Raw genomic sequence first — 55,576 nt, 5'->3', positions numbered from 1 at the left:
CCGCCAGTCGCGCCCGAGCCTCCGCTGCCTTGCGCTGCTTGTGCTCCGGCACCTATGCCTGTCTCACTCTCGCGGGCCCCTCTGCCGCGGATCTCCTGGCGCAGGGCCTCGCCGCCCCGCAGCCATGGCGCTCACCCTCTACGGCGGTGCAGTTTTGCGGCGTGAGGTCTTTTGTAAGCGGCGTGCCGGGCGGTCTGAAGCTCTGGCTGGAAAGTGGGTATCTGACCTACTGCTCGGGCTTTCTCGCGCGCTGTGCCCAGGACGGGCCCGGGCGACCATAGCCCGAGGATCGCCCAAGGCCGATATCCTGGCGCAGATCGGAGACGCAGCGTACCGACACCGGGATCATGCAGATCGTGCGCGCGCACCCGTTCCACGAACTCGCGCTGCACGACATTCACTTGATCGGTTGATCGAACCGGCATGATGGGAACCGTCTGATCCTCGCGGACGGTTCCCCTTTGTCGCGTCCGGTCGCGGCTCGCCTCACCTCGTGAAATTCCCGAAATCCTCGCGGTATGCCTGGTGGATCTGCGGTCTTGGCCCGACGCGGGATGACGCCCGGAGAGAAGAGCCTCACATTGGCCGGGACCTCTTCGGTCCTGAGCCTCGTTGATCCAAGTCCGCTTGGGGCGGCGTCCCGCCGGCGGTTTTCTGCCTCAACGGCGACGATCACGGATGTGACGTGCCAGCATCGTCTCGTTCCACTCCCGCTCGTCACGTTTGCGGCGCGTGGTCAATAACGCGTCCCGGCGTTTCGCCGCCGCGATCTCGAAGACCTTTATCTCCTGGAAACCCGAGCGCATTTCCTCCTCGAGAAGCTCGGTTGCCCGTTGCAGTTCCTGTCGGCGGCGTTCGCACTCCGCGATCTCGGAACGGATCGACGTGATGAAGGCGCCGACATATGGCGCCGTCTCGGCAGAAGTGGCGTAGGCCTCCGCTTCCATTCGGTCGCCCAAGTCATCGATCGCGTGTTGCAGGCGTCCCGCTTCGCCCAGCAGCGCTGCGCGGCGTTGCGCGACCCTCGAGACCTTGTGCTGTTCCAGCCTTGCCAGCAGGTCGAGGGCCGAGACCCTTCGGTCACTCATCGCGGCCTTCGTCGACCTCGGCCTCTTCGCTGGCCAGGATGGCTTGCCTTATGCGTTCTATGATCGCGGGGTCGAAGGGCGATACCGGAGATGGTGCCGTCACCGTGCCCAGGGTTGTCGGTATCTCATCTTCAGCGCGCGCCGTGCCGTATATGGCGGCAAGAATAGCCGCGAAGAGTGCGGCGAGTAGTGCGAAACGCTTCGTCATGCTGCGGCCAGTTTCTTTTGCGAAGCCTCGACATCGTAGAAGGTCGGCTGAATGTGAGAAGGGATGTTGCCCCGTCCGATCTCTACGCAGATGTTTGGTGGGTGCTCGGCCACCATTGCGACGAAGACATCGCGGATGATGGCATAGAAAGCTGCATCTTCATCCTCGATTTGCTTGAGGCGCCCGGAGATGGGCGCGACCATGCAGTAGGCGAGGTAGACGCCTAGGAAGGTCCCGACGAGCGCACCGCCAATCATCGTGCCGAGGATCTCCGGCGGTTGATCGACCGACGACATGGTCTTGATCACCCCCAGCACGGCGGCAACGATCCCGATGGCGGGCAAGCCGTCGGCCATGGTCTGGATGGCCTTGGGGGCGGCAAGTGCTTCGTGGTGGTGCTTCTTGAGCTTTCGGTTCAGGACATCTTCGGTTTGAAACTTGTCGTCGAACTGCATCGACAACATCCGGAAACTGTCGGTTATCAGGTCGATCGCAAAGTGATCCGAAAGGATCTTGGGATAGCGTTTGAATATCTCGCTTTCCTTTGGGTTCTCGACGTGTGGGTCCAGTTCGATCATGCCCTTGGTCTTGAACAGACGAGTGAGCTCGTAGAGCAGGTTGAGCAGATCGTTGTAATCCTGGCGCTTCCACCGCGGCCCCTTGATGACCTTCAGGACGCCTTTGGCGGAATCCTTGATCACCGTCATGGAGTTGGCGATGACGAATGCGCCGATCGAACCACCACCGATCATCATCCCCTCGAATGGCAGTGCATAAAAGATGATGTCCATCTTGCCTCCCGAGAGCATGAAGCCCCCGAAGACAAGGCCGACGACCATAATGACTCCAATCAGTAGCGTCACGCCCAGCCCTCGATCATGAAAGCACATTTATCCTTGCGATTACGATCCCTAGCTACTAAAATCAAGAACAAAAGCAAGAATACGTCGATCTGGATCTTGGGTGGCGGTATGGAAGCACTGGTTTATACGCCTGACTTTGAGACCTTGCGCGGCATCTGCCCGGATTGGCCCGAGGAGGTGTTCGCAATCCTCTGCTTGCATCAAAGCGGGCGATGCGACCTTCACCTGCGACATGTGGAGGAGGACGCGGCGGAAGCGCTCAGCATGGCCGTGACGGCGACCGATGAAGGCTCCTGTCGGGTGTACGTCGTGCCTGCGAGTGACGGGTATCCGACGCGCCGCCTCTCGTTCTCGGAGGAGCAGGCGATCTGCGGGCTTCTCGACGGGGTGGACCAATTGCCGGACCTGGCGTTGGAGTACGCCCTTTCATACCGCTATCGCAAAGAGGCGGCAGAAACCCGAGAGTTGGGCGAACGCGCCAACTCCCTGGCGGAACGTCTGAGGCATCGTGAAAGGTCGGAAGGCGGGCCGACAGGGGGGGGCGAGCGGAAGCTCGTAGCCAGCGTTTCGGAGGCAGAAGGCTACTTTTGCCTCGTTGTCGGGGGCGGTGACCTCGCTTCGGCCAGCGGCCGCGAAGTCTTCGGTCGGGTCGTCGACGTGCCTTTGCGCGGATCCTCCGTGCGCCTGGCGTGGGACGGTGATGTCACGTCCGGCGACGTCATACTGATCCCCGGTGCGTCGCTTCCGCCCGCTGCGGCCGCGCTTTGGAGGCGCGGAAACACGTCCGTCCGGCTCAAGTTCGTCGCGGACGGAGCCGTGGTCGACCCCGAAATCGGCGATGGCCAAAGGACAGGTCGGCTGGCCCGTGCAGCGGCGGTCGCATTCCTGATTTCATCGGCCGGGATCCTGACAGCCGGGGTCGCTGCCGCATTCGGATGATCGCGTCCGCACGTCTATCGACGCGTTCAGGCAACGAAGGATTGATGCAAGTACGGTCCTAAGGCATCATGAAGAGCAACAAATCGCCGAAATTTGTTGATTTTCGCTTCTATGTTGCCTAGAGCGTGTGCCACCGTGCATGATCGACGCGGTAGCAGACAAAAGTGATGCATGAATTATTTTTTGACCATTGTGAAGGAGAGACTAGGCTCCGGTATTCATTTTTGGAGGCTAGCGAGTGATGTCTGAACAAGAAGCCAAAAGGGACATGCTGGTTCAGATCGTATCGGTCTTCGCCGCAAGGCCCGATGTCGCCGCCGAGGATATCGGGGCTCTCGCCGAGAAACTGGCGATAGTCTTTGGGATGGATGACGCCACGGACGCTGAAGGGTCGGCGCCTGCAAAGACCGCTCCATCCTTGCCGGTTGAAGCATTCCCCGCTGTTCCCATCGACCGGGCAGTGACCAAGGACAAGGTTTACTGCATGTGTTGCGGCAAGGGCTTCAAAATGCTGAAGCGACACATCGGGGCGGAGCATGGTCTGACCGAGGCCGAATACCGTACCCGGTTCGGCCTTCCGCCGGACTTCCCCCTTGTCGCCCCGAGCTACTCCGAGCTGAAGGCCAAGTACGCGAAGAAGGCGGGCCTTGGAAAATACTCGCGCACATCGGCTGACGCCGTAGACTGACTTCTTCCAGCTTTACGTATTGCGAGGGCCAGCGTTCACGCTGGCTCTTTTCTTTATTTTATTCTTGAGTAATCATGCAGGGCGGGCGGTTAGTCTTGGCGCATGAGCAGTTCTGGTTGAAGGGTCGAAGTGATGCCGGAGAAACCGATCATCATCAAACGGACCGACGACGATGGCCACGACGGGCACCATGGTGGCGCGTGGAAGGTCGCCTATGCGGACTTCATGACAGCCATGATGGCGTTTTTCCTCCTGCTGTGGATTCTCGCCGCTTCGGATGAGGAAAAGCTTCGAGGCCTGGCCGATTACTTCACCCCGAGCCTGTCCGAGGCGGGCGGCCGCGGGCAGGGACTCCTGGCCGGGCAGGTGCTTGCCGAGGATGGGCCGCTTTCTGGAACGGATGGCCCCCATACCCCCGAGCAACTTCCAAGCTTCGGCCAGGAGAACCCGCTTGCCGTGTTTGACAGCAGGCTGCGCGACACGGCGGAGGTCTCGCCGCCTCTGCCGGGGGCAGGCGGCCTGCAAGCCTCCGGTACGGGAGAAGGCGGAGAAATTTCGAGTGGGGAGGCGACGCTGCAGGCGCAGTCCGAGCAGGATGAAGACGGCGCCCCGCCCGACGAAAGTGACGCTGCTGAAGGCGTCCGGCAGGCATTGGCAGACCTTGCGGTAGCGGAGGCCGAGCGGCGCGACCGCCTCGAGGCGCTGAGGGAGCAAATCGAGCAGGCGGTTTCCGCGGACCCTGAAATCGCCGAGTTGAGCGGTCAGATCCGGTTCGAGTTGTCGAACGAAGGCCTCGAAATTCAACTCGTCGACAGCGAGCGGCGTCCCATGTTCGCGATTGGCAGCGCGGAATTGGACATGCGGACGCGGCGCCTGGTTGGTGTCGTTGGGCGCGCCATCCTGCCCATCGACAAGCCTGTCGCAATCGCGGGGCACACCGACTCACTCTCATTTGGCGCGGGGGCCGTTTACACCAACTGGGAACTCTCCACGGACCGGGCAAATGCAACGCGACGTGCCCTGGAAGCCGAGGGACTGGCGCCGGAGCGGTTCATTCGCATCATGGGGATGGCCGATTCCGATCCTCTTAACGCGGCCCAACCCGATGCGCCTGAAAACCGCAGAATCGGCATCATGCTCGTATATCCCGCGACCCTGGGCGCCGATTCACTCGGTGCTATCGAAGACTAGCACTTTGGATGAATTCGCATGCAAGGCGGAGTAGCATCCACGCGACACTCGGTCCTGTCATGCTATGCCTCGCTAGCCATATCCAGCGCGATGTCAACGGGCGCCCTTTCATGCCTCCCGATTCGTGTCATCAACTGATTTTGTATGTCAAGAAGGTCTGACGCCTGTGATCTCTAGAGAGCAGGCCGGTTTGTCGTTGAAACCAAAGTCATTGCTGTTCGGATCACCATCGGGCGCATCACAGCGCGCTGCTTTTTTCAAGTGGGTCATTCAAGTTTTTGTTTAAGGGAGGGGTGAAAAGGATTTGAATCCTTGGCCGATCTAGCGGTATTGTTGGGAACAACGACAAGAACTGGTGGGGATCGAGCATGTCGAGCAGAAACGAAATACTGGGTATCTTGTGGTCAGGTCAGGCGAAAGTCATCGCGGAGACCGAAGCGGCTTTGTTCCGGACGCTTTTGGCGGCACTATTTCCGGGTCGCGCAGTACTTATTGGCATTGATGGCGACGAGGTTAACGAGCGTGCCTTGCTCGATGATACCGAAGTCATGCCGGCGCTGTCGCTGGGTGATGTCGTCGCCGAAGAATTAGGCATTTCCGTGCCCTATGGCGCCGTCATCGCGTTCGTACCGCTGGCGGTCTTTTCCCCGCAGGCCACTTCCGCGGTTCGAGGGGTTGTGGTTGGGCGCGTGTATGCGCAGATCCTCATCGAGTCCCTTCATCGTGGCGGCTTCCCCATGGACAGGGAAATGGGCCTCCTGTTGGGCCTTGCGGATTCCGCTGTGGCGGCCGTTGCGCAACTTCAGGCCGGCTGCGACCAGATCTGCCGGGACTCCTTCGAGCGTGCCCTCTCCGAAACGCTTTGCTCCGCTCTGTCTGGCGATAACGGCTCTGCCGGCCGTGCGGCCAACATCAAGGACCTCCACGATCGGTACGGGGTGGTGTCGCGAGCCGAATATGGCCGGGCGCCGCGCGAGGGTGGTCCTCTGAGTTTCGAGGAGTGGCTTTTGTCGGTCGCGCCCGCGATGGGTTCCCAAACGCGTGGCGAGGAGCTGGCTGCTGGTGAGCGGCAGCTTCGGTCGTCGAAGATTTAACTGGCGTTAACCAGTTTATTCTTCTCCTGCCGGGTGGTTTATGCTTTCCTGATCTTGGGGGTGTCCGGAATCCGGAGCACTGTACATGACATTCGAGGCCGCTTTGAGGGCACCGCTGATGTCTCGCGAAGAAGAGCGCGAAGCAATCCGGGCCTGGCAGGAGAACGGCGACCAGCAGGCCCTTCATCGTATCCTCAAGTCCTATGCGCGGCAGGCTTGGTCCGAAGCCCGACGCTGGACTGACAACCGAACACATATCGAGGACCTCGCGGCGGAGGGAATGATAGGCTTGATCGATGCCGCGGGGAATTTCGACCTCTCCCTCAACGTTCGCTTTGGAACCTTTTCCGCCTGGGCTGTGCGAAATCGCGTCATGGCCGCCTTGGGGCGGGTGACCGCAGTGATCGACATCCCGGCTCGGGCCTACGTTGACGCGCGCTCCGGACGTGCGGAACCACGGCGACGGGTAGACGTGTTGACCGCTGCTGCAGGCGCGATTTCGATTGACGACGTCGGCGAGGGAGAGGCCCGCACGTTGTCCGTTGCCTGGGACGGGCCGACCCCGGAGGAGGAGGTTGCAACCCGTTCGGAGAGATTGCGAGTGCGACAGCTGCTCGACGAGGCCCTGGCCGCGCTTCGTCCTGCCGAGCGCGAGGTAATCCTCGACAAGCTGGAAGATCGAACGTCTCCGCCTGATGCCTGCCCGCGGTTGCGGTCCCGACGGCGGGACATCGAAAGGCGGGCAATGCTTCGCCTGCGGCGGAGCTTGCAGGAGCGCGGCTTCAGCCTCGCGATGCTTGAATGCTGAGGTCCTGCCCATGACGGCCACGCTCGGCTTCACCCTATCTCAGACGCCAGCGAAGGCAGCGACGGCGGGCGCGATGCAAGTGCCTGGCATCGGTCGCGGCGCCGGGGCAGCATCTGGTGCGAACCCGTTCGCGGGTTTGCTCGCCGCGTTGCAGGGTGGTCCCACGCCCCCGCAAGGCGGAGCCCAGCAGCCTGGCGACGGCATGGAAGGGTCTGTCGACGGCCAGGCCGAAGCACAGTCACAGCTTCTGGCAGGCCTGGGATCGCTGATCGTGAACGCGCAATCCGCGTTCGAAGCGGCACAATTCCCGCAGGATAAGGTCGAGATACTCAGGGAATTCCTCGCCACATTCCGCTTGCGACTTGAGGAATTGAATGGCGACGGCGTCGCTGCCGTTTTTCCGGGTTCGTTCCTGGTGGCCGATGGGTCGGACCCCGCAGGCATCGATGCGCTAACGGTGCAATCGGGGCCCGCCGCGGTTGCCACGGCAATCCTTTCGGCCATTGGGCTTGTTGTCCCCAAGGACCCGACCGCGTTAGCAGCGGCCAATGGCGGTCCGCTCGCGACAGGCGTGGCGCAAGAACCGGCCGCGCGTCGCTTGCCTACCGCATTGACCACGTTCGGCCATGCCCCCGACGGATCGCCGGACGGAGCCGCACCACCCGAACTGCAACAGGCACGTGGTCTGCAGGGTCAGTTGGTCGGCCTCGGTTCCACGGATGGCCGGGGCCAGCAGGAAACATCCACGGCAGTTTCGGTTCGAAAGGAAGCGGCCGGAGCGCAAATCGGCGCCGTGGCGCAACTTGGGGCGGAGCCGGCCGGATTTTCGCGACCAATGACCGAAGTCGGAGAGATGATGGTGGCTTCGCTTGGACGAGCCGCGCCTTCAGGAACGGAAGCGGCCCTTCAGAATTCGAGGCCCAGCATCGATATGCCACCATCTCCGGCCCTTGTGCGGCATGTCGCCGACCAGATCAGCGGGGCACGGTTCACCGAAGGAAATACGCGGATCGAATTGACGCCTCGGGGGCTTGGAGACATCGAAATCGACATGCGACATGACGAGGCAGGGAAACTCAGGATCGTGTTGAAGGCGGAAAACCCCGCCGTTCTCAACGCCTTCCGGCATGATCGTGACGCTCTGCTTGATGCGCTTCGCGACGGCGGCGCCGCGACAGACGGTGCGGACCTGAGTTTCGAGTCCTTCGCCGGACATCAGTCGCGCCAACAATCAGAACAAGAGAGATGGCGTTCCGTGGTCCTCGGGACCGGCCCGGCCGTGGCAGAACCATCCTCCGCCACCGGACTTCCGGCACTTTCCGGCCCGATACGACCTTTCGCCCAGTCGGGCCTCGACATCATTACCTAACGAAGCAAGGGCAGGGACCAGACAATGATCGACCCGACCGCGAGCAATCCGACAACTGGGCAGCCGGCCAGTGTTTCGTCCTTGTCCCGACTGAACGCCGACTACCAGAGCTTTCTCAAGCTTCTGACGGCGCAGGTTGCCAACCAGGATCCGCTGGCCCCGATGGACAGCTCCACCTTCGTTACCCAGCTTGCCCAGCTTAGCCAGGTCGAGCAGTCCATACAGGTCAACGCGAACCTTGCCGATATCTCTGCACGGATCGCCGGTGCGGTCGCGATGTCCGACGTGCAACTTATCGGACGCACGGTCACCGTGCCCGGGGACCAGATCGTCACTCCGACGGAGAATACGCGCTTGTCCTACCAGCTGATGCAACCGGCGGACACCGTCTCGGCGCGCGTTGTCATGGACGACGGAACGATCCTTCGGAGCTTTGAAGGCCTGCCGGGCACAAGCGGCCAGAGCCATGAACTGAACTGGGACGGTCGCGACGACGCAGGGCTTCCGGTGATCGGTGAAGGGCCCTTCCGCCTCGAGATCATCGCGACCGACGCCGAGGGCGAGTCCGTTCCGTACAATAGTTACACCGAGGCCCGGGTGGAGAGTGTCATCTTCGGCTCCGGCGTGCCTACGCTTGTCCTCGACAACGGCTCAGAGGTTTCATCGTCCCTGGTCGCGCGCGTCGAGTAAGGCGCCCGCGGTCCTATCGATGCGGCACATCCTGCACGCCAAGGACCCTGATCTCCACCATGGCCAGCGCGGGGAGACGTTCGCTCAGGTGACGCTCGATCCGATCCTGGAGCACCACCAGATCGACATCACCGGTCACCGCATCCGGGCGGATGCCGAAGACCGCATCAAAGATGGCATTCCTTAGCCGGACCACCTGCTCGGCGCTGGAATGGTATTCTGCCTGTTCCTCCTCGGCGAAACCGGCCGACATCTGGGTGACGAAGTAGGTCACGTGGCGTGGCTGTTCGACCGGGAAGGTGAATGCACCGAGATCGACCATGGAGAACGCGGCGCTGTCCGACGGCGCCCCATCAATCGCCACTTCGCTGCCTTCCGGAAGTGTGCTGCCAACGCCGATAGTTGCCGCAAGGCAAATAGCCGGAAGCAGCAACGCCATCTTGAAGGTGCGTTTCATGGGAATCCCTCGCAGGTAACCCGGCGCTTATCGCTTGGGACTGCGACGAGATTTCTCCGTCAGTAGGGCAAGATTATGTCAAAGGCATCTTCACCGTACGACGTGCGCGTCTGGCGGGTCAGTTGACCTCTTCCGCCATAGGTGATCCGGGCCTCGGCGATCCTGTCGTATGGGATCGTGTTGTCGCGCTGAATGTCCTGCGGCCGGATGATCCCCGCCACTCTCAGTTCCCTGAGCTCGGAATTCACCATGACCTCCTGGCGACCGGCGATGACCAGGTTGCCGTTCGGAAGCCGTTGGATGACAGTTGCGGCGACCTCCAGATTTATCGTCTCCGCACGGTCGATCCTGCCCGAACCCTCGGCGCTGCTGGCCGCTGCGGCGCCAACGAGATCCTCGTCCTCGGCCGCACCGGTCAGATTTCCGATGACGTTTTCCAGTCCGAAGATCGTCGGGAAACCCAGGTTGGCGTTGCCCTGACGTTCTCGTTGACTGCGGTTCGACATGCGCGCCCGATCATCGATCTGGATGTTGATCGTAAGAATGTCACCGACGTCCATCGCGCGTTGGTCGGCAAAGAAACCGTCAGACCCCGATTGCCAAAGGGATGAGCGCTCGGCGCGCCTGGGCAGGCCGCGTACTTCGGGTTCCGGCATGGGCACGGAGACATGCGCAGCCTCCGGCATCGTCAAGGAATTGAGCTGCATGTCGGAGATTTCCGGGTTTCGGTCGCGGGTGATGTCGTAGCCGCAGCCGCTCAGCGCGAGCGCCGCGAAGGCTGCAAGACATGCGGGACGGGCAGGTATCATCGTACGATCTCCACGATGCCGTCGGGTCGTGCGGTGCCGACGAGCGACAGGTTGCTCACAAGATTGACCACGCGCACCGTTTCACCGGCCGCGGCGTCGTTGAGCGCGCGTCCGGGTGCGGTGAGAACGAGCGAGCCGTCCTCGAAACGTATGCGAACACGTTCGCCGCGATCGATAACAAGGGGCGCCATCACTGACTGGACCATCACCGGACGGCCCTCGGGCAACATCCTGCGGACCTGACGGCCGACCAGGTCCGAGACGTTGGTGACCGAAAAGTCGTTGAGACGTCCCAGGGGCAGATCGATCGTAATGAGGTCGGACTCGGCGATGATCTCGTCCGGCATCAGGCGGCGCGTCGGAACGGGGACGGGCACACTGACCAGCGCCAGGCCGGAAACCCTTTGAACTTCGCCCGTCTCTCGAACCACCTCGGCGAGAAACTGACCGGATATCGCATCCATCCAGAAGCGCGAGATGAGCAGGGCATCGTCGATTTCGGGCTGGTAACGGATCGTGAAGCGGCCGTCTTCCGGAAGCGTGGAGCCCAGGGAGGCTCGCGCGCGTTCTTCAACAAGGTCGGCGAAGCTGTCCGCAACTGCCCCGCCAGACCAGACTGCGAAAACCATCAAGAGCAAGACCGCACGCATGGATCAGCGCATCCGCGTCGCGGTCGACATCATCTGGTCGGCCGTCTCTATGGTCTTGGAGTTCATCTCGTAGGCGCGCTGCGCGGCGATGAGATCGGTGATCTGCTGGATGATGTTGACGTTGGAGTTTTCCAGGTAACCCTGCCGGATGACGCCCACTCCGGGATCACCGGCATTCGCAGCGAGTTCGTCGCCAGAGGCCACGGTCGCCTCGAGCAGGTTGTTCCCCACCGGCCTCATGCCGCCTTCGTTGATGAAGGTCGCAAGCGTCAGGCGTCCGAGTTCGACCGGAGCAGGGTCGTTCTCAACATACGCCATCACGACGCCCTGTTCGCTGATCTCGATGTTCTGGGTGTTTTCGGGGATGACAATACCGGGATCGACGGAATAGCCCTGCAGCGTCACGAGCTCGCCTTCCGCGGACAGCCGGAAGGACCCGTCTCGGGTGTAGGCCCTGCTGCCGTCCGGCATGTTCACGACGAAGTAGCCCGTACCGTCGATCGCGAGGTCGAGGCTGTTCTCCGTGGCGGACAGCCCGCCCTGGGTATTGAGACGCACCGTTCCGGCCGTTTGAACGCCGAGACCGATATCGATACCCGTCGGCGTGGCCGTACCCTGCTCGGAGGTCAGGACACCTTCGCGCGAAACGGACTCGTAAATCAGATCCTGAAAGGCCGCACGACTGGTCTTGAAGCCAGTCGTGTTCGCATTGGCGATGTTGTTCGAGATGACGTCGACGTTGGTCTGCTGGGCGAGCATTCCTGTCGCGGCGATACCGAGTGCCTTCATGTCTATCTCCTTATCGGTCGGGTCAGGACTGTCGTCCGATGCGGCGGATCGCGTCACGCGCCAGTTCGTCATGGGTCCTGTTGATCTGTGTCGCGCGTTCGTAGGCTTTCTGTATGTCCATGAGACGCGTCATCTCGAGGATCGGCTGCACGTTCGAGCCTTCCAGCGCGCCTTGCACAACGCTGGTGTCGAGGGAAGGAACGGCATCAGAACGTGCGCCCTGGGGGGGCACGAACAGCCCGCCGCCCAACCGCTCAAAACTCTGAATGCTCGGCAGGTCGAAGACCCCGATGCGCGCGAGCGCCACGCCGGCCTCGGAAGAAAGGGTTCCGTCCGCCGCGATTTCGACCGCGCCGGCATCCGGCGGTACGCTGATGGGGCCGCCCCCCTCGTCGAGGACCTGCGCCCCCGTCACCGTGACGAGATTTCCGTCTCCGTTGATCATGAAGCGTCCGTCCCGCCCGTAGGCGGTGCGGCCGTCTTCCGTTCGGTAGGCGAGCCAGCCAGGCCCGTTCAGGGCGACATCCAGCGGATTGCCGGTGTTGGTCAGCGCGCCGGCCCGAAGATCCACGTAAGAACCGGCGTCGATGACGAAATCGCTTCCGCCGTCAGGAGCGGTGCCGGCGGCGACATAATTCTCGAATACGACCCTCTCGCTCTTGAAGCCGGAAGTATTCGCGTTCGCGATGTTGTTCGCAGTCACCTCCAGTTCGCGCCGCATGGCGGCGGCCAGAGACAGTGCAACGTGGCTGATCGTATCCATTGGCGAAGCCGACGACGAAATAAATCTTGTCTGATCATGAATAGATCATTAGATTTGTCAAGAATAAATAAGAATAGAACCTCTTCATGTGGTACGCGCATTCAGCGGCCGTCGCCGGCCTTCTCGGTTGCCTCGCGAGCGCCGTCCTCGCCGACGTGGTCTCGGAGGCGCCTCCCGCCGAGACGGTGGGCGGGCGGATCCACGTGCAGCCTCTGGCGCTTGGCGGGCACGTCGAGGGGGGCTATCTCGCCGTCCGCGCCGAGCGGCTGGACGCGCTTGCTGCGGCGCAGGTCGCAGGTGTCGACGCAGATGACGCGGTCGCAAGGGCGCTCCTCGATCTTGCGATGTTCCATCTGGCCCGAGGCTTTGTCAGCGAGGGGCGGACGGTGGTGGAGGCTATCTCTACCGCGACGCTTGACCCCGACTTGGCGGCTCGCCGAAACCAACTTGCCGCCGCTCTGTCCGTCATTGATCCGCTTTGGCAGGGTGATGTGGCGCAGGCCGTCGCCGCGCTGGAAGGCCCACCGGATAGTGCGGACAGTGTTTTCCGGGCATACGGACTGCAACGGTTGGGCGACAACGAGGCCGCTTCGGACGTGCTTTCCGGCGCGATACGCTCCTTCGATGCTTTGCCGCCTCCTCTGGTCGAGCGCATGCTGCCCGCACTTTTTTCGGCCGCGGTGATTGCCGAGGATTGGTTTCTGGCGCACGGACTTGCCGAGCGTCTCACGCGCGTCGACCGTCATGGTGGCGGAGCGCTTTCTTATCTTCTCGGAACGGTCGCACTTGGCGGGGGTCAGGATCTTGTTGCCTTCGAGCATTTCGTGGAGGCCTCGTCCGCTCGCGATGCCTGGGGGCATAGGGCCCGGCTGGCCATCGTCCGGTTGGGGCTCGACTACGAGGCGATCGGGCACGACGAAGCTCTGGGGTTGCTGGCACGCGCGGATTCGCTCTGGCGCGGCGACGAGGACGACCTCGAGACCCTGCTCGAGATGGAGAGGGTGGCAATTGAAGGCGGGGACTCGAAGTCTGCCGCGCTAGCGCTGGGCGATCTTGTACTGCGCTACCCCAACGCGCCGGAAGCCGAGACCGCGCCCGAGAGGGCGATGGCACATGTGCGTGACTACTACACGGCCGGCACGTCTGGCGGGATTCCTCTCGAGGCGTTCATCGAAGGCCATCGAGAGTTGTCTTCGATTTTCCGTTTCACACCCGGCTACGAGCAATCATCCGAGATCTTTGCGGGCCACATGCGGGTTATCGGCGCCGCTGCCGCCGCGGCAGAGGAGTTCCGGTTGACCCGCGAGTACCTTGAGGCATCGGGGGAACTCGGGCTTCGCGAACCTGTGCCCGAGCAGTTGGACCAGCTGAGGTTGCGGGAAGCGGAAGCGCACCTTGCGAGTGGCAGGATGGAGGCGGCCGCCGAACTGCTTGACGCCGCACTCTTGTCTCAGGACGCCGCGTTGCTCGAGCGGCTGCAGCTGCTTCGCTCCCGCTATGCAAGCCGCATGGGCGAGCCGCTGGCCGACTGGGACGCCGAGCTACCCCGGTCCGAGGAAGTGCTTCGGATCGAAGCGCGCCGCCTTGTTTCCGACCGTGCCTGGGAAGAGGCCCGCGACACATATGTCGAGCTTTGGCGGATGCTAGAGGACGATCTGCCGCCTGCGGATGCGATCGGCCTCCTGGTGGCGGCGGAACGTAGCGGTGACATCCACCTTGCGGAAACGGTCGCAGCGCTGCTTGCGGGAAGGAACGAGACGCTCGCGAGGGTGCTTGTTGGAGGGGCCGCACCCAGTGCCTCGGGGCCCGACCTTGGATCCGCCTCGGCCCGTGCCTTGTTGGAACGAGCGGACGAGGCGCTGCAACGGGTCGGGGTCCTGGTGGAAGAGACGGCCACCGGCCTCGACGAGGCAAATGAAGAAACACAACAATAATTTAATTTAATCTTCCTTTAATCTTTCCGAGCAATCTCATCCGCGACCAAACACGGAAAGGATCATCCGAATGAGCATCAATTCCGCCTTGCAGAACGGCGTCAGCGGGCTCAAGGCCAACATGACGGCCGTGGTGAGTGTTTCTTCCAACATCGCGAATGCCGGCACCGACGGTTACCGGCGCAGCTTCGCACAGATGGTTTCCTCCACGGTCGCATCGTCGAGCGGTACTGCACCGCCCGGTGGCGTGAGGGCGGTCCAAGCCTCGGACATCGACGCGGACGGGCAACTTCGAACGACCAGTCGCCCCACCGACCTCGCCATAAGCGGCCCGGGCTTCTTTGTCGTGTCGAAGAACCCGAATGACCCGGCTCTTTCAAACTACATGCTGACGCGAGCGGGCTCTTTCCGGCCGGATGAGAACGGGGATCTCCGCAACGCTGCGGGGTTCTATCTCTCGGGTTTCCCCTACGACACGAACGGAACGCTGATGGCGGCGGACCGCAATTCGTTTTCGGGCCTGTCGACCGTGAACGTGGGGACCCAGACAATCCCGGGTGAGGCGACGTCCGAGATGGGGATCCGCGGCAACCTGCCATCGCAACAGACAGGTGTTGGCGCCGGCGCGCCCTTCAGGTCTTCGGCAAGTATCTACGATCCACTCGGAGCCACCCAGAGGTTGCAATTCGCGTGGACGCCCCAGGCAACGAACAACGAATGGCTCCTGAACGTCGAGGACGAGGCGGGCGCTCCGCTCGGTTCCCTGACGGTGACGTTCGCCGACACCGGGGCGGCCCCCGGGGCGCCCCTGTCCTACACCAACTTCACGAACGTCACGTCGGCCGGTGCATCTGCCGATGACGGTCTTTTCGATATCGATATCGGCGGAGGCCAGACCGTCACGATCGATCTCGGCGCGGTTGGAACCTATGGCGGCATCACTCAGTTCGCCGGCGAATATTCGCCCCTGGATGTCACGGTGAACGGGTCGTCAAGCGGTACGCTATCCCGAGCCGAAGTGACCGAAAACGGTGACGTCTTTGGTATCTTCGACAACGGCATGCGACGTGCTCTGTTCAGCGTGCCGCTTGCCATGGTGACCAACCCGAACGGCTTGCTCACGACAAATGGCAATGCCTACCTGCTGTCCAATGAAAGCGGACCGCTGGAATTGGCGTCGGCATCTGCCGGTGCGGCCGGCACGATCACGTCTGGGGCGCTCGAGTCCTCGAATGTCGAGATCGCGGAAGAACTGACGAACCTCATCCAGATCCAGCGCGCCTACTCATCGAACGCTAAGATCGTGACGACGGTTGACGAGATGCTTGACGAGACGATGCGCATCAAGCGCTGACACCTGATCGAAAGGGGCCTTCGGTAGCATGGGAATCACAAGCGCCCTCTCCATAAGTCGGAGCGGCCTTGCCGTGGTGGAGAAGCGTGCCGAGATCACGGCGGGAAACATCGCCAACGCCGATAATCCCGTCCATACTCGGAAGACTGCGCTGCAGGCGACGGATGCGGCGGGAGGGGTGCGTGTGACCGGCATCCGCCGCGAGATAGACGCGGCTGTCGAGCGCCTCTTCCGCGTCGAGCAGGCGCGCGCCGGCCGGCAGGAAGCGATCGCTTCGGGGCTTGAACTCTACACCACGCGCCTTGGCCAGCCCGGCGCGGGGACGAGCCTGACCGATCGGATCGCCGATCTTCGGTCGGCCTTCACCCAGCTTGCAAACGCTCCCGAACTGCCTGCTGCGCAGACCGGAGTGTTGATGGCGTCCGAAAGCCTTGTGCGGGAGCTCAACGATACGGCCGACGCCCTCGATGAGGCGCGGGCCCTGACCCACGAGCGGATCGGAGCATCCGTCGCGACCCTGAACTCGGGGCTCATGCGGTTGGCCGAACTGAACGGCAGGATCCCGAAGGCCGGTTCGGGAACGGATCTCGAAGCGGCCCTGCTGGACGAAGCGGCCGCGCTCGTCGACCAGTTGTCCGAAGTCGCCGATCTCCACGTCGTTTCCGACGCGTCCGGACGCCTGTCCATCTACACGGCGGGCGGTACCGAACTGCTCGCCGACCGGAACCGCAGGACCATCAGCTTCGACGAAGTGTCCGGAATGCTTCTCGCGGACGGTGTCGACATCACACCGGGCCGGCCCGGTGAGCGTGGGTTCGCCGAAGGCAAACTCGCAGGTCAGATCGAGCTGCTGAACGCGGTCTTTCCAAGGATGCAGTTGCAACTCGACGAGACCGCGCGCGCCCTGATCGAGGAGTTCTCGGCAGCAGACGCATCGCTGACTCCGGGCGCGACAGGCCTTTTCGTCGAGCGGGGAAATGCCGGTCTGCCGGCAAGCACCGACGATCTTGCGAGCCGCATAGGTGTCAACGACGCGGTCCGCCCTGAAGCGGGCGGGTTTCTTTGGCGTCTGCGCGACGGCGTGGGCGCGATCGCCCCGGGGGCCGCCAGCGACGCCACCCAGCCAAATGCCTTCGTCGATATTTTTGAAACCACGCATGGTTTCGATGCTTTGGCCGGGCTGGGCAACAACGTCACTATCGGCCAGTTCGTCGCCGGACTGGTGGCGGACCAGCAACAGACGCGCGTTTCGGCGCAGCAGCGCCAGGAGACGCTGCTTGCCAGCGCGGCGTCGATCGAGGCCGTGCGGAGCGGGATTTCCGGCGTGAACCTCGACGATGAACTTCAACGGCTTGTGGAAATCGAGCAGGCATATGCGGCCAACAGCCAAGTCATCCGTTCCCTGACGGAAATGCTCGACACGCTTCTCGCCGCGTTCTGAGGAAAAGGCCAATGACTTCCATCTCGGGCACGCTCTCGACGCTCACCGCCGCCAATTTCCGCCGGGAGACGGTCGCCGACATCCAGCAGCGGCTGGAACGCGCGAGCGAGGAGATGTCGACGGGTCGGAAAAGCGACGTCTACGCGGCGTTGGGTTTCCGTGCGAGCGAGCTGCTCAGCGTCCGCTCGAGCGCGGCCAGCAACGAGAATTTCCTCACTGGAAACCGGCTCGTGGCAAACAAGATGGAATTGATGGCCACGACACTGGGGACGGTCCGCGAAACGGTGCAGGACTTCCTCGACATCGCGATCGCTAACCGGACGACCCCGGGCCCGACGGTGCGTGTCGTGGCGCAATCCGCCAAGGCGGCCTACGAACAGGTCGTGACGCAACTCAACGCGACCTACCAGGGCGCCCATCTTTTTTCAGGGACCGAGAGCGGTCGTACGGCTCTGCAGACCTGGGGGCAGGCGAACGAAATAACGGGTCTCTCGCCAAGTGACGTGCTGGCGGGCGTCGTCGGGCCGCAGATCGTCGACGCCGCGGATGCGCAGGCCAAGCTGGATGAGGTCACACGGATATTCTCGAGTACCAACGCTGCCGCGCCGGAGACGCACTTCGAAGCCAGTTTCTACAGGGGCACACCGCTTTTGGATGCGGGCGGCGTCCCGTCTCCCCGAGTTACGGCCCGGATCGACGATGCGACGGTCCTGAACTACGGCATTCAGGCGAATGATCCGCCATTCACGCTGGCGCTGCAGGGGCTTGCGATGCTGGCTTCGGTAGATCCCGCCACGGTTTCCGACCCGGGCGCCTATCGCGTTTGGGTCGATGCGGCTGTCGAGGGGATCCTGAATGGCATTGAGGGCATCACGGGCATCGAGGCCAGGCTTGGGACGCAACAACGCACGGTCGAGGATACCATCATCCGACAGGAAGGCCGCGCAGATGTCTACGAAAAGTACATCGACGCCCTGGAAGGCGTGGATCCTTTCGAGGCTGCGACGCGGGTGAAACAACTCTCGACGCAACTTGAGGCGGCATATGCGATCTCTGCCCGGATCTCTCGCCTGAGTTTCCTCGACTACATGAGATAATGGCGGGCGTTTTGAACGTCAGACCCCACCCGGTTTCGCGATGGCATCGTCCGAAAACCGGTATCCTCGCCCAGGTACGGTCTCGATGTATCGGCTGCCTTGCGGAGTGGTGGCTTCCAGCTTCTTGCGTATCTTGCAGATGTAGACGTCGATCACCTTCTCGAAGGGCGGTACGTCAGCGATGCCATAGACCGCGTCGTAGATGGCCGACTTGGGCACCACCTTGGTCGCATTGAGGGCCAGTTGCTTGAAGATCGCGTGCTCGCGTTGAGACAGGCGCAGACGATGTCCGGCGACTTCCGGATCCCGACCGTCGAAATACGCGACGATCTCACCCACCTTCACCTCGTCCGCCGAATGGCCGTGCGATCGCCGTAGAATGGCGTTGACGCGCGCCCTCAGTTCGACGGCCTTGATCGGCATGACAACCACTTCGTCCGCGCCACGATCCAGCAGAAGTGCCGTATCCTGGGCGTTGCGGAAATCACGCATGACGACCACCGGGTTTTCGCACCCGGCCTCTCGAAGCGCCGTGATCCTCTCGTTCACTCCGGGAACCGCAGCCAAAAGCAGGGCATTGCCCAGACTATCCGGCCGATTGAGCAGGGAAAGGTCCCGCTCGAAGAATGCGTCGTCGATCGGGCTCGGGACGATCTTGTCCGACCTGAGCTCCGCCAGGAGGCTTGCGATCCGGTTTTTCCGAGGCTCGTGAACGTACACCTGCATCCAGGTACCCCTAAGCTCGCAATTGCACGAAATCACAGCACGATTCATGCTATCCTTGCGCAAGATACATGAATAAAGTTAAGAATAGCAAGTATAGAGAATGTGCTGTATGTGATGAGAAAACCGTGGTCTCACGATACGGGCCTTGGCTCCGGGGCGTGTATTCGAGGAGGGGCTTATCTTCATGCGCTTCAGATCTGCGATCAGAATGCTGGCCGGCTTGTCGGTTGGGTTGGGATTGGCGCTCCAGGCCGGGGCCGATATTTCCGGGCTGAGCCTGCCTCTCCCGTCCGGTTCGGATGTTCGCATCAAGGACATCGCCACCGTCGATGGCGTACGTGAGAACCAGCTCGTGGGGTATGGCCTTGTGGTCGGCCTGAACGGGACGGGCGACACGCTAAGAAACAGCCCCTTCACCGAAAGCTCCATCGAAGGCATGCTCGAGCGTCTTGGGGCGGGCAACTTGTCGGGAGACGAGATACGGACGCAGAACACTGCCGCCGTTCTCGTCACCGCGTCTTTGCCGGCATTCGCTAGGATGGGTCAGACGATCGATGTGGTCGTGTCCTCCATCGGCGATGCGAGCAGTCTGAGGGGCGGGACCCTTATCGTCACAACGCTGACCGGAGCCGACGGCGAGGTTTACGCTGTCGCGCAAGGGCCTATCGCGGTGGCCGGTTACGCGGCGCAGGGCATCAATGCCTCGATCGTCGAAGGCGTGCCGACCGTGGCACGCATCGAGAACGGCGCAATCGTCGAGCGAGAGATCCCCTTTGCGTTCGATCATCTGAACACGATCCGCCTGGCGTTGAGGACACCCGATTTCACCACCGCGCAGCGCGTGGAAGAGGCGATCAACGCCTACCTTGGCGCGAATGCCGCGCGCGCCCTCGATCCGACGACTATCGAGATCAACGCCCGCAACCACCCGGATCTCACGCAACTCATGGCGCATATCGAGAACCTGCGCGTGAGCCCGGACACTGTCGCGCGCGTCGTCATCGACGCAAGGTCAGGCACTATCGTGATTGGTGCCAACGTGCGGATCGGCGAGGTGGCCGTGAGCCAGGGCGGCCTCACCGTGATCGTGCGCGAAGAGATCGAAGTGAGCCAGCCGGAGCCCTTCTCGATCGGTGAGACGGTCATTGTGCCCCAGACCGAAGTGGAGGTTCGCGAACGGGAGGCGCAGTTCACCGTTCTCGAGGGCAACGTGAGCCTGCAGCGGCTCGTCGATGGTTTGAACGCAATTGGTGTAGGCGCGACCGAGACGATCTCGATCCTTCAAGCGATAAAGGCCGCGGGCGCGCTTCACGCAGATCTGGAGATCATCTGATGACGGAGGCGAGCCCGGTCGCGGTCCATGTGGCTGCAATTTCCGCTCGGCCCCTCGCGGGCGCGGCCGAGCAAACGGCGCAGGATTTCGAGGCGCTGTTTCTCTCCCAGACCGTGGATCAGCTTCTCAGGACGGTGCCGGAAGGAATGATGGGCGGTGGCCACGTCGAGGAGATGTGGCGCAGTTTCCTGGCGAACGCGATCGCAGAGGAAATGGCTGCCGGTGGTCGGGCCGGGATCGCGCAAAGCGTTGAGGCCGCCATTGCAGGCTACAGCCGCACGGAAGGGGGAAGCGAGCGATGATGGCCGACACCTGGGACACGCTGCGCAGGATGGCTGACCTTCTCGAGCACGAGAACGCGGCAATCGAGAAGGGCAACGTCGAGCTCGTGGCGCATCTCCTTGAGGAAAAGACGGCACTCGCTGCCGCGCTGGAAGCCGGAGAAGCCGAGATCGTCGCCGGCCTCGCGGGAAACGGCGCAGAGACCGAGGCGCTTCTGCGACTGCGCGTTGCGCGGCTGCGCGATCTGCTGAACCGAAATGCAGAAATCGCGGGTCGCATGTCTCAGGCCCTGCGGGACGTGGCGGCCGAGCTGACACGTCTTTCCGAACGCGACAGCCTCGGCAGGACCTATGACGCAAAGGGTGGATTGCGGCACGAAAGCAACAGGATTCTGTCAGACCGCGACAAGAAAAAAACAATAGATGAGTCCTTGTAATCCTTAATCCTGCCTTAACCGTGAGGGACAAAGTCAATCGTGCGAGCAAGAACTCGCCTACTCGTCAGAAAGACGAGAGTCCCATACCGAAGCACTGGAGAAAGCAATGTCTTCGATTAACACGAACATGGCGGCGATGAATGCGCTGTCCACTCTTCGCACCATCAACAACAACATGACCGAGACCCAGGGCCGCATCTCGAGCGGCTTCAAGGTCGAGTCCGGCAAAGACAACGCCGCCTATTTCCAGATCGCAACCACGATGCGGTCGGAGAGCAGCATGTTGTCCGCCGTCAACGAGAGCATGGCTCTCGCAAAGGGCGCGATGTCGACCGCGCGGGTCGGTGCCGAAACCCTGACCGATCTCGCCCAGCAATTCGTCGAGCGCGTCGCCTTCGCATCCCAGCCCGGCGTTGACAACGCTGCGGTCGCATCGGAGCTCACCGCGCTTACCGAACAGATGCGCACCACGATCAGCCAGTCCTCGTTCAACGGGGAAAACCTGCTTCTGGACGCTTCGGCCGGGACCAAGACCGTCACGACCGGTATCGCTCGTGCCGGTGCGACACTGAACGTGACCTCGCAGGATTTCACGATCGCGGGTCTTGAAGCCCAGGTGACCGCCCTCGAGACCGTCGCGGCGACCGTGCTGGCCGGTACTCCGGTGGAAGCCGACGTTCAGGCTGCTGACGCAGCTCTCACGGCCATCATGCAGGAGGCAACGGCGCTGGGCGTGGCCGAAAAGGCCATCGAGACGCAACAGACGTTCATCACCGAGTTGGTCGACGTGCTGGATTCCGGCGTCGGCGCAATGGTCGATGCGAACATGGAAGAAGAGGCCGCGCGTCTCCAGGCGCTCCAGGTGCAGCAGCAGTTGGCGACCCAATCCCTGTCCATCGCGAACCAGAACCCGCAGAGCATCCTCGCCCTGTTCCGGTGATCTCGGGCCGATAACACAACAGCGGGGCCCTGAGGCGCTTTGGGCCCCGCGAATACCAAAACAGCCGGTCGAACCTGGCTGAAGAACAGACAATAATCGAGCCGTTGGGCCACAAGAAGGAATGGGCAGGTACCATGAGCGTCGCAGCCTACAAGAACAATATCCGGGAAACCGAGAACCCGCGCGACATCGAGCGCCGCATCCTCCTGAGGATTGCAGGCGAGATGGATCGCAGCGCCTCCGACTACGATCACGCACAGGACCAATCGGAACGGCTCCGGATTCTCTCGGAAGGTCTCCGCGAGACACTTGCAGAGAACATCATGTTCTGGTCGGCGCTCAAACTGGACCTTGCCGATCCGAACAATCAGCTTCCGCCGGATCTGAGAGCGGCCCTGATTTCCCTGGCCCTCTGGGTCGAACGGCAAAGCAACGCGGTGATCGGTGGCGAAAAGGGCGTCGCCGCGCTTGTTTCAACCAACAGGGCCATAGCCGCTGGGCTGGCCGGCCAGACGCCCGGGCCACGCGCGGAGGAAAACTGACATGCCTCTCAAGCTGACGCTCAAGCCGGACGAATGCGTGGTGATCAATGGTTGCGTGATCCGTAACTCAAACCGGCGCCATGTCCTTACGATCGAGAGCCAGCATGCCGATGTGATCCGTGGCAAGGACCTGCTTGGGCAGGACGAGGTCGCGACGCCCGTCAGTCGGGTCTACTACCTTATCCAGACCGCCCTTATCAAAGCGGAGTTGCGCGAAAAGCTCGTCCCGGAGATCCAAAGCCAACTCGCCGTGCTCGCAACCGTCTTCGGGCCGGGACATGTGCGTCACGTTTTCGAAGCTGCGAACTGCGTGAGCCAGATGGACTACTATCGAGCGCTTTCGGAATTGCGCCCGCTGCTTGCCCGCGAGCAAGTACTCCTTGCCACCTCCGTGAAACGGGCGGCCACGGCGCGGGAGGCGCACTTGGCGGCGTCGCCATGATCCCGCTCGGAGGGATGAGCACGCCGCTGGCGCTGAAGATCGCCGAAGCAACGCGGGACCGGCAGATATCCGTCCTGCGCGATACGCCTGTTCATGCGAGGGGCATCGAGACCTTCCGAGAGCAGATCGCGGAAATCTCGACGGTCAAGCAACTGGTGGAAAACCGGGACCTGTATGTCTTCGTGATGAAGGCTTTCGACCTCGAGGACCAGATCTTTGGCAAGGCGCTCATGCGCCGCATGCTGGAAAGCGACCTGAACGATCGGACGGCCCTGGTCAATCGCCTCACCGATCCACGTTTCCGCGAAATGTACCTCGCCCTGGGCTTCGAGAACGGAGGCACTGCGAACCCGAACACAGGCAATCCGGCCTGGCAGGAGGGAATTGTCGATCGCTATCTCGAAACCGTCTTCATCAATGACCAGGCGGCTCAGAACGAGGCGCTTGGCGCGGCGTTGGAATTCAAGCGCAAGGCCGCGGCAGTCGAGACTCCGCTCGACATCCTCAAGGATCGGCAAATGGGTGCAGTGGTTCGGCTCGCGCTGGGCTTGCCGGAGTCTGTGGGCACACTCGACATCGACCGGCAGGCAAGCCTCATCAGCTCACGGCTTGACTTGGCGACGCTCAAGGACCCTGCCGCCGTGGACAAGCTGGTCAGGAAATACGTGATCCTGAGCGACGCTCTCGATACGTCCCGAGCCTCGCAGAACGCGGCAGTGCAGCTCTTATCGACGACTGCAAACGGCAGTTTCGCGCCGTTGACCATTGACATCGGCGCGATCCAAAGCGTTCCCTCTCGCCCCTATGGCTGAGGGATGCGGCGCTTCCCTCCATCAGTCGATGAGTTCTTCTTCGTCTTCATCCGGTAGCTGGATGACCTTGGCTGCGATCAGTTCGAGGGCGTAATCGACCATGGCGTTTTGCGCCTCCCGCACGTCGCGGGCCCGGACAGGCCCCATGTTTTCCAGTTCCTCGATCAGCATTTCACGCGAGCGCCCGGGAAGAGCGGCATAGAAGTGCTCCCGCAACTCCTCGCGGGCGCCCTTGAGTGCCAGTGGGACCGTGTTGCCGGACATGCCGCGGATGATCCGGCCAATATCATGGCCGCCTATCCGAACCATGTCGTCGAACGTGAACATGCGTTTCCTGATGGCTCCAAACTCCTCGGGCGCGCGTTCGACCAACTGGGCGGACACGTTTTCGAATAGCGAAGGGTCGAGCTTGTTGAAGATGTCGGCCATGCGTTTACGAGCGCTGACGGCCGTCTTGTCCTCGCCGGCGTCCAGAACATCCAGTTGGAGTGCGGCCTCGATCTCTTCCATGAGGTGATCCGGCGGCTCGTCCATCCGCATCATCCACTCGATCACCCGCAGCATCTTGTCTTCTTCGAGGAGGGGAAGAACGCGCGCGGCGAAGTCCGGCGAAAGGCAATAGAGGATCGTCGCCACCGTCGCGACCTTCTCTTCCGCGAAGTGTCGTGCCAAGACCCGTTCATCGATCTGGTTAAGCCGTTTCCAGATGTCGTTTTCGCGTGACGGCGTGGCGACCGCGCCCAGCATTTCGTTGACTTTTTCCTCCGGCATGAACGAACCCAGCATGTTGCGGGCTGCCTCGAAGGTGTCTGGCGGTACCCCGCCCGCTGCGACCGTTTCCGTGAACTCGGCCAGGACGGCCTCGGCCAGCTCGGCCGGGATCGGGCCCAACTGCGACATCGCGCGACCGATGCGCTGAAGCTCGGATTCATCGAGACGCTGCATCACCTCCGATCCGCGTTCCTCGCCCAGGCACAGTAGAAGTATGGCCACCTTTTCCGGGCCATTCAGACGCCGGGGCGGGGGTGTCTCGCGTGTGGTGCTGTGGCGGATCGAAGTCATTCGGCATTCCTTGGGGAGTGCGATCGCTATGGTGAGATCAAGGGGGCATAGCTTTCGACCAGACTTCCAGCCAGCATGTACCAACCGTCGATCAGGACGAAGAAGATTATCTTGAAAGGCAAGGAAATCAGGACCGGTGGAAGCATCATCATGCCAGCGCTCATCAGGATCGACGCGACGATAAGGTCGATGGCGAGAAACGGCAGAAAAATCAGGAAACCGATCGTGAACGCGCGCCGCAGTTCCGAGATCATGAAGGCGGGGATCAGCGAACGCCAGGCTGCGGCCTCAGCTGTGTCGGGGAGGGGGGCGGCCTCGACCCCATCCGCCCGGGCTGCAATATCCTGAAAAAGCTCGAGGTCTTGCGGCCGCGTGTTGGCGAACATGAATATTTTGAATGGCTCGCCGATGCGCGCTATGGCTTCCTCTTCGGAAAGTTCGTTCTCGATCAGAGGCTGAACGCCGCGTTCCCACGCGTCTTCGAACACTGGCTGCATCACGAAAAACGTCATGAACAGCGCCATGCTGGTCAAGACGATGTTGGGTGGGGTCTGGTTCAGGCCGAGGGCCGAACGAAGGATTGCCAGAACGATGACGAAACGGGTGAAACTCGTCATCATTATCAGCAGTCCGGGCGCGACGCTGAGAACCGTGGTCAACGCGATGAGCTGAATGATCCGGCCGCTCAGGGTCGCCCGCTCGTCGGAACCTTCCGGCGCTTCGCCCAGCACCCCGGCGAGATCGTCGAGAAGCCCGCCTGCATCTTGGGCGCTGGCCGTTTGCACCAGCAGGACCAGCGCTGCAACGGCCGCCAGAATGTACCGGAACTGGCAGACTACCGGCAGAAATGGCAAGGACCGACGATGCTTTTCCACTACGATCCTCAGTCGTTTGCGGGGATCCGCATGATTTCCGTCAGCGTCACGCCGATCCGGTCGCCCTCGGTCTGCACAAGATTGCCGCGTGCGACGAGCATGTCGTTCACGACGATGTCGACCATGTCGCCGATGCGCCGGTCGAGGTCGACAACCGAACCGCGCCCCAGTTTCAGCACCTCCGCGATCGGCATGCGCGCGTGGCCCAGAACGACCTGCACGTCCATCTGCACGTTCAACATGGCTTCGATGCCACGATTGGCACGCTGACCGACGGGTTCTTGCCTGTCATCGGGTTCCGGCACGATCTCTTCGAACAACGGTCCGGCCGATGTTTCGGGCCGCGCCTCTGCGCCCTCCTCGGCCGTCGCGGCGACCGGATCTGCGGTTTTCTTCCCGGCCGACGCCGTCTTCGTGTTCTCAGCCATGCGCCACTCTCCCCTTTTCGGTCGTCTTGGCAGGTGCCGGCCGCGTTTGGCGGAGCGCGTCAAGGAGCTGTTCCGCGATCTGGCCGAAGCTGTAGTCCATCACGCCATTATCCCACTCGACGCGTGCATCCCCGTCTGCCAGGGCCGGATCCGACGAGAGTTCCAGCGCAACCCCGGCATGGCGGTCCCGGACCGTCTCCTCGATGATCCCGCGATGCTCCTCGAGCGCCCTTTGCGAAAGGAACACCCGGATCCTCGTGGAACCCATGATGAGCCCGAGACAACGCCGGACCTCGGCGGCCGCACGATCGGTCGACCGGGTCCGCAGGATCTCGGGAACGATCCGTTCGCAAGCGACGATTGCGAATTCCGTCATCTGGGTTTCGAGCGCGGTTCGATGATCCACCGCACCCGCGCAGAGTTCCTGCATTTGGGCGGCGAGGGTGACGAGCGCGTCATGCCTTTCCGCGGCTCTGGCTGCCGCAGCCGCCTCGAGGGCCTCGGTCTTGCCATGCGCCCGTCCGGCCTCGAAGCCCTCGGCACGGGCGGCCCATTCCGCCGCGTGCAGTTCGTCTTCGGTGTAGATCGGTGCTGCCGTGTCGCACGGCGCCATGAAGCCGTCCGACGTTTCCGCGTCGAAATCTCGGTCGAACAAGTATCCCATCGCGTTCTTCTGCATCATTTCGCCACTAGCCAGCCCTTCACGGTGCGGAGCGTTTCATCGGGTTGTTGGATCACCAGGGCGGATGCCTGCCTGACGCTCTGACGAGAGATGTCGCCCACGACCGAGGATACGCGAATGGTATCTGAGGACCCTATTTCACCGGACGGCATCAGTACGGTCGCGCCGCCCATGACGTTCTCGGCGCTTGCGATTTGTGGCCTGTTTGGTGGAACACCGTCGGCTTCCAATTGCGCCGGACCGGAAGCGGGCGGGGGGTCCAGGCGCGTGGCAAGGATCTTGAGCGCGGGCCTCAGGCCGAGCGAAAGGACTGCCGCGACGATGGCCAGGGCGAAGACACCTCGCAGGATCGTGGGTACGCTTTGCATCAGTATCGAGCTGAAGGACGAGCCGACGGGGTCGCCGACGGTTTGCACGATATCGACGAACTGCAGGCTCTCTACCGAGACCGTATCCCCGCGTTGCGCGTTGAACCCGACCGCGGCCCTCACCAGCTCCTCAAGGCGGTTCAGCTCGGCCTCGTCGCGCGGCACGAACACCAACTCGCCTGCGGCGTCCTCGGTGTATATTCCATCCACGAGAACGGCGACCGATATCCGTTCTATCGCGCCGGGCTCTGAGACCATCTCGGTCAAGGTCGAGCCGATCTCGTAGTTGACGATCTCGTCGGTGCGCTGCGTTTCGTTGAGTTCGCCCGTCGCCGCAGTGCCTCCGAAATCGTCGGGCAGATTGCTTCCGACGCCCACCTCCTGCGATCCGGGACGTTGATCGCGCCCGGATTCCTCGCGCGTTTCCGTGGAACGGACAACCTGCTGTTCGGGGTCGAAGGTCTCCGATCGCGTGATGCTTCGGGTCGAGGTCAGGTCCACGTTGACCTGCACGCGCGCATTGCCGGTGCCGACGCGGGCGCTGAGGATGCTCATGATGTTTTCCGACATCCGTTCCTCGAGGGCGACCTTGCGCGACTGGAGCATGGAGGCCGGCGTCTCCTGGTCGTCCTCGGCGAGGATGGTCTCGCCGGTGGCCGAAAGAACGGTGATCCGACCGGGCGCGAGATCGGGCACGGCAGAGGCAACCAGCGCTCGGATCGCGATGGCCTGCCTCCGGCTGACGCTGTCGCCCAGCCTGCTGCGGATGATGACGGAAGCCGACGGCTCGGGCCTCGTGCGGGAAAACGCCTCGCGCTCCGGCAGGACGAGATGGACGCGCGCGGCCTCGATCCCGTCGATCGTCTGGATTGAGCGCGCGAGTTCACCCTCGAGCGCCCTCAACCGGTTCACCCGCTGGAGAAAGGTGTTCATGCCGAGGCCGGTATTCGTGTCGAACAACTCCCATCCGGGCGAACCTTCCGTGGGCAGACCGGCGTCGGCCAGCGCCATCCGTGCGCGCGCGATGTCCTCCTGGGGCACGCTGACGACAGACCCGTCGCGGGAAACCGAAACACGAAAGCCCGCCTGCTCGAGGGAGCTGACCACTCGGCTCGCGCTTGCAGGCGAGAGCTCGCTGTAGAGTGGCGCATAGGTGGGGGTAAGCGTGTAGCTCACGCCCAGGAGGACGGCCATCACCAGGGCAAAGCCAACCCCGCCCAGAAAGATAAGCCTCCTGCGCCCCAGCGCGTTGAGATTGTCGAGAAGAGCCTGCAAGAGCCTGACCTGGGCTGACGATCAACAATAAATGTGGAATATCTTCTACATCCGGCAAAAATTAAATCAAGATTTAATCTTGTAATCCTTGTAACTGCATGTAGTGTATCCTCAAGTTCCGAAAGGTACGTTCGATGAGCGAGCGGGATCCCAGTAGCGACAAATCCAAGAGATCCGTGCGAGGGCGCGTCGTCATGTTCGCATTACCGGCTCTCGCCCTGGTGGCCGCTGGTGCTGCTGCATACCTCCACTTCTTTTCGGTTGCCGACGACATGTCCCACCAGTCCGTTGATGCCGACGCTTCCGTTGAGGAAGGGATCGAGATTGCGGCCGCCGAGGGGATGGCGGAGGAGCTCACGCTGGTTCCATTGCGGGAGATCATCGTGAACATCTCCGCGACGACGGCATCCGGTGTGCGGGCGCAGCGGTTCCTGAAACTCAATCTCGCCATCGCCTACGACGAGGGCGTCGAAGGTGCGGGCCGTGTTCTGGAAAGGCAGCCATATATTCGCGACGCCTTTGTCGACTACCTTCGCCTGCTGAATGAAAGCGACCTGAGCGGTTCGGCGGGGCTTGCGCGGCTCCGCTCGGAACTTCTGCATCGTGCCCGTAGCCTCGCCGAGACAGACGCCCCGCGTGAGCTTCTCGTTGTGGACCTGGTCATCCAATGAAGGTGGGGAAGCGGTGAGCAAGTCGAACGATCTGTCGGTCGAGGAGCTGATGATCCGCGCGGCGGCGGCGCAACCTGTCCGGCTGGAGAGGCTCGATGCTGCCTTGTCGAGTTTCGGGGTCGCTCTGGGCTCGGTATTGTCCGAGCAGGGCCGCGGAAATGTGGTGTCCTGGCTCCAGAAGACCTCTTACGTCACGTGCGGCAAGGCCGCGTCGGGTAGTAGCGGGCTTTGTGTGGTTGCCGAGGCGCGCCCATGGTCGGGGGTATTCCATGTCCGGGTCGACCCGGCCGTGTTGGGCCGACTGGTCAACCGGCTCCTGCCGAGCGGTCCCGATGAGGAAAACCTGGAAACCCGCCGTCTGTCGCCAATCGAGAGGCGCATAGGCTTGAGGATGCTCGACCGCGCGGTCGCGGCATTGGCCGAACAGCTTTCGGGGGTGCGCAAACTCTCGGGACGGGCGTTGGAACTGAAAGACACACTTGAAGATATCGATATCGGGTTGCCCCATGAACGCTGTGTCGTTGCGTCGTTCGGGCTCGATCTCGATGGAGATGTCGGCACACTCGAGGTGCTGATGCCCTTCGCCCTTTTCGGGGCAGATATCGACTTGCTGTCTCGACCGGCGGGTCCGTCGCTCATTCGGGAGTCGGAGGGATGGCGCGCCGAGTTGTCCCGCATGATCACTTCGGCCGATGTCACGGTTACCGCCGTACTCGGGCAAGGCCGGGTTCGATTGGGCGAGGCGCTTGATTGGAAGCCGGGCAGCAAGCTCGATCTTGATATCGACGCCTCGCAACCGGTCAGCATCAGCATCGGCGGGCGCAGCGCCTTCCGTGGCGTGGCGGGCCGGCGCGGGACAAGATCGCTTGCGGTGAAGATTTCCGAGGAACTGAAAAAGGAGGAGGCAAGGTGACTATGACACTGATGGTCGACACGCTTATTCTCACGGCGCTGTGTGCCTGCATCGTTTATGCCGTGGTCCTGCACCTGAGGTTGCGACGCCTCAAGGATGCGCTCGAGGGTCTGCGGCCTGCGTTGGAAGGCTTTTCCGCCGCCGCCGAGCGCACGGAGGGGTCCGTGCAGTCGCTTCGCTTCGTCGCGGATCACATTTCGGCTGGCGCTCGTCGCAAGGCGGGTGGGTGGTGGACCGGTACCGAACGTGGAGAGACGGCCGCGGAAGGCCTGCGCCACGTTTCAACGGTACGCGTGCCGGCGAAACAGGACTTGATCCGTAGCTTCTTCGAGACCGCGCGGAGATCGCAGGTATGACGGTCAACGGACGAGGTCGCATCTTGCTTTCCAGCCTGGCTGCGATCTTGACGATCCCGATATCGAGCATCGCCGGCACGCTGCCGGACAAGCCCGTTGCAGGGATCGAGGACATGGCATCCGCCTTGAAGCCTGCGACACCGGGCCAACATTCGCCCGAAACGGTGTGGAAACAGTCGGAGAACCTGCCTCTCTGTACGTCCTCCGAAGAGGTTTTCGCCGTCGTCGAACGGGAGCGCACGTTGCTTGCCGAACAGCGCGCGGACCTTGATGAACGCCGCGCGACACTTGACCTGGCCCGGGAGCAGCTCGACCTCGAGGCAGACAGGCTCGCTGCGGTCCGCGACGAGATCGACGCTTTGCTCGCGCGTGTCGAAGAGGCCCAGACCGCCGATCTCGAGAGGCTCGTGAGGATATATCGGAACATGGCTCCGGAAGAAGCGGCTGCCATATTGGACGATCTGGATATGGAAACCACGGTGATGGTATTGGGAACGATGCCTGAACGCGCAGCGGCGCCGATCCTCGCCAATCTCGATCCGATGCGCGCCAGGGCGCTCTCCCGCATTTTCCTAGAACGCTCGAAACTCCCGGCTGACCAAGACTTTTCGAACATCAGGCTGCGCTGACCGCTTTGCGCAACCTGTTGAGGTGCACGCGGCATCGAATAGTCACTGGCTGTTGCTTTATCCTGAAATAATCCATCAATCAGCGATTTTTGCGTCCTAAATCTCCGTACGGAGCCGCGAGCCCGGCGGTGGCTGCCGGTCGAAGCGTCTCTGAAGGTCCATCACATATGCGATAATTTCCGCGACGGCCTTCCAGTGCTCGACCGGGATCGGCGTATCGATCTCCACGACGGCGTGAAGCATCCGTGCAAGGGCACGGTTTTCCACGATCGGCACCTCTGCTTCGCGCGCCAGTTCGCGGATCCGCGCCGCGACGCGGTCGGTGCCCTTGGCCACGCACACGGGAGAGGCATCGCGCCCGACCTCGTATCGAAGGGCGACGGCGAAGTGGGTCGGGTTGGTGATGACCACGGTCGCGGTAGGCACGGCCGTCGCAATCCGCTGACGTGCCCGCTGCCGCCTGATGCCCGCGCGCTTGGCCTTGATCAGCGGGTCGCCTTCGCTGTCCTTGTGCTCATCGCGAACCTCCTTGAGCGTCATGCGTTGCTTCTTGAGCCAACGCGCTCGCTTCCAGATGATGTCGGCCACGGCGATACCGGCTAGGATCGTTCCCGTCGCCAGCAGCATGCCCGCCGATGCATCGGCCGAATGTTCCATGATCCGTTCCGGAAGAAATCCCGGCACCTGCCAGATCGCCGTCACGGCAGCACCGCCCAGCCAGATACCTACGCCCGCGACCACAACAAGCTTGGCGAGGTTCTTGAGGAACTCGACCAGCGTGTCGGCAGAGAACAGCCGTTTGAAACCCTCGATCGGAGAAATCCTAGAGACCTTGGGCTTTGTACGCTCCACGGCGACCACCGTATCTCCCTGGACGATCACGCCGAAGATCGCCGCGAGGAACATCACGGTCATGGCCGGCGCGAGGATCGCGACGGATCCCACGACGAGCATGTCTATGACCCCACCCAGATCGCGTAGTCCCGCGGGCCCCGCGCCGACTTCGATCAAAGCCGCGCCGTCCACGAGCCGTGCGAAGAGCTCGGATAACCTAGGAAACACGGTCGGTGCGAGGTAGTATACGATGACGAAGAGCGACAGGACCGTCATGGCCACCGACGGTTCCCGCGAGCCGGCGACATCGCCTTTCTGCCGTGCCTTTCGGAGTTTCTGCTCCGTGGGCTCTTCGGTCTTGCTGCTTTGGTCTTCCTGATCTGCCATGAGCGCCCGGTCAGAAGCTGAGTGTTGCGAGCCAGTCCCTGAAGAACTGCAGAAAGCCCGTGAAAAGGGCGGGGCCGCTCAGGGCGAGCACAAGCAATGCCGCCGCGATAAGGACCGGCACCGCCACGAAGAATACGGGCAGGGTCGGAAGCATCTTGTTCGCAAGGCCCAGCGCAAGGTTCAGCAGCAGGCCCAGAACGTAAAAGGGTGCCGTGATCGACACCGCGATCCAGAAACTGGTCGAGACCCCGCGCGCAATCTGGTTGGCCATGTCACCCGGCATGATGAGACCGACGGGAAAAACGTCGTAGCTCATGAGAAGTGCGCCGATGATCACGTGGTGCAGGTCGGTGGCGAAGATCAGGGCGATACCGGCCATCAACAGCCCGCTCGCAACCATGGTCGAGCCCTCGAAAGAGCCGAGTTGCGGCCCGAAGGCGTTGGCCAGGCCCGCAACGATGCCGATCTGGTAACCCGCGAATTGCAGCGCCGACAGCAGGATGCGCGCCGACAGCCCTATCCAGAGGCCCACGGCGATCTCGATGCCGAGCAAGGCGAACAGCTGTGCGGGATTGTCGGCGGTCATGGTTCCCACCGGCGTCACGGGCATGAATGCGGCCGAAAGGGCCAGGGCGAATATCAGGCGATGGCGAACGGGGACGGCCTGTTCGCCGAAGCCCGGCATGAACATGAGTGCAGCGCCAAGCCGCGCGAAGACGAGGGCGAAGGCCAGGAACTGTTCGGCAAGGAAGACCTCCAGATCCATTTCATCCGCCGATCCGCGCAACGGTCTTCAGCACGGCCTTGCGGTGGATCTCGTTGTGAGAGACGACCTGTGTCGCCGGGCTGCAACGTTCCAGCATGGACCGCACGAAGCTGCGGACCTCCGGGCTGACCAGGACCGCTGGCCATTCGTCGTGCTGTGCGAAGCGCTGGATCTCTTTTCTAGCTTCGAGGACAAACTCCTGAACGCGCTGGGGGGACATCACAAGTGAGCGATCATCGCCGTTTTGCCGGAGGGCTTCGGAAAACTCCCGCTCCCACGACGGGTTGAGCGCGATGACGGGCACGAAGCCTTGCGGATCGGTCAGGGACTTGGAGATTTGGTTGGCGAGACGTTGACGGACATGGTTCGTCACACGGGTGACATCACTGGTCTTGCGGGTCGCTTCCGCCACGGCCTCGACGATGCCAGGAAGGTTTCTGATCGAGACGCGCTCGGACAGAAGCGCCTGAAGCACCTGCTGCAAAAGGATCGTCGGCTGACCGCCCGGGATGTCGGACGCGAGTTTCTGATAATCCCGGTCAAGCCCTTCGATAAGCTCCTTCGTTGCGCCGTATGTGAGGAGATCCGGCATGTGATCCTTGAGGATCTCCGTGAGATGCGTAGTGATGACACTCTCTGGGTCGACGACCGTGAGGCCGCGTTCTTCGGCCGCGTCGGCCGTACCGCGATCCACCCACAGCACATCGAGCCCGAAGGTCGGGTCCTTGGCGCGTTCTCCATGGAGATCCTTCGAGTCCTCGCTGCTGGCGATGACCATCATGCTTCCCGGACGGATGTCGCCGCGCGCGATCTCCACTCCGTGGAGCAGGATGGCATAGGTGGTCCCCGGAAGGTTCGAGTCATCGGTAATGCGGACCGATTGAAGGACGAAGCCGAAATCCCGGGCGAAGAGTTTCCGCAGGCTCTTGATCTTGGCCGGGAGGCCGGCCTCGGGGCGGTTGACCATGGAAACCAGCGCGTCACCCATGCAAAGTCGAATATCGTCGAGTTTCATGGTCTGTGCGACGCTTTCCTCGGTCGCGTCGTTGGCTTCCGCCGCCGCCTTTTCGCGGGCCGCAGCGTTTTCTTCCGCGGCGGTCGATCGTTGCAGGGTGTATCCCAAGCCCGCCAGGAGCGCGGCAAGCGCCACGAAAATGGGCGCCGGGAACCCCGGCAGGAGCGCGATCCCCAACAGGAGTGCCCCCGCCATGTAAAGCGCCTTGGGATAGCTGCCCAACTGGGACAGAACGGCTTCGTTGGTCGCGCCCTCGGTGCCGCCCTTGGTCACCACGATGCCGGCAGCCAGCGACACCAGAAGCGCGGGGATCTGGGTTACCAGCCCGTCACCGATCGTGAGGATCGTGTAGACGTTCGCTGCTTCCCCCATGGTGAGCCCGTGTGACAGGACCCCGATCAGGATGCCGCCTATGAGGTTGATGAGCGTGATGATGATCCCCGCCACCGCATCGCCGCGCACGAACTTGGACGCGCCGTCCATCGCCCCGTAGAAGCTCGTCTCGTCCTCCAGCTCCTCCCGACGGCGTCGGGCCTCGCTTTCGTCGATCATGCCGGCGCCCAGATCGGCATCGATCGCCATCTGCTTGCCGGGCATGGCGTCGAGGGCAAAGCGGGCGGAGACCTCGGCAATTCGGGTGGAACCCTTGGAGATCACGATGAAGTTGATCACGACGAGGATCGCAAAAACGATGATCCCGATCACGAAGCTTCCTGTCGCGATGAACCGCGAAAAGCCTTCGATGACCCCGCCCGCGGCATGTGTGCCGGTGTGGCCCTCCGAAAGTATGAGGCGTGTCGAGGCCACATTCAGCGATAGCCGCAGCATCGTAACGACCAGCAGCAGCGTGGGAAAACTGTTGAAGGCTAGAGGGCGTGGCACCCAAAGCGCCACCATCAGGATCAGTGCCGAGAATGACAGCGAAACCGCGAGCCCGAAGTCGAGAAGGATCGGCGGAAGCGGCACGAAGAGTACCGCCAGCACCATCGCGATGCCGACGGCAAAGGCGATGTCCCGGTTCGCATTTCCGAAGGGTACGATCGCCGCGACCCCGGACACCCTTGCGCTCATCCCGACGTCTCCTCGGCGACGCTCCGGAAGGCTGGCAGGATTGGCTGGAGATCCTGACGACTGTAGAGGCCGCGCCGTCCGGCTCCCGTGCCGTCCGACAAGGCCGCCGCCCAGAAGCCACCCTCGAGTGGCGTAGGCGGTTGGTCGTGAGACGGGACGTCGACGGATGAACCCGGCACGGACCGGGCCAGTGCCGCGAACTCCTGCAGTCGTTCGTTCGCAACGAGCAGGTTTCTTTCCAGCGAGGCGAGGTAGACGGACCGAAGTTCCGGCGTGAAGGAATGATAGCTGCCCGCAGCGACCTCCCAGTCACCGGTCCTCTCGAAGAGCTCGCGCAGGAAGCGGGCGGCGTAGTCGACGTTCCGGACTGGATCGAAGCCTTGGGACAAGTCTTGGAACGCATCGGGATGCCAGCGCAGGTTGACCTGCATGCAACCGACATCAATCGATTGCACGCCCGAGGCTTGCCTGTCCCGCACCCATTCCATGGCCGCCTGCGGATTCTCGAACAGGCGACCTTCGCCCGCCGCGTTCACGGCCCATGGCCAGACAGTGAGCAGGCCGTCGCGTCGTGTCCCCGCCTCCTGCAGGCCGATCCCGAGCAGCAGGTTGTCGGGAATGCCGTGGCGGTCCTGCGCGTCGAGGATCGCGCGGATGCAGATCGCTGAATCCCGCGGTGCGTTCCGCGTTGACCCTTCGGATGACGCGTCGGCTGCCGCATCGGGAGGCGAGTAAAAGGTTTCCCAACCTCCGGCGAAATCGGGCGTGACGGCGAACACGAGCGCCAGGAAGACAGACGCCCGCCTCATTGTCCGCCCGAAACGATGAGGTCGAAAACGGTATCCGACAGTTGCGACAGCGTCGCGTACATGAAGGGAGCCGAGGCCACGATAGCGACGAATATGGCCGCGATCTTCGGCACGAAGGTCAGTGTCATTTCCTGGATCTGAGTGAGGGCCTGGAAGAAGGCGATGCCGAGCCCGACGATCGTGGCCACCGCGAGAACGGGGCCCGATGCGATCAGGGTGGCCCAGATCGAGTCTGCGAAGATGGCATATACGTCTGCTTCGTTCACCGTGCGCGCCCCCCAAATCGGCGTGTCAGAGCGGCATCCGCAGGATTTCCTGGTAGGCCTGCACGAACTTGTCCCGCATCGAGACCGCCACCCTCAGCGTGGTCTCAAGCTCCATCGTCGCCTCAACGACGGTTTGCGTGTCCAATTCGCCGCGCAAACCGGCAGCGGCAATCTGTTCCGATGTCCGCGCGGTGTTCACAGCGTCGGCAGCCACGTCCCGCAATACCGTGGAAAACCCTCCGGCATCGCCCTGTTCGACCTGCGAGGGCCCGAGACCCTGGCTGCTCCGGTATGCGCTCTGAATGGACGCCGTGGAGAGAACGGAGGAAATGTCGGTCATGGTGGGCGACTTACTTCAGAAGATCGAGCATCTGGCGCCGCATCGTGCGAGCGGCCTCGTACATGTTCATGTTCGCCTCGTAGCTGCGCGAAGCCTCGCGCATGTTGTTCATCTCGATGATCGAGCTGACATTGGGGGTTCGGACATATCCGTTCTCGTCGGCCGCCGGGTGCCCGGGGTCGTAGCGGAGTGGAAACTCGGACTGATCGCGACCGATCTCTTCGACCCGCACAAGCAGGGCGCCCGTGCTCCGGTCGAGCACCTCTCCAAAAGTGACGGTCTGACGACGGTATGGCTCTTCGCCCGCGGTGGTGCCGGTCGAGTTGGCATTCGCCACGTTCTCGGCCGTGACCTTCAGCCGGTGGGCCTGTGCGTGCATCCCGCTGGCGGCGATTGCCGAAATCGATCTCAGTGGGTCCACTTTCGTGTCTCCTTACTGGTTGCCGGATACCGATAGGCGCAGGAATTCGTGACCTTTTCGGTAGAGTGTCGCGGCAAGCTGGTATCCCCCGCTCAATTCGCTCGCCCGGATCGCCTGCTGCTCCAGGACGACCGAGTTCCCGTCGAGGGTCGTGCCCCAGGCTTCGGGATCTTCGAACGTGCGGACCGGCCCGGAGGCGCCAGTTCCCCTGATATGCTGTGGATCCGTGGTGGCGAGGCCCGCGTAGCGTGTGCCCGACACCATCTCGGAGAAGTCGCTGGTCGTCCTTGCCCTGAAACCGGGAGTATCCGCGTTGGCGACGTTCTCGGACACGACGCGCTGACTCTCGCTCAGCCAAGTCAGGCGCTGTGATGCGAGGCTGAAGAAAGAAATCCCGTTGACGCTCATTAGTCTTTCCTTGCGGCTTGAGAAGAATTAGCATGAATAAATGGGTGCATTCAAGGATTAATAATGCAGACGCTCTTCTCTGACCTCAGCCAGGCCGTACGAGAAGTCGGGGGCACGCGCATCGCCGGACAGGTCCGTGCGATCTCGGGGCTTACCCTGACGGTAGAAGGGCTTGGGCGTGCGCTGGGCATCGGGCAACGCTGTCTCGTGCACGGCCGCAATGGTCCTGTGCTTGCCGAGGTTGTGGGTCTCGACGACGAGGGGGCGCATGTATTGCCGTTCGGGGTCTGGCGCGGGATCGCTGCCGGCGACGCCGTAGAGGTCCTCGAGGGTGACGATCTCGTAAGGCCGACCGAGGCTTGGCTTGGGAGGGTCATCGACGGACTTGCGCGGCCCCTCGACGGTCGGGGCCGTCTCCCGCAGGGTGGTGTGCCGCGGTCGGTGCATGCCGATCCACCCAACGCGTTCGACCGCCGACGGGTCGGACCAAGAATGGACACAGGGATCAAGGCGGTCGATATCTTCACCCCGATCTGTCGCGGACAGCGGATGGGGGTATTCGCCGGGTCGGGCGTCGGCAAGTCGACCCTCATGGCAATGCTCGCCCGGCAAGCCGACGCAGACGTGATCGTGATCGGCCTCGTGGGTGAACGTGGGCGCGAGGTTCAGGATTTCGTGCAGAAGGATCTCGGGCCCGATGGGCTTGCCCGGTCCGTGCTCGTGGTTTCAACGGGCGACGAACCCCCGCTCATGCGGCGCCAGGCGGCGTGGACGGCCACGGCCGTCGCCGAACACTTCCGTGACGCGGGCTTCCAGGTCCTTTTGTTGATCGACAGTGTCACCCGCTTCGCGATGGCGCAGCGCGAGATCGGTTTGGCTGCGGGTGAACCGCCGGCGCAGCGCGGCTTTCCCCCGACCACGTTCGCCGAACTTCCCCAGTTGCTGGAAAGGGCCGGTCCGGGACGTGACGGGCAGGGCGACATCACCGCGATCTATACCGTGCTTGTCGAGGGCGAAGACATGAATGATCCGGTTGCCGACTCGGTGCGAGGCATCCTCGACGGCCATGTGATCCTCGACCGGACGATCGCGGAGCGTGGTCGTTATCCTGCGATCGACCTGCTGCGAAGCATCTCCCGGATGCTGCCGGAATGCCACGGACCGGAGGAGAACGCCCTGCTCCGCGAGATGCGGCTCGGCCTCGCGCGTTTTGAAGACATGGAGGACCTCATTCGCCTTGGCGCCTACAAAGAGGGAAGCGATCCGGAAGTCGATCGGGCAACCAGGTTGGCCGAGCGATTGCATCGCTTCCTGACGCAATCCAGGGAAGAGGCCACGACGACGGAAGACGCCTTCGCCGGGGTCAAGCGACTGCTGCTCGAGGCGGGCATCGAGATCGATGGCAAGGGTCCCGATGCCGAAGCGGCCGGACCTGTCGCGGCCCTTTCGGAAGGGCCGCTTCCACCCGGGTTTCGCCAGCCCGGCTAGTCACCGGGTTGCCAACGCCTCAGGCGCGTCCGACCGATCCAGTTCCGGATGGTGGCGCGGTCGGCATGCACGTCGCCTGCGAACCGGAATCCCTCGACCCATCGCCCCGCCTTGTTTGTCCTTGATGGAGTTATTGGGGATCTTCCCGGATCTGCGGACTCGGCCTTTGAGGCAAGCGCTTGTGCGCTTGATATTGTTCGTCAAGTCCAAAGTCAGTGAAGTTTAGCCAATAAGAACCCTGAATTGTTCATGCTTCGAACACATTTCCTGCCGATGCTGCCAACGGTTTATACATGAGAAACCCAGAATGGACTTGAAGAGAGACATCGGCATGGGACATCCGCTACCCAATGGTCTGAATGGCGTGCTCAACGTGCTCGTCGTCGACGACGAGCCGGACATCTGCCTTCTTCTTGCAACGGCTCTCGAAGCCATTGGAGGCTACTCCGTGACCACGGCAACGGGGGCCCGAAGCGCTTGCGAGGCGATCGAGAGAGCCGAGGCACCGTTCAACGGCATCTTCCTGGACATTCAAATGCCTGAGACTTCCGGCATTGAACTCTGCCGGATCCTTCGCAACACGCCCGGATATGCCGAGACCCCGATCATCATGCTGACCGCGATGATGGAACGTCACTACCTCAGAGAAGCGTTCTCGGAGGGCGCCAACGATTACATCACCAAGCCTTTCGACCTCGATCTGGTCCAGTCGCGGTTCAAGAACGAGAGACTGAAGAGTCATCGCCGTGCCATCCGAAGGGCCGAAATCGAAACCATGCCATCATCGGACCAGGTCGCGCTCGCGATGCCCACGGATGCGCGATCGCTCAGCGATCCCTTCACTTTCCGGGGCGTTCCACGTTGCGTGGATATGGACGCATTTCATACCTATATCCGGCAATCGCGCGCGCGCTTCACGGCCCCGCTATTCATCAAGACCATCAAGCTGGGCAACATCGCGGAGCTGTATTCTCGCCTGTCCGATGCCGAGCTTCAGGCACTTCTGCGCCACGTCGCCCAGTGCATTTCGACCGCGACAGAACCTGGCCGGGACATCTTCACCTATTGCGGACAAGGTGTGTTCTTCGCTGCAAGAGACAGCCAGGGAGCGCTGACGCAAACAGCGCTAGACCAAGCCCTGTCGGCCACCGGCCCATCCTGGAACATCGCGGGCCGGCTTGTGCCGCTCGACCTCATCTTGGGACCCGAGGAAGCCTATTGTCTCGAGACGGAGACGGCACCGAGTTGACGCGAAGTCGCGCAACGTGCCGTCAGAACGCGGACACCGTGTTGGTGGCGACGGACCCGAGAGTTGCATTTTCGCTCTAATCTCAATGTTTTCTTTCCCTGTGCTGATGGTTTTTGGTTTGATTGTGTTCTTGTCTGCTAGGGTTTGTTCGGCAGGCTGTGCGCGCGTCGAAGAGAAAAGAACATTCGATCGCAGCACATGAAAAGATCTCGGAAGAATCCGGGACAACAGGTGAAGAAACGGTCGTGAGCAGAAGAAGCTATCGCAGGATCGCGTTCCAAACATTGGCGTACCTGTCAGTGGCAGCGGCGGTCACCGCAGCTGTATTCATCTTCGAAAAGTCCGAACTGCGGGCTCTGCAGGCGGAACAGCGCGCGGAAGTGAACGAAGTCGTTGAAGTGCTTTCTCGCAACATCGAGATCGCGCTGACACGCAAGTCGGTCGCAACAGCCGGGGTGGCTCAAGCGGTGTCGCTGTTGCCGACGATCAGCCAGGATCAGTTCTCGGCGATCTCCAGGCGAATTGTCGAAACCGACGCTTCCATCGTTCTGATGTCGCTGATCAGTGACGGCCGGACGACCCGCGTGCACCCGATCGAGGGCAATGAGTTTTTCGTGGGGCGCGAGCTTCGCGGCTCTTCTGCGTTCGTCGATGCCATCGGCCGCGCGCGCGATCGGGAGACCGGGCTTGTGCAGGGGCCGATGCAGCTGTTGAGCGGGGCGGAAGGTTTCATCGTTCTGCAGCCGATCCTGCTGCCGCAGACGTCGAACCAGGCCGGTGTTGAAGCCCCACCCGCAGAACACTTGGGCCTCCTGGCCCTTGTCTTCGCGACCGAACCCTTCTTTGCCGAAGTCGGCGTCATGAATGTCGGTGAGGGATACGCGGTGGCCATCCGGAACGCCGTTGATTCAGGATCGACGACCGTCTTCGGTCCCGCAGCGCTTTTCGACATGGATCCGGAACTCATGCGCGCGGCTTTCCCGCTGGGCTCCTGGGAGGTTGCGGTCGCACCGGTCGGTGGGTGGCTGTCTGAGCTTCCGAATCCTTGGCCGATCCGGGGCATGGCCCTCTTGGGCACGCTGTTCCTCATGTGGGTCCTGAGGGATTTCATGGGTCTGCGGGAGGAAAACAAGCGTGTCGCGCTACGGCTCAAGGCCGCGATCGACACGATACCTGACGGCTTTGTCCTGTACGATGAAAATGATCGCCTCGTAGTCTGCAATGAAAGATACAAGGAGATCTACAAAAAGAGCGCTGCCGCCATTACGCCGGGCGCGTCTTTCAGAAGCATCCTCGAATACGGACTCGCCAACGGCCAGTATGCCGACGCCATCGGTCGTGAGAAGGAGTGGCTGAAAGAACGGCTGGAGCAGCATCGCAACGATGAAGCATTCGTTGAACAGCAGTTGGACGACGGGCGATGGATGCGGATCATCGAGAAGGTCACTCCAGACGGCTGCCGCGTCGGTTTGCGCGTGGATGTCACGCTAATCAAACAGAACGAGCGTCAACTGGAAGAACAGAACCAACGCTTGAGTGCGGCGCTAGAGGCGCGGGAAAAGGCGGAGGCGCGGTTTGCCGAACTGACGGAGTTCAGTACGGAATGGTACTGGGAACAGGATCATGAACACCGTTTCACCTTCTTCTCGGATGGTTTCGAGCGCGCCACCGGGATCGATCCCAGTCGTGTTCTGGGCAAGCGGCGCGATGATTTCAGCGATCGGGATCCTGCCGCGCTTTCGGAAAGCGGGGCTGCCGATGTAATCAATGCCATCGAGGCGCGCGAGCCTTTCCAGAATTACATCTACAGTGCGGTCGACGTCAGAAACGACGAGATGTGGGTCCGTACAAGCGGCAAGCCCATTTTCGGCAAGGACGGTTCGTTCCAGGGCTACCGCGGTGTCGCCGCCGATGTGACGAAGCTGTACCAGGCGGTACAGGAGGCCAAGCTTGCGGGTGAAGCGAAGACGCGGTTCCTGAGCATGGTCAGCCACGAACTTCGGACTCCTCTGACTGTCCTCCTCGGCTACAACGCGTTCATCGCCAACAGCACACACCTTCCCAGCGTCGCAAAGCTCCGGCAGACGGTTGGTCACATGGATGACAGCGTGCTTTCGGCCCAATTGTCGGCTGCTCTCGATCAGATCGGGAGCTTTGCCAGGAAGATCGAGGTGTCGGGGCGGCAGCTGTTGTCGATCGTTTCCGATCTTCTCGATTCCACAAGAATGCGGTCCGGCGATTTCAGGCTGGAATTTTCGCGCGTCAGCCCAAAGAATGACCTCGGTTCCATCGTGCAACACCATCGACGTCTTGCCGAACAGAAGGGCTTGCGGCTTGTTTCCGATATTTCGGACGTCCCATTGCACGCCGATCTGACCCGCCTGCAGCAGATCCTGAGCAATCTTCTTGGCAACGCAGTGAAATTCACACGGGAAGGATCGGTTACCGTTACCGGCTACATGAGCGATGGAATGTACCGGTTCGAAGTGCGGGACACCGGCATCGGCATGACCGAAGAGGACGCCAAGAAGGTGTTCGAACCGTTCTACCAGGTAGATCCGACCGAGACGCGCAACCATCAGGGTATCGGCCTCGGACTTGCCATCACGAAGCGGCTTGTCCAGTCGCATGGCGGCGAAATCTCGGCCGAAAGCGCGCCCGGTCAGGGAAGCCGTTTCGTGTTCACGATGCCGATCTACGAACTCGGCCATTACAGGCTGCGGGCATAGCCGCGGCGCAGGACCGAAGCGCGCGGGATGCCGGTGGAAGAGCGGCGCCGTATGGTCATGCGGCAGCAGTGGCGCGGTCACGGCCATCGATCATGTCGGAAGTGTTGTCTAGCTTCGGCAGGATCAGCGGGCCGGACGATCCGTGCCAATTGCCTCTTTTCGAACGAGGCGCTGCCGATCATCGAAACGGGTTGCAGATCACGGTCCGCAATCACGGTCAAGGGACAGGAGCCGAGAATGCTGTTGCCGATACCGGCCGCCATCGCGCGGCGCCATCTTGCGATGGGGGATGAATACCTTTGGCATTTGGATGGTGTTCCTCAAGCCTCATTGGTGTCGCAGAAGGGTTCCGGAAGAGACGTGATGTCCTGCCCAATCTCGTTTTCCATTCGGCGATGGCGCTTTTGGCAAGCGTTCCAAGCTTCATGCCCGGTCCGGTGAGCATATCGACGACAAGCCTTCTGGGCGCGCCCTACATGATTTGACGGCCATTCGATCCAATGACGGTCGCTACGAAATACAGCAAGGCTGGAGCGCGAATGACACAGGCCCGTGAAATTGGTCGAAACTCCCGCTACTCAATCCCATCTCGCCACATTTTTTCCATAGTTTCCGGGTTCACCTGAGGGCGAGGGTATCCTCAATAAAAAAAATGTTGAGGCATGAGATGAAAATCCTAGCAGTGGACGACGATCCCGATTTCATGGCCGTTCTGGAGACGGTGCTTGCGGATCTTGGTTACCGCGACGTCGTGACCGCCAGTTCCGGCCGCGAGGCGCTGGATCTGATCGGGACCTCTCCGTCCAGCGGTTTCGACGTTTTCATCTTTGACATCGTGATGCCCGGCATGGATGGGATCGAATTGACGCGTCATGTGCGCGCGCTCGACGCTCATCGGGACACGCCGATCATGATGAACACGGCGATGGCCGACCGGGTGCACATCGAGAAGGCCTTTGCCGCCGGCGCTACGGACTACCTGACCAAGCCCGTGGACGTCGTGGAAATGAAGGCCCGATTGTTGCTGATCGAAAGCCTTGTGGAAGAACGCAAGCGGGCGAGAAACGTCGTGGTGCAGCAGGCCCATGGCCTTGGCGCAGGCCCCTCCTACGGGTTCATGGACGGCATCCCGCTGAAACGCGTCGACGGCGCCGTCGATCTTTTCACCATGGGTAACTACGTGAAGACACTTGGTATTTTCCGCGCCCGTTCCGTGGCCGCGATTGGCATAGCCGTCTCGAACGCACGCGCCATCCATGATCTGGAGGGCGGGCATGCCTTCGGTGAGGTGATGATCGATGTGGCGACCTGCATCGCCGACTGCTTGAGGCAATCGAACCGCATGATCGCCTATGCGGGTGGAGGCGCGTTTGTCTGCCTGATGCCCCGTGCCGAGGTCGGCGACCCGGACAGCATGGCGGACCAACTGCGCGAATGCGTGATGGAGTTCGGATCGGTCTACCATGAACTCGACATCCAGCTTCCGACGATCACCGTTGGGCAGCCGATCTGCGTACGCCCATCGCAGCTGGGTACCCCCATGCGCATCATCGATGAGGCCATCGCCTCCATCAGATCGAATGTATCGGGCATCGCCAACATCGCGTGAAATGAACAAAGCCATGATCACCACATCCGCGAACAGCCAGGTGAACGCTGGTATTGCCAAGCTTCGTGACGGTTTCCTCGACCGTGTGGCCGAGCGCGTCATCACCATCGACGCGATACTTGCAGCCGCCTCCGGTCCGACAATCCCCGAGGCGGACGTTCGGACCATTGTTCACCATACGCACAAGACGGCCGGGGTGGCCGCTACATTCGGCTTCGCCGAACTCGGCGCGCGCGCCTCGGAGGTCGAGCGCATCCTCACCAGTGGCGGGGCGGAGATACCCTGGCAGGCTGTGCGCCCGGCGATCGAGACATTGCTCGACGAGATGGAAAGCGCGCTGGACAGCTAGCCATCCTGACCTGCCCCAATGAAGTGGTCCGGTTTCAGTCTTGGTGCATGACGGGTCTGGGAGCTACGCCTGGGGTGGCCGGCGAAGCGGCTTCGGATGGCGGAGCCCGCCACTGCACGACTTCCGGAGCTGGCGGCCGATAACCTAGGGATGAGTGCGGGCGTTTGGTGTTGTAGTGCTGGCGCCAGTTCTCGATCATGATCTTCGCCTCGGCCAGGCTGTAGAAGATCTCGCCGTTGAGCAGTTCGTCCCTAAGCTTCGCGTTGAAGCTCTCGCAATAGCCGTTCTCCCAAGGTGATCCTGGCTCGATGTAGGCCGTCTTTGCACCGACGGCGGCGATCCATTCCCGAACCGCCATGGCCACGAACTCAGGACCGTTGTCCGACCTGATGTGGTCTGGGACGCCGCGCAGGATGAACTGGTCCGACAGCACGTCGATGACGTCGGTCGATCTCAAGCGACGGTCTATCCGGATCGCCAGACACTCCCGGGTAAACTCATCGATCAGGTTGAGCATGCGGAACTTCCTTCCGTCATAGGTCCGGCTCTCGACGAAGTCGTAGGACCAGACATGGTTCGGACGCTCCGGCCGCAGACGGACACACGACCCGTCGTTGAACCAGAGGTGCCCCCTCTTTGGTTGTTTCTGCGGGACCTTCAGCCCCTCCCGCCGCCAGATCCGTTCGACCCGCTTCACGTTCACGGCCCAGCCGGCGTCACGCAGCAGGGCCGCGATGCGCCGATAGCCGTAGCGGCCATACTGGGTTGCGAGCGCGATGATGTCCGCGGTAAGCGCCTCCTCGTCAGGGCGCCCGCGCGGCACCTTCCGCTGGGTTGATCGGTGCTGACCGAGCACACGGCAGGCGAGGCGCTCCGAGACGCGGAACTTCTGCATGACGTGATCGACACAACGACGGCGGCGGGTGCAGATACAGAGTTCATGGAAACGGTCAGCTACAACCTTCCGGTCGATCTGATCGACCTGGTGCGCGATCTGGCCGAGGCGCGCGTGGCGCAGGCCCGTAAAGAACAACGCCAAGCCAAGCGGAGGGGCGAGCGAGGCCCCGAGGCCCGCAAGTCTGCCTCAGCCGTGGTGCGGGAGGCGTTGGAAGCCTACCGGGGGCGGATCGAGGCGGAGCTGAGGGAGCTACAGGCTTGAAGCGGCTCGTAGCAGGCTTGGCAGCGATGCTTGCTGGGGACGCTCAAGCAAACGTCGTTATTAACGGCGAGGCGGTTGAAATTTCAGAGCGGCAATGCCGCTCAATCCTGTCCGACATCGGCGTAGTCAGCTTCAGCTATAGCCACGAAGAAACGAACGACCGTAGAGAGGTTTGGACTTACAATAGAGGCATTCTCTATCCTGTCGTTCTTGATCCGCGCGGAGTTCGGTGTTTGGGCTGGCGATATGACTAGGTGACGCCCGCTAGCGCCCCTGCACTTGCGCCAGCATCGCCGCTGCACTCTCGCGCGCCGCCAGTTTCTCGGTATACCGGCTGACCATGCGTTCCGACTTCCACCCGCCCGCCTGCTGGATTGCACCCGTGCTGGCTCCTGCTGCCTTGGCGTCCTGAGCCGCTCCAACTCGGGTTGAGTGCGCCGAGAACCGATCCCCGCAACGGCGGCGGAATATCTCCGACACATCCCGAGTCCCGATCCTGTCGTTCTTCGCGGCGAACCCCAGCGGGATGAACAGCGGGTCGGCCTTGTCGAGATGCGCCGTTTCCACCCACGCCATGATCCGCGTGTAGGTGCTGGCCGCGATGAACCTGTAATCGCCTTCACCCTCCTGGTCCGTCTTGGATTTGGCGATGAAGCACGTCGCCCCGTCCACGTCCTGTTGAACGTCACCGACATTCACGGCGACCAGTTCGGAGGCACGTGCGAAGGTGTCATAGGCGAGGCAGAGCAGCGCCGCGTCCCGCAGGTCGATCAGGTCGTCGCCCATCAGGTCGAGCGCCTTCTGGATCGTGGGCCAGCGCAAAGCCTTGGCCTGATCCTGCCGGGTGCCTTTCGCTCGCCGAAGGCGGCGCAGGGCGAGCTTCACGGCATTGGAAGCCCCCGGCACGGGGAGATCGAGGGCGCGGTGCAGGTGGTCGATCGAGGCGATGTAGCGCGCCACGGTAGCCGGCTTCTTGATCTCGCCCATCGCATCCACGAACGCGGCGACGGTCTCGGGGCTGGCGGGTGGCCCGTAGGCGTGGCCCGTCTCAGCGCACCAGGTGGCGAAGATCGAGGTATCTGATCGGATGGCCCGTAGCGTGTTGGGCGAGTAGGCCCCGCGGGACATTTCGGCGTAGGCCGCAAGGCGCAGGTCGAGGCCCGCAGGAATACGATCGAGAACGACCTTCAGTTGTTGCACGGAAAAGCCTCTACCAAAGCATCAATCATCCCGACCGCGGGATCATCCCCCCATCGAGCAGGATTGTCCGACGCCCAGTTCACGTAGGCTTGTGCTGCGGCAGCGGTTGATGGAGGTGATGCAACTCGGGCGGCCGGGTGTGGGTTGTAGCCACTTGCTACGTCACCGCAATTGAATACCAAGACCTGCGCTACGCGACGTGCCAATCCTAAGCAAAATGCTGTGGCGTGCACCTCTTCGATCGTGACGGTAGGAAACGACCGAGGGGACGCCGCAGAACGACATGGCTCGATCATCTGGCCAACGGTGGGTTGAGCCACGCCATGGCCGCTGCCCAAGATCACAATCAGCGCAAACGAGAAGAAAAACCGCAACGGCCGACCTCCGATAAGTGTAATTATCAGATATGATAACGCCTTTCGGCGTTTTGCGCAATTAGACTTTACTAACGTCTTTCTGTGTGTTACGCAGAAAGCATGAAGAGTGGTCCCTTCATCGATCTTGTAGCTGACACGCTTGGTGTCGAGCGCGGAACGACCAGAGTAGTCGCGCGTTCCTTACGTGAGGCCGGTTGGCTTACGACCGGTCCAAGGGGGCGCAACGCCCCCGACATGACATCCGTTGATGCATCGCGGCTCATTATTGCATTGATGACAGGAGCTACCCCTGCGCGCGCTCTGGCTCAGTTCGAAGTTTTTCGCTGTCTTCGTCTCGTGGGAGATGCTCCCCTTGATGCGGCGCTCAAACGAAGGCTTCCGGCACGTTCCTCGCATACAATCGAGGACGTCTTGGTTCTGTTGCTGGAGGCGGTAATCTCTGGTCCTCAAGCCTTCACCACCGATAGTGGCGAACCGGGTATTGTAGGATTTCTTCTTCAGGTGAACGAAACTGCCCAGTCGGCCTTGGTGATGATTGGGCGTGACAAGTTCAATTTCGTCAACACGTCCGGTCCAGCGCGTAGCCGAACGTCGGATGCAGGACACGGTATTCAGACAACCCGTAGCATCACTTATCTTGAGCTGGAAATCATCGCTCAAAGCTTGGATAGGCAACCCCAAAAAAGGGCGCGCACCAATGTTTCCCAAGATGCCGGAGGTGCTGCCGATGCCAAGTAGTCCAGCCGTCATCAAGCAATCTGATCTGACCCGCTATATCGCTGCGACCGTAAAGGCGGGCGTCCCTGTACAGCAGGTGATGATTGCCCCGGACGGAACGGTTACGATCACCATCGGCAATGCGTCCGCTGAGGGCGCCATGAACCCTTGCGACAGGTTGCTCGACTGATGCGCCGGCGAAACCCCTTTCCCGGCGTGACCCGCGTCGTAGACAGGCACGGCAAAGTGCGATGGCGGTTCCGGCGCAAGGGTTTCACTTGTTACTTGCCAGGAGCGTATGCCTCGGCGGAGTGGCAGGCAGCGTATGAGGCCGCGCAAGCCGAGGCGAAGACGCCAACATCTACCAATCGCTTTCCTCATGGTTCTCTAGGCTGGCTGATAACTCGGTACCTCGAAAGTCCCAGGCATCGTCGCAAAGCAAAGCTGACGCGCCAGATGATCGGGCGCGAAATGGACTGGCTGCGCGACCAAGCTGGCGAGCTGCCAGTGGCGTCTTTCCGTGGTCGGCATATCGAGGCGCTGATGATGCGGAAAGAGGGCCCGGCGGCGCAGGATCGTGTCCGCAAGGTGCTGTCGATGTTGTTCAACCACGCGATCAGAATGGAGCTGGTTGCGCACAACCCTGTGCGAGCCGTGGAGCGCATCAGTCAGAAAACCGACGGCTTCCATACGTGGGGCGACGCCGAAATCGCGCGGTTCCGCGATCGCCACGCGCCCGGCACCAAGGCGCGGCTTGCCTTGGAGCTCGCGCTCAATACAGGCGCTGCGCGTCAGGATCTCGCCAAGCTCGGCTGGCAGAATGTGCAGGGTGGCCGGATCAGCTACCGGCGCGGCAAGACCGGCGTCGAGGCGGATTTGCCGATCTTGCCCGAGCTTGCCGACGAGCTGGCCCGCTTGCCGCGCTCGCAGCTCCTTTTTCTCCCTACGCAGACGGGAGCTGCTCATACTGCGGCTGGGCTCGGGAACTGGTTCCGCGATCGCGCGAATGAGGCCGGCGTGCCCGGCACGATCCATGGGCTCAGAAAAGCAGGCGCGACACGGCTTGCCGAGCATGGTGCGACAGAATGGGAAATCTCCAGCTTCCTTGCCCACGAGGGAACCAAGGAGGCCGCGACCTACGTCCGAAAGGCAAGTCGCTCGAAGCTCGGGACGGCGGCGCTTGCTCGTCTCGGCGGGACGAAAAGTGAACAGAACTTGTCCAACCTTTCTGAGAGGTTGGACCAAAGGAGCCCGAAAGATGAGCGATGACAGTATCTTAAGAGAAGGGGTGGCAGCCCGTAGGGGAATCGAACCCCTCTTTCCAGGTTGAAAACCTGGCGTCCTAACCGATAGACGAACGGGCCACGCTTGGCGTGGACGGTGTCTAGGAAAACGCGCGGGCGGGATCAAGGGGATTCTTGCGGGCGGCCGCGCGATTTCCGCAGGTGCCGGGTCAGTCCGCCCAAGCCGCATCCTCCAGCCGGAGCTGGACCCGCGTCCGTCCGTTCCAGTGGTTCAGTTCGACCCGGCCCGCAAGATGCACGGGCCGACCCTGATGGGCCTGCAACGCGTCGAGCCCCAGGCGCGCGGCGTCGAAGGCGATGGCGTCGAGGCTCGTGGCGCCCCCATCGGAGAATGCGAGCTTCAGGTGGCCCTCGCCCACGGGCCGCGTCATGCGGATGCGCATGGCGGGGAAGGCGAAGCGCGGGGCAGGGGCCGAGGCGCCGAAAGGGCCGGCCGCCTCGATCCGTTCGATCAGATCGGGCTGCGCCGCCTCGGGCATCAGGATACCGTCGAGGCGTAGGTCGCCCGCGCCGCCTTCGCCCGCGCCCTGTTTGGCAAGCAGGTCCGACAGCCGCTCCATCGCCGGTTCGAGCTGTGCCCGGTTGAGCGAGAGGCCCGCGGCCATCCGGTGCCCGCCGCCTTTCTCGATCAGCCCCTCGGCCGCGAGGCGCTGGATCGATACGCCGAGATCGACGCCCGAGACCGACCGGCCCGAGCCCTTGCCGCCATCGCCGTCGAAACCGATCACCACGGCGGGGCGGTGCGTGTGTTCCTTCAGGCGGCTTGCCACGATGCCGACGACGCCCGGGTGCCAGCCTTCGCCCGCCGCCCACACCAGCGGCGCGTCGAGGCCACGCGCCTCCGCCTGTTCGAGCGCGGCGTCCCTGACCCGCGCCTCGATCTCGCGGCGGTCCGTGTTCAGCGTGTCGAGCCGCTGCGCCAGCGCCGCGGCCTCCTGCGGGTCATCGGTGGCGAGCAGGCGCGCGCCCAGGTCCGCCGCACCGATCCGCCCGCCCGCGTTGACCCTCGGGCCGAGCACGTAGCCGAGGTGGTAGCTTGTCGGCGCCCGGTCGAGGCGCGCCACGTCGGCAAGCGCCACGAGCCCCTTGCGATGCCGCCGTGCCATGACCGCGAGGCCCTGACGCACGAAGGCGCGGTTGACCCCCCGCAAGGGCGCCACGTCCGCCACGGTGGCCAGCGCCACGAGGTCCAGCATCGCCATGAGATCGGGCCCGCTCACCCCCTCGGCGCGGAGCCTGCGGTTGAGATCGACCAGCACGAGAAAGACCACGCCGGCCGCGCAGAGATGGCCGAGGTCACCGGGCTCGTCCTGCCGGTTGGGGTTCACCACGGCGACGCAGTCGGGCAGTTCGGCGGTGGCGAGGTGGTGGTCGAGGACGATGACATCCGCGCCCTTCGCCGCCGCGATGGGCCCGTGGCTGAGCGTGCCGCAATCGACGCAGACGATCAGGTCGTGCGTCTCGGCCAGCCCGCGCATCGCCGCGTCGTTCGGCCCGTAGCCTTCGTCGATCCGGTCCGGAACATAGAGCGTCGCGCGGTGCCCCATCTGCCTGAGCCACGTGATGAGCAGGGCCGCCGATGCGCCCCCGTCCACGTCGTAGTCGGCGAAGACGGCGATGCGTTCGCGCCGCCTGAGCGCATAGGCGAGGCGGCTCGACGCCGCCTCCATGTCCTTCAGGACCGCGGGATCGGGCAGGAGATCACGCAGCGACGGAGCGAGGAAACCCTGCGCCTCCTCGGGCGGCACGCCGCGCCGGGCAAGGACGGCGGCGACACCCGGCTCCAGCCCCGCACGCTGCGCCAGCGCGGCGGCGAGGCGCTCCTCCTCGACGCCGGGCCCGACCCAGCGCCGCCCGGTCAGCGAGGATTGCACGCCGAGAAACGCGTTCATGGCGCGCGCTCCGTCAGTGTGGCAACCGGCACGACCTCGGCGAATTCGCCGTGCAGATGCGAAAGGGCGGCGTCATGGATCGCCTGTGGGTCCATCGCGGCAAGGCCCTGCCGCCAGCCGGTATCGGCGTTCCGCGCGAAGGCGGCGCAGGCGTCATGCGCCACCCGGACGGAGAAGCCGAGATTGGCGGCCATGCGGACGGTGGTGGACACGCAATGCGGCGTCGTCAGCCCGCAGATCACGAGGTCCGCGATGCCGTGGTCGCGCAGGTGCGCCTCCAGCCCGGTGCCGATGAAGGCCGAGTTGACGGATTTCTCGAAGACCGGCTCGTCGCCGCGCGGGGCGACCCCGTCCTTGAACGCGGTGCCCGGACCGGAGAGCGGACTTCCCGGTTCGGTCGAAACGTGCCGGATGTGGACCACGGGCGCGCGCGCCGCGCGCCAGTGAGCCAGCAGGCCGGCGGCGCGGTCCTCGGCGTCGGGATTGTTGCGCGCGCCCCATGAGGCCGCGTCGAACCCGGCCTGTATGTCGATCAATATGAGCCCGGCCTTGCCGCCCATGCCCACTCAGCGCGGGTTGACGTAGGTCATGCGCCGGACCGACCCCGTCTTCGATCGCATCAGGATCGTCTCCGCGGTCAGGTGCGTCGGCGTGCTCTTGATGCCGGGCAGGATCGAGCCGTCGGTGACGCCGGTCGCCGCGAAGATCACGTGTTGCGTGACCATGTCGTCGCGGGTGTAGACCCGGTCGAAGTTGGTGATGCCGTGCTCTTTCGCGCGCGCCTTCTCGTCCTCGTTGCGGAAGATCAGGCGCCCGAAGATCTGCCCGCCCATGCACTTGAGCGCCGCAGCGGCCAGAACGCCCTCGGGCGCGCCGCCCGATCCCATGTACATGTCGATGCCTGTCGTGGGTTCGGCGCAATGCATCACGCCGGCCACGTCGCCGTCGGTGATGAGCCGGATGGCGCAGCCCGTGGTGCGCAACTCGGCGATCATCTGCTCGTGGCGCGGTCGCTCCAGCACGCAGACCGTTATGTCCTTCGTCGAGCAGCCCTTGGCCGCGGCAAGCGCCGAGACACGCTCGGCGGGCGACATGTCGAGAGTCACGACGCCGGGGCGGTATCCCGGTCCGATGGCGAGCTTGTCCATGTAGACGTCGGGCGCGTGCAGCATCGAGCCGCGCGGCCCCATCGCGATCACCGTCAGCGCGTTCGGCATGTCCTTGGCGGTCAGCGTCGTGCCTTCCAGCGGGTCGAGGGCGATATCGACCTCGGGCCCCTCGCCGTTGCCGACCTCCTCACCGATGTAGAGCATCGGCGCCTCGTCGCGCTCGCCCTCGCCGATGACGACGACCCCGCGGATGTCGAGCTTGTTCAGCTGCTCGCGCATGGCGTTCACGGCGGCCTGGTCGGCGGCCTTCTCGTCGCCGCGACCGATCAGGGTGGCCGAGGCCAGCGCGGCGGCCTCCGAGACGCGGGCGAGCCCGAGAGACAGCATGCGGTCGTTGAAATCGGTGGGGTGCGTCATGGGAAATCCTTCGGAACAAGAGCTTGCCCCGGTGTAGCCTCGGCCCCTTGTGCGGGCAAGGCGCGACGCGGGCGTGACGGCGCTAACATCGGGTGCCGGGCGCGGAATTCCCGGTGATTCCGGCCCCGAAGAGACGTCTTTTCCGGCCCGCGCCCGCCTGGCCCCGGCCCCGGGCGACCATCGGCGCAGCCGCCGGCCACTGCCGCGCCGCCGTCCGCCCCGGCCCTGTCGGCGCTGAAATCGGCTTTGCCGGCCAAAGGTTGATGATATGATGGGGGCGTTTCCCGGATCCGGATCGCCAGATGCTGCGCGCCTTTGCCTTCGTGTTCGTCCTGTCCACGCCGGTTGCTGCAGAGGTGCACGCCTGGGATGGCGCCGATGACCCGGGATTTGCCGCGGCGCGGGAGGACTGGCTTTCGGGGTCGGACGACATGGCGGCGCTTGCGCGCCTCGCGGACCTGGCGGCGGCCGGAAATCTCGCGGCGCAGGTTCTGCTCGGCACGGTGGTTGCCGCGGGGCTGGTTCCCGAGGCCGTGGACGCCCTTCCAAGGGCCGAGCGCATCGCGCTGACCCGCGCGCCGGGCGGATTGTCGGGCACGTCCTGGCTCCGCGTGGCGGGGCAGGCCGATCCCGTTGCGGGTGCGCTCGAGACGGTGACGGTCGGCTCGCAGCAGGCGACGCCCGCCGAAATGCTCGCCGCGCTCGAGACGCTGCTGGCCGCGGGTGAAACCGGGCCATCGATGCGGATCATGACGGGCCTTTACAACATCGGCGGTTTCGGCCCGACCGGTGGCTGGACCGTCACCGCGCTCCTCGGCGGCCATTCCACTCTGCAGGGGCATGGCGCGCCGTTGCTGTCGGGGCTCAGGGACATCCTGACCGACCCCTCCACGGGGGTATCGGATCGCATGGCGCTGGCCGCGGTCAAGGCCGCGCTGGCCGCGCTGCCCCGGACCGATGATCTCGACGCCCCGCTCGCCGCCGTCTGCGCCGCGGGCTGCCCCGCGACGGCGGAGGCCTGCACGGAGGCGCTGGTGCAGGCGACGGGCGGCCTGCCGGGGTTCCTGACGCTGAGCCCGGTCGAGGGGCTGGTCGACAGCGCGACCTACCAGTCGAGTCCCCGCTTTGCCGCCGATCTGCGCAGGCGCCTGTCCGCCGCGGCCGACAGCGTGGCCGGGCGCGACGCCTGCGCGGCGACGCTGATCCGGTAGGGCGTCAGACTTCCTCGATCCGAAGCGCGACGGGCGCGCCGGTCAGGACGCCGGTGCCCGGCAAGGCCGACAGCGCCGCGTCGAGGTTGGGCCGCGCCGTCTTGTGCGTGACGATCAGGACCGGGGCATGGGCGCCCGGATGGTCGTACTGGCGCATCCGGTCGATCGAGATTCCGTTCTCGCCCAGCACCGTCGCCACCTTCGCGAGCGCGCCGGGTTTGTCGACGAGTTCCAGCCGCAGGTAGAAGCATGCCGGGCTTTCGGCATTCGCGGGCGGGGCGGGAGCAAGGGTTTCCGCCGGCTGGCCGAAGACCGGCAGCTTCATCCCTCGAACGATGTCGCACACGTCGCCCATGACCGCGCTGGCCGTGGGGCCTTCTCCCGCGCCGGGGCCGCGCAGGACGATCTGCTCCACCGCGTCGCCCTCGATCACCACCATGTTGGTGCCGCCGACGAGTTGGCCGAGCGGCGAGGCGCTCGGCACGAGGCAGGGCGTCATGCGCTGCTCCAGTCCGCGGCCCGTCATCTGGGCGACGCCGAGGAGCTTGATCTTGTAGCCCAGATCGCCCGCACGGCGGATGTCGTCGATCGAGACCTTGCCGATCCCCTCGAGCTTCATGTCGTCGAAGGAGACGCGCGTTCCGAAGGCGATGGAGGCGAGAAGCGCCAGCTTGTGACCCGCGTCGATGCCGCCCACGTCAAGCTCGGGGTCGGCCTCGACATACCCCAGGCCGTCAGCCTCGGCGAAGGCCTCCTCGTAGGTCAGGCCCGCGTCGTCCATCCGCGTCAGGATGTAGTTGCAGGTGCCGTTCATGACGCCCATCACCCGCGTGACCGCGTTGCCTGCAAGCCCCTCGGTCAGGGCCTTCACGACCGGGATGCCGCCGGCGACCGCGGCCTCGAAGCGCAGGTTCACGCCCGCTGCCTCGGCCGCCTCGGCCAGCGCCTGTCCATGATGGGCGAGCATCGCCTTGTTGGCGGTCACGACATGCTTGCCCGCGGCGATGGCGGCCTCGGTCGCGGCCTTGGCGGGGCCGTCGGCGCCGCCCATGAGTTCCACGAAGACGTCCACGTCCGGCCGCCGGGCCAGAACGACGGGATCGTCCTCCCAGGCGTAGTGCCTGAGGTTCACGCCGCGGTCCTTGTCCCGGCTCCGTGCCGAGATCGCGGTGATCGCGATGGGCCGCCCGCACCGGCGCGACAGGAGTTCCGCGTGCCGCTGCACGATCTTGACGACGCCTGTTCCCACGGTGCCGAGCCCCGCGATCCCGAGACGAAGGGTATCGGTCATGTCTGTCCTCCGGCGGATGAGGGACCTTGTTGCGTGCCCCTGTTAGCGGCTCGCGCGGGAGGCTGCAACGCGGCTCAGAGCGGCATGGCGCGCAGGCGGGCGGCGCGGCGGCGCAGGTCGGCGGCGCGGGCCTCCAGGCTGGCGCCCTCGGGGG

General features: G+C 63.1%; 59 protein-coding genes, 1 tRNA gene and 1 pseudogene. 32 read left to right on the top strand and 29 right to left on the bottom strand.

Annotation, left to right across the window (positions count from 1 at the left end; genetic code table 11):
* Positions 1–659 precede the first annotated feature (659 nt).
* The 3 genes from N8I71_RS16030 to motA are packed head-to-tail and all read right to left on the bottom strand — an operon-like array spanning position 660 to position 2,186.
* Positions 660–1,088 (bottom strand): hypothetical protein, encoded by a 429-nt coding sequence (locus tag N8I71_RS16030; RefSeq protein WP_262879018.1) that lies wholly within the window; start codon positions 1,086–1,088, stop codon positions 660–662.
* On the bottom strand, positions 1,081–1,296 hold the full coding sequence (locus N8I71_RS16025) for a hypothetical protein (RefSeq protein WP_262879017.1): 216 nt from the start codon (positions 1,294–1,296) through the stop codon (positions 1,081–1,083). The genes N8I71_RS16030 and N8I71_RS16025 overlap by 8 nt, the downstream gene beginning before the upstream one ends.
* Positions 1,293–2,186, bottom strand: coding sequence for a flagellar motor stator protein MotA (motA, locus tag N8I71_RS16020; protein WP_406676129.1), 894 nt, complete (start codon positions 2,184–2,186; stop codon positions 1,293–1,295). The genes N8I71_RS16025 and motA overlap by 4 nt, the downstream gene beginning before the upstream one ends.
* On the opposite strand from motA, the gene N8I71_RS16015 reads away from it, so the two are divergent.
* The 7 genes from N8I71_RS16015 to N8I71_RS15980 all read left to right on the top strand — a co-directional run bounded on the left by N8I71_RS16015 (position 2,175) and on the right by N8I71_RS15980 (position 8,938).
* The gene (locus N8I71_RS16015; RefSeq protein WP_262879015.1) at positions 2,175–3,098 is read left to right on the top strand and encodes a hypothetical protein; all 924 of its coding nucleotides are present in this window, start codon (positions 2,175–2,177) and stop codon (positions 3,096–3,098) included. The genes motA and N8I71_RS16015 overlap by 12 nt on opposite strands.
* Positions 3,099–3,339: 241 nt before the next feature.
* Entirely contained in the window at positions 3,340–3,786 is a 447-nt protein-coding gene (locus tag N8I71_RS16010) for a MucR family transcriptional regulator (RefSeq protein WP_262879014.1), read from the top strand.
* A gap of 132 nt (positions 3,787–3,918) precedes the next feature.
* Positions 3,919–4,977, top strand: a complete 1,059-nt coding sequence (locus N8I71_RS20585; protein WP_316249258.1) for a flagellar motor protein MotB — start codon at positions 3,919–3,921, stop codon at positions 4,975–4,977.
* A gap of 368 nt (positions 4,978–5,345) precedes the next feature.
* The gene (locus N8I71_RS15995; protein WP_262879013.1) at positions 5,346–6,071 is read left to right on the top strand and encodes a hypothetical protein; all 726 of its coding nucleotides are present in this window, start codon (positions 5,346–5,348) and stop codon (positions 6,069–6,071) included.
* An 85-nt stretch (positions 6,072–6,156) separates the two neighbouring features.
* Positions 6,157–6,879: a sigma-70 family RNA polymerase sigma factor gene (locus N8I71_RS15990; RefSeq protein ID WP_262879012.1), complete on the top strand. Its 723-nt coding sequence runs from the start codon at positions 6,157–6,159 to the stop codon at positions 6,877–6,879.
* A 10-nt stretch (positions 6,880–6,889) separates the two neighbouring features.
* On the top strand, positions 6,890–8,248 hold the full coding sequence (locus N8I71_RS15985; protein WP_262879011.1) for a flagellar hook-length control protein FliK: 1,359 nt from the start codon (positions 6,890–6,892) through the stop codon (positions 8,246–8,248).
* A 24-nt stretch (positions 8,249–8,272) separates the two neighbouring features.
* Entirely contained in the window at positions 8,273–8,938 is a 666-nt protein-coding gene (locus N8I71_RS15980) for a flagellar hook assembly protein FlgD (protein WP_262879010.1), read from the top strand.
* A 13-nt stretch (positions 8,939–8,951) separates the two neighbouring features.
* Here N8I71_RS15980 and N8I71_RS15975 read toward each other — a convergent pair whose 3' ends face one another.
* From N8I71_RS15975 to flgF, 5 genes are read right to left on the bottom strand one after another with little or no spacing between them, the layout of a single operon-like run.
* Positions 8,952–9,395, bottom strand: a complete 444-nt coding sequence (locus N8I71_RS15975; RefSeq protein WP_262879009.1) for a hypothetical protein — start codon at positions 9,393–9,395, stop codon at positions 8,952–8,954.
* A 59-nt stretch (positions 9,396–9,454) separates the two neighbouring features.
* Positions 9,455–10,204 carry a flagellar basal body L-ring protein FlgH gene (gene flgH, locus N8I71_RS15970; protein WP_262879008.1) on the bottom strand — a complete coding sequence of 250 codons (750 nt, stop codon included), beginning with the start codon at positions 10,202–10,204 and terminating at the stop codon, positions 9,455–9,457.
* A complete protein-coding gene (gene flgA, locus N8I71_RS15965; protein ID WP_262879007.1) occupies positions 10,201–10,854 on the bottom strand; it encodes a flagellar basal body P-ring formation chaperone FlgA in 654 nt (217 codons plus the stop codon). The genes flgH and flgA overlap by 4 nt, the downstream gene beginning before the upstream one ends.
* A 3-nt stretch (positions 10,855–10,857) precedes the next feature.
* Complete coding sequence (gene flgG / locus N8I71_RS15960) at positions 10,858–11,643, bottom strand: flagellar basal-body rod protein FlgG (protein WP_262879063.1); 786 nt, start codon at positions 11,641–11,643, stop codon at positions 10,858–10,860.
* Positions 11,644–11,665: 22 nt separating this feature from the next.
* Complete coding sequence (gene flgF / locus N8I71_RS15955) at positions 11,666–12,406, bottom strand: flagellar basal-body rod protein FlgF (RefSeq protein ID WP_262879006.1); 741 nt, start codon at positions 12,404–12,406, stop codon at positions 11,666–11,668.
* A gap of 86 nt (positions 12,407–12,492) precedes the next feature.
* On the opposite strand from flgF, the gene N8I71_RS15950 reads away from it, so the two are divergent.
* From N8I71_RS15950 to N8I71_RS15935, 4 genes are all read left to right on the top strand, one after another.
* Positions 12,493–14,340 carry a hypothetical protein gene (locus N8I71_RS15950; protein WP_262879005.1) on the top strand — a complete coding sequence of 616 codons (1,848 nt, stop codon included), beginning with the start codon at positions 12,493–12,495 and terminating at the stop codon, positions 14,338–14,340.
* 70 nt (positions 14,341–14,410) lie between these two features.
* Complete coding sequence (locus N8I71_RS15945) at positions 14,411–15,694, top strand: flagellar hook protein FlgE (protein WP_262879004.1); 1,284 nt, start codon at positions 14,411–14,413, stop codon at positions 15,692–15,694.
* 28 nt (positions 15,695–15,722) lie between these two features.
* A complete protein-coding gene (gene flgK, locus N8I71_RS15940) occupies positions 15,723–17,135 on the top strand; it encodes a flagellar hook-associated protein FlgK (RefSeq protein WP_262879003.1) in 1,413 nt (470 codons plus the stop codon).
* A gap of 11 nt (positions 17,136–17,146) precedes the next feature.
* A complete protein-coding gene (locus tag N8I71_RS15935) occupies positions 17,147–18,232 on the top strand; it encodes a flagellin N-terminal helical domain-containing protein (RefSeq protein WP_262879002.1) in 1,086 nt (361 codons plus the stop codon).
* An 18-nt stretch (positions 18,233–18,250) separates the two neighbouring features.
* Here the strand turns inward: N8I71_RS15935 and N8I71_RS15930 are convergent, their stop codons facing one another.
* Positions 18,251–18,958: a response regulator transcription factor gene (locus tag N8I71_RS15930; RefSeq protein ID WP_262879001.1), complete on the bottom strand. Its 708-nt coding sequence runs from the start codon at positions 18,956–18,958 to the stop codon at positions 18,251–18,253.
* A 184-nt stretch (positions 18,959–19,142) separates the two neighbouring features.
* Here N8I71_RS15930 and N8I71_RS15925 point away from each other — a divergent pair, with 184 nt between their 5' ends.
* From N8I71_RS15925 to N8I71_RS15895, 7 genes are all read left to right on the top strand, one after another.
* Entirely contained in the window at positions 19,143–20,291 is a 1,149-nt protein-coding gene (locus N8I71_RS15925) for a flagellar basal body P-ring protein FlgI (protein WP_262879000.1), read from the top strand.
* On the top strand, positions 20,291–20,593 hold the full coding sequence (locus N8I71_RS15920) for a rod-binding protein (protein ID WP_262878999.1): 303 nt from the start codon (positions 20,291–20,293) through the stop codon (positions 20,591–20,593). The genes N8I71_RS15925 and N8I71_RS15920 overlap by 1 nt, the downstream gene beginning before the upstream one ends.
* On the top strand, positions 20,590–21,009 hold the full coding sequence (locus N8I71_RS15915; RefSeq protein ID WP_262878998.1) for a hypothetical protein: 420 nt from the start codon (positions 20,590–20,592) through the stop codon (positions 21,007–21,009). The genes N8I71_RS15920 and N8I71_RS15915 overlap by 4 nt, the downstream gene beginning before the upstream one ends.
* A gap of 127 nt (positions 21,010–21,136) precedes the next feature.
* Positions 21,137–21,949: a flagellin N-terminal helical domain-containing protein gene (locus N8I71_RS15910; protein WP_262878997.1), complete on the top strand. Its 813-nt coding sequence runs from the start codon at positions 21,137–21,139 to the stop codon at positions 21,947–21,949.
* Between the two features lie 134 nt (positions 21,950–22,083).
* Positions 22,084–22,491 carry a flagellar biosynthesis regulator FlaF gene (locus N8I71_RS15905; protein WP_262878996.1) on the top strand — a complete coding sequence of 136 codons (408 nt, stop codon included), beginning with the start codon at positions 22,084–22,086 and terminating at the stop codon, positions 22,489–22,491.
* Between the two features lies 1 nt (position 22,492).
* Positions 22,493–22,933, top strand: coding sequence for a flagellar biosynthesis repressor FlbT (locus N8I71_RS15900; protein ID WP_262878995.1), 441 nt, complete (start codon positions 22,493–22,495; stop codon positions 22,931–22,933).
* Between the two features lie 14 nt (positions 22,934–22,947).
* A complete protein-coding gene (locus tag N8I71_RS15895; RefSeq protein ID WP_262878994.1) occupies positions 22,948–23,745 on the top strand; it encodes a DUF1217 domain-containing protein in 798 nt (265 codons plus the stop codon).
* Between the two features lie 21 nt (positions 23,746–23,766).
* Here N8I71_RS15895 and N8I71_RS15890 read toward each other — a convergent pair whose 3' ends face one another.
* The 5 genes from N8I71_RS15890 to fliF form a co-directional block, all read right to left on the bottom strand.
* Complete coding sequence (locus N8I71_RS15890; protein WP_262878993.1) at positions 23,767–24,807, bottom strand: flagellar motor switch protein FliG; 1,041 nt, start codon at positions 24,805–24,807, stop codon at positions 23,767–23,769.
* A gap of 26 nt (positions 24,808–24,833) precedes the next feature.
* Positions 24,834–25,625 (bottom strand): flagellar type III secretion system pore protein FliP, encoded by a 792-nt coding sequence (gene fliP, locus N8I71_RS15885; protein ID WP_262879062.1) that lies wholly within the window; start codon positions 25,623–25,625, stop codon positions 24,834–24,836.
* A 65-nt stretch (positions 25,626–25,690) separates the two neighbouring features.
* Positions 25,691–26,110 (bottom strand): FliM/FliN family flagellar motor switch protein, encoded by a 420-nt coding sequence (locus N8I71_RS15880; RefSeq protein WP_262878992.1) that lies wholly within the window; start codon positions 26,108–26,110, stop codon positions 25,691–25,693.
* Entirely contained in the window at positions 26,103–26,774 is a 672-nt protein-coding gene (locus N8I71_RS15875; protein ID WP_262878991.1) for a FliH/SctL family protein, read from the bottom strand. The genes N8I71_RS15880 and N8I71_RS15875 overlap by 8 nt, the downstream gene beginning before the upstream one ends.
* Positions 26,775–26,788: 14 nt before the next feature.
* Entirely contained in the window at positions 26,789–28,435 is a 1,647-nt protein-coding gene (fliF, locus tag N8I71_RS15870; RefSeq protein ID WP_262878990.1) for a flagellar basal-body MS-ring/collar protein FliF, read from the bottom strand.
* Positions 28,436–28,569: 134 nt separating this feature from the next.
* Here fliF and N8I71_RS15865 point away from each other — a divergent pair, with 134 nt between their 5' ends.
* From N8I71_RS15865 to N8I71_RS15850, 4 genes are read left to right on the top strand one after another with little or no spacing between them, the layout of a single operon-like run.
* A complete protein-coding gene (locus tag N8I71_RS15865) occupies positions 28,570–29,106 on the top strand; it encodes a flagellar basal body-associated FliL family protein (protein ID WP_262878989.1) in 537 nt (178 codons plus the stop codon).
* 13 nt (positions 29,107–29,119) lie between these two features.
* The gene (locus N8I71_RS15860; protein WP_262878988.1) at positions 29,120–30,019 is read left to right on the top strand and encodes a FliM/FliN family flagellar motor switch protein; all 900 of its coding nucleotides are present in this window, start codon (positions 29,120–29,122) and stop codon (positions 30,017–30,019) included.
* A gap of 11 nt (positions 30,020–30,030) precedes the next feature.
* On the top strand, positions 30,031–30,375 hold the full coding sequence (locus N8I71_RS15855) for a hypothetical protein (protein WP_262878987.1): 345 nt from the start codon (positions 30,031–30,033) through the stop codon (positions 30,373–30,375).
* Entirely contained in the window at positions 30,372–31,004 is a 633-nt protein-coding gene (locus tag N8I71_RS15850; RefSeq protein WP_262878986.1) for a MotE family protein, read from the top strand. The genes N8I71_RS15855 and N8I71_RS15850 overlap by 4 nt, the downstream gene beginning before the upstream one ends.
* A gap of 96 nt (positions 31,005–31,100) precedes the next feature.
* Here the strand turns inward: N8I71_RS15850 and N8I71_RS15845 are convergent, their stop codons facing one another.
* The 8 genes from N8I71_RS15845 to N8I71_RS15810 are packed head-to-tail and all read right to left on the bottom strand — an operon-like array spanning position 31,101 to position 37,321.
* Positions 31,101–32,225, bottom strand: coding sequence for an EscU/YscU/HrcU family type III secretion system export apparatus switch protein (locus N8I71_RS15845; RefSeq protein WP_262878985.1), 1,125 nt, complete (start codon positions 32,223–32,225; stop codon positions 31,101–31,103).
* Between the two features lie 10 nt (positions 32,226–32,235).
* Positions 32,236–32,991, bottom strand: a complete 756-nt coding sequence (locus tag N8I71_RS15840; protein WP_262878983.1) for a flagellar biosynthetic protein FliR — start codon at positions 32,989–32,991, stop codon at positions 32,236–32,238.
* Between the two features lies 1 nt (position 32,992).
* On the bottom strand, positions 32,993–35,077 hold the full coding sequence (gene flhA, locus N8I71_RS15835; protein WP_262878982.1) for a flagellar biosynthesis protein FlhA: 2,085 nt from the start codon (positions 35,075–35,077) through the stop codon (positions 32,993–32,995).
* Entirely contained in the window at positions 35,074–35,856 is a 783-nt protein-coding gene (locus tag N8I71_RS15830) for a transglycosylase SLT domain-containing protein (RefSeq protein WP_262878981.1), read from the bottom strand. The genes flhA and N8I71_RS15830 overlap by 4 nt, the downstream gene beginning before the upstream one ends.
* Before the next feature lie 26 nt (positions 35,857–35,882).
* A complete protein-coding gene (gene fliQ, locus N8I71_RS15825; protein ID WP_262878980.1) occupies positions 35,883–36,152 on the bottom strand; it encodes a flagellar biosynthesis protein FliQ in 270 nt (89 codons plus the stop codon).
* Between the two features lie 25 nt (positions 36,153–36,177).
* Entirely contained in the window at positions 36,178–36,492 is a 315-nt protein-coding gene (locus N8I71_RS15820; protein WP_262878979.1) for a flagellar hook-basal body complex protein FliE, read from the bottom strand.
* A gap of 10 nt (positions 36,493–36,502) precedes the next feature.
* Positions 36,503–36,913, bottom strand: coding sequence for a flagellar basal body rod protein FlgC (flgC, locus tag N8I71_RS15815; protein WP_262878978.1), 411 nt, complete (start codon positions 36,911–36,913; stop codon positions 36,503–36,505).
* A 12-nt stretch (positions 36,914–36,925) separates the two neighbouring features.
* Entirely contained in the window at positions 36,926–37,321 is a 396-nt protein-coding gene (locus tag N8I71_RS15810; protein WP_262878977.1) for a flagellar basal body protein, read from the bottom strand.
* 63 nt (positions 37,322–37,384) lie between these two features.
* Here N8I71_RS15810 and fliI point away from each other — a divergent pair, with 63 nt between their 5' ends.
* The 5 genes from fliI (at position 37,385) to N8I71_RS15785 (ending at position 44,745) form a co-directional block, all read left to right on the top strand.
* A complete protein-coding gene (fliI, locus tag N8I71_RS15805; RefSeq protein ID WP_262878976.1) occupies positions 37,385–38,809 on the top strand; it encodes a flagellar protein export ATPase FliI in 1,425 nt (474 codons plus the stop codon).
* Positions 38,810–39,122: 313 nt separating this feature from the next.
* The gene (locus N8I71_RS15800; RefSeq protein ID WP_262878975.1) at positions 39,123–40,058 is read left to right on the top strand and encodes a response regulator; all 936 of its coding nucleotides are present in this window, start codon (positions 39,123–39,125) and stop codon (positions 40,056–40,058) included.
* 158 nt (positions 40,059–40,216) lie between these two features.
* Entirely contained in the window at positions 40,217–42,787 is a 2,571-nt protein-coding gene (locus tag N8I71_RS15795; protein WP_262878974.1) for a sensor histidine kinase, read from the top strand.
* A 682-nt stretch (positions 42,788–43,469) separates the two neighbouring features.
* Positions 43,470–44,396 (top strand): response regulator, encoded by a 927-nt coding sequence (locus N8I71_RS15790; RefSeq protein ID WP_262878973.1) that lies wholly within the window; start codon positions 43,470–43,472, stop codon positions 44,394–44,396.
* 13 nt (positions 44,397–44,409) lie between these two features.
* Complete coding sequence (locus tag N8I71_RS15785) at positions 44,410–44,745, top strand: Hpt domain-containing protein (RefSeq protein WP_262878972.1); 336 nt, start codon at positions 44,410–44,412, stop codon at positions 44,743–44,745.
* Positions 44,746–44,779: 34 nt separating this feature from the next.
* Here N8I71_RS15785 and N8I71_RS15780 read toward each other — a convergent pair.
* Positions 44,780–45,667 (bottom strand): annotated as a pseudogene (locus tag N8I71_RS15780) (IS3 family transposase); the annotation flags it as partial.
* Between N8I71_RS15780 and N8I71_RS15775 the strand changes: the two are divergent.
* Positions 45,644–45,904, top strand: a complete 261-nt coding sequence (locus N8I71_RS15775) for a hypothetical protein (RefSeq protein ID WP_262879065.1) — start codon at positions 45,644–45,646, stop codon at positions 45,902–45,904. The pseudogene N8I71_RS15780 and the gene N8I71_RS15775 overlap by 24 nt on opposite strands.
* Before the next feature lie 264 nt (positions 45,905–46,168).
* On the opposite strand, the gene N8I71_RS15770 is transcribed toward N8I71_RS15775, so the two are convergent.
* Positions 46,169–47,104 (bottom strand): tyrosine-type recombinase/integrase, encoded by a 936-nt coding sequence (locus N8I71_RS15770; protein ID WP_262878971.1) that lies wholly within the window; start codon positions 47,102–47,104, stop codon positions 46,169–46,171.
* A gap of 476 nt (positions 47,105–47,580) precedes the next feature.
* Between N8I71_RS15770 and N8I71_RS15765 the strand changes: the two genes are divergently transcribed.
* The 3 genes from N8I71_RS15765 (at position 47,581) to N8I71_RS15755 (ending at position 49,467) form a co-directional block, all read left to right on the top strand.
* The gene (locus N8I71_RS15765) at positions 47,581–48,219 is read left to right on the top strand and encodes a hypothetical protein (RefSeq protein ID WP_262878970.1); all 639 of its coding nucleotides are present in this window, start codon (positions 47,581–47,583) and stop codon (positions 48,217–48,219) included.
* A complete protein-coding gene (locus tag N8I71_RS15760) occupies positions 48,191–48,388 on the top strand; it encodes a hypothetical protein (RefSeq protein ID WP_262878969.1) in 198 nt (65 codons plus the stop codon). Before N8I71_RS15765 ends, N8I71_RS15760 begins: the two co-directional genes overlap by 29 nt.
* A gap of 266 nt (positions 48,389–48,654) precedes the next feature.
* On the top strand, positions 48,655–49,467 hold the full coding sequence (locus N8I71_RS15755) for a tyrosine-type recombinase/integrase (protein WP_262878968.1): 813 nt from the start codon (positions 48,655–48,657) through the stop codon (positions 49,465–49,467).
* 20 nt (positions 49,468–49,487) lie between these two features.
* Here N8I71_RS15755 and N8I71_RS15750 read toward each other — a convergent pair.
* The 4 genes from N8I71_RS15750 to glpX form a co-directional block, all read right to left on the bottom strand.
* Positions 49,488–49,562: transfer RNA gene (locus tag N8I71_RS15750), tRNA-Glu, on the bottom strand.
* Positions 49,563–49,651: 89 nt separating this feature from the next.
* Entirely contained in the window at positions 49,652–51,394 is a 1,743-nt protein-coding gene (gene recJ / locus N8I71_RS15745) for a single-stranded-DNA-specific exonuclease RecJ (RefSeq protein WP_262878967.1), read from the bottom strand.
* Positions 51,391–51,954 carry a cysteine hydrolase family protein gene (locus N8I71_RS15740; protein WP_262878966.1) on the bottom strand — a complete coding sequence of 188 codons (564 nt, stop codon included), beginning with the start codon at positions 51,952–51,954 and terminating at the stop codon, positions 51,391–51,393. The genes recJ and N8I71_RS15740 overlap by 4 nt, the downstream gene beginning before the upstream one ends.
* 6 nt (positions 51,955–51,960) lie before the next feature.
* Positions 51,961–52,920, bottom strand: coding sequence for a class II fructose-bisphosphatase (gene glpX, locus N8I71_RS15735; RefSeq protein ID WP_262878965.1), 960 nt, complete (start codon positions 52,918–52,920; stop codon positions 51,961–51,963).
* Between the two features lie 302 nt (positions 52,921–53,222).
* On the opposite strand from glpX, the gene N8I71_RS15730 reads away from it, so the two are divergent.
* The gene (locus N8I71_RS15730; protein ID WP_262878964.1) at positions 53,223–54,131 is read left to right on the top strand and encodes a hypothetical protein; all 909 of its coding nucleotides are present in this window, start codon (positions 53,223–53,225) and stop codon (positions 54,129–54,131) included.
* Between the two features lie 4 nt (positions 54,132–54,135).
* On the opposite strand, the gene N8I71_RS15725 is transcribed toward N8I71_RS15730, so the two are convergent.
* Positions 54,136–55,422 carry a homoserine dehydrogenase gene (locus N8I71_RS15725; protein ID WP_262878963.1) on the bottom strand — a complete coding sequence of 429 codons (1,287 nt, stop codon included), beginning with the start codon at positions 55,420–55,422 and terminating at the stop codon, positions 54,136–54,138.
* Positions 55,423–55,576 lie beyond the last annotated feature (154 nt).

It is taken from the genome of Roseicyclus sediminis, from assembly GCF_025515305.1.
In the GTDB taxonomy this organism is placed as follows: domain Bacteria; phylum Pseudomonadota; class Alphaproteobacteria; order Rhodobacterales; family Rhodobacteraceae; genus Roseibacterium; species Roseibacterium sediminis.
The sequence above is the reverse complement of the archived record's forward strand: the minus strand, read 5'-3'. Positions and strand labels throughout refer to the sequence as shown.

Bases quoted from the DNA above. Each gene is read 5' to 3' on its own strand.
- N8I71_RS15915 (WP_262878998.1), top strand. From the start codon at position 20,590: ATGATGGCCGACACCTGGGACACGCTGCGCAGGATGGCTGACCTTCTC.
- N8I71_RS15875 (WP_262878991.1), bottom strand. From the start codon at position 26,774: ATGGGATACTTGTTCGACCGAGATTTCGACGCGGAAACGTCGGACGGC.
- N8I71_RS15865 (WP_262878989.1), top strand. From the start codon at position 28,570: ATGAGCGAGCGGGATCCCAGTAGCGACAAATCCAAGAGATCCGTGCGA.
- N8I71_RS15975 (WP_262879009.1), bottom strand. From the start codon at position 9,395: ATGAAACGCACCTTCAAGATGGCGTTGCTGCTTCCGGCTATTTGCCTT.
- N8I71_RS16010 (WP_262879014.1), top strand. From the start codon at position 3,340: ATGTCTGAACAAGAAGCCAAAAGGGACATGCTGGTTCAGATCGTATCG.
- N8I71_RS16030 (WP_262879018.1), bottom strand. From the start codon at position 1,088: ATGAGTGACCGAAGGGTCTCGGCCCTCGACCTGCTGGCAAGGCTGGAA.
- N8I71_RS15810 (WP_262878977.1), bottom strand. From the start codon at position 37,321: ATGAGCGTCAACGGGATTTCTTTCTTCAGCCTCGCATCACAGCGCCTG.
- N8I71_RS15785 (WP_262878972.1), top strand. From the start codon at position 44,410: ATGATCACCACATCCGCGAACAGCCAGGTGAACGCTGGTATTGCCAAG.
- N8I71_RS15890 (WP_262878993.1), bottom strand. From the start codon at position 24,807: ATGACTTCGATCCGCCACAGCACCACACGCGAGACACCCCCGCCCCGG.
- N8I71_RS15895 (WP_262878994.1), top strand. From the start codon at position 22,948: ATGAGCACGCCGCTGGCGCTGAAGATCGCCGAAGCAACGCGGGACCGG.
- N8I71_RS15950 (WP_262879005.1), top strand. From the start codon at position 12,493: ATGTGGTACGCGCATTCAGCGGCCGTCGCCGGCCTTCTCGGTTGCCTC.
- flgK (WP_262879003.1), top strand. From the start codon at position 15,723: ATGGGAATCACAAGCGCCCTCTCCATAAGTCGGAGCGGCCTTGCCGTG.
- flgG (WP_262879063.1), bottom strand. From the start codon at position 11,643: ATGAAGGCACTCGGTATCGCCGCGACAGGAATGCTCGCCCAGCAGACC.
- N8I71_RS15880 (WP_262878992.1), bottom strand. From the start codon at position 26,110: ATGGCTGAGAACACGAAGACGGCGTCGGCCGGGAAGAAAACCGCAGAT.
- N8I71_RS15930 (WP_262879001.1), bottom strand. From the start codon at position 18,958: ATGCAGGTGTACGTTCACGAGCCTCGGAAAAACCGGATCGCAAGCCTC.
- N8I71_RS15755 (WP_262878968.1), top strand. From the start codon at position 48,655: ATGATCGGGCGCGAAATGGACTGGCTGCGCGACCAAGCTGGCGAGCTG.
- N8I71_RS15760 (WP_262878969.1), top strand. From the start codon at position 48,191: ATGCCGGAGGTGCTGCCGATGCCAAGTAGTCCAGCCGTCATCAAGCAA.
- N8I71_RS15840 (WP_262878983.1), bottom strand. From the start codon at position 32,991: ATGGATCTGGAGGTCTTCCTTGCCGAACAGTTCCTGGCCTTCGCCCTC.
- N8I71_RS15900 (WP_262878995.1), top strand. From the start codon at position 22,493: ATGCCTCTCAAGCTGACGCTCAAGCCGGACGAATGCGTGGTGATCAAT.
- N8I71_RS15920 (WP_262878999.1), top strand. From the start codon at position 20,291: ATGACGGAGGCGAGCCCGGTCGCGGTCCATGTGGCTGCAATTTCCGCT.
- fliI (WP_262878976.1), top strand. From the start codon at position 37,385: ATGCAGACGCTCTTCTCTGACCTCAGCCAGGCCGTACGAGAAGTCGGG.
- flhA (WP_262878982.1), bottom strand. From the start codon at position 35,077: ATGAGCGCAAGGGTGTCCGGGGTCGCGGCGATCGTACCCTTCGGAAAT.
- N8I71_RS15945 (WP_262879004.1), top strand. From the start codon at position 14,411: ATGAGCATCAATTCCGCCTTGCAGAACGGCGTCAGCGGGCTCAAGGCC.
- N8I71_RS15995 (WP_262879013.1), top strand. From the start codon at position 5,346: ATGTCGAGCAGAAACGAAATACTGGGTATCTTGTGGTCAGGTCAGGCG.
- N8I71_RS15820 (WP_262878979.1), bottom strand. From the start codon at position 36,492: ATGACCGACATTTCCTCCGTTCTCTCCACGGCGTCCATTCAGAGCGCA.
- glpX (WP_262878965.1), bottom strand. From the start codon at position 52,920: ATGACGCACCCCACCGATTTCAACGACCGCATGCTGTCTCTCGGGCTC.
- N8I71_RS15990 (WP_262879012.1), top strand. From the start codon at position 6,157: ATGACATTCGAGGCCGCTTTGAGGGCACCGCTGATGTCTCGCGAAGAA.
- N8I71_RS15910 (WP_262878997.1), top strand. From the start codon at position 21,137: ATGGCGGCGATGAATGCGCTGTCCACTCTTCGCACCATCAACAACAAC.
- N8I71_RS16015 (WP_262879015.1), top strand. From the start codon at position 2,175: ATGAAAGCACATTTATCCTTGCGATTACGATCCCTAGCTACTAAAATC.
- N8I71_RS20585 (WP_316249258.1), top strand. From the start codon at position 3,919: ATGCCGGAGAAACCGATCATCATCAAACGGACCGACGACGATGGCCAC.
- N8I71_RS15985 (WP_262879011.1), top strand. From the start codon at position 6,890: ATGACGGCCACGCTCGGCTTCACCCTATCTCAGACGCCAGCGAAGGCA.
- N8I71_RS15845 (WP_262878985.1), bottom strand. From the start codon at position 32,225: ATGGCAGATCAGGAAGACCAAAGCAGCAAGACCGAAGAGCCCACGGAG.
- N8I71_RS15850 (WP_262878986.1), top strand. From the start codon at position 30,372: ATGACGGTCAACGGACGAGGTCGCATCTTGCTTTCCAGCCTGGCTGCG.
- N8I71_RS15905 (WP_262878996.1), top strand. From the start codon at position 22,084: ATGAGCGTCGCAGCCTACAAGAACAATATCCGGGAAACCGAGAACCCG.
- flgA (WP_262879007.1), bottom strand. From the start codon at position 10,854: ATGCGTGCGGTCTTGCTCTTGATGGTTTTCGCAGTCTGGTCTGGCGGG.
- flgH (WP_262879008.1), bottom strand. From the start codon at position 10,204: ATGATACCTGCCCGTCCCGCATGTCTTGCAGCCTTCGCGGCGCTCGCG.
- N8I71_RS15740 (WP_262878966.1), bottom strand. From the start codon at position 51,954: ATGGGCGGCAAGGCCGGGCTCATATTGATCGACATACAGGCCGGGTTC.
- N8I71_RS15925 (WP_262879000.1), top strand. From the start codon at position 19,143: ATGCGCTTCAGATCTGCGATCAGAATGCTGGCCGGCTTGTCGGTTGGG.
- N8I71_RS15980 (WP_262879010.1), top strand. From the start codon at position 8,273: ATGATCGACCCGACCGCGAGCAATCCGACAACTGGGCAGCCGGCCAGT.
- N8I71_RS15730 (WP_262878964.1), top strand. From the start codon at position 53,223: ATGCTGCGCGCCTTTGCCTTCGTGTTCGTCCTGTCCACGCCGGTTGCT.
- N8I71_RS15855 (WP_262878987.1), top strand. From the start codon at position 30,031: ATGGTCGACACGCTTATTCTCACGGCGCTGTGTGCCTGCATCGTTTAT.
- N8I71_RS15725 (WP_262878963.1), bottom strand. From the start codon at position 55,422: ATGACCGATACCCTTCGTCTCGGGATCGCGGGGCTCGGCACCGTGGGA.
- N8I71_RS15765 (WP_262878970.1), top strand. From the start codon at position 47,581: ATGAAGAGTGGTCCCTTCATCGATCTTGTAGCTGACACGCTTGGTGTC.
- flgF (WP_262879006.1), bottom strand. From the start codon at position 12,406: ATGGATACGATCAGCCACGTTGCACTGTCTCTGGCCGCCGCCATGCGG.
- recJ (WP_262878967.1), bottom strand. From the start codon at position 51,394: ATGAACGCGTTTCTCGGCGTGCAATCCTCGCTGACCGGGCGGCGCTGG.
- motA (WP_406676129.1), bottom strand. From the start codon at position 2,186: ATGTGCTTTCATGATCGAGGGCTGGGCGTGACGCTACTGATTGGAGTC.
- N8I71_RS16025 (WP_262879017.1), bottom strand. From the start codon at position 1,296: ATGACGAAGCGTTTCGCACTACTCGCCGCACTCTTCGCGGCTATTCTT.
- N8I71_RS15935 (WP_262879002.1), top strand. From the start codon at position 17,147: ATGACTTCCATCTCGGGCACGCTCTCGACGCTCACCGCCGCCAATTTC.